Source organism: Yinghuangia soli, from assembly GCF_021502675.1.
Taxonomy (GTDB): Bacteria; Actinomycetota; Actinomycetes; order Streptomycetales; family Streptomycetaceae; genus Yinghuangia; species Yinghuangia soli.
This window is the reverse complement of sequence record NZ_JAKFHA010000007.1, coordinates 168,949-226,619: the sequence shown is the minus strand read 5'-3', so window position 1 is coordinate 226,619 and position 57,671 is coordinate 168,949. Positions and strand designations below refer to the sequence as shown.

Genomic DNA, 57,671 nt, shown 5'->3' with positions numbered 1-57,671 from the left:
GGCGGGGGCGTATCCCTTGTCGTAGAAGGCGAGTTCGAGGTTGTCCAGGTGCGGCCGGGGGTCGCGGCGGTGCATCTCCAGCTCGCCGTAGACGACCCGGGTGTGCTCCTCGAACGCCGCGAGATGCGCCTCGTCGTGCGCGTCCTCCAGAGGCTCCCCCTCGGATCCGCCGCCGAGCCGCGCGAGCCCGCCGCGCACGCCGTCGGGGGAGAGGTCCTGGATTCTCCCGTCGTACTCGTGGAGGCCGGCCCCTTCCCGGGAGGCGGCCACGGACAGATCGCAAAGAGCACGCAGTCGGGCATCCATGCCGTGAGGCTACCGGGGCGGTTTGCCGGGACAGGGCACAATTTCGGCCATGCCGCCTCAGGAGATCCAGGAGATCTACAACCACAACGTCCAGCAGGTGCTCGACCTGACCGGCATCTTCGTCTTCGCCGTCGCGGGCGCGCTCATGGCGGTGCGCAAGAACTTCGACGTCATCGGGATCGTGCTGCTCGCCGAGGTCACCGCACTCGGCGGCGGTGTGATCCGCGACCTGATCATCGGCGACGTGCCGCCGGCCGCGTTCCGCGACCTCGGGTACTTCAGCACCCCGCTGTTCGCCGCCGGGCTGGTCTTCTTCCTGCATCCCCAGGTCGAGCGGATCAGCCGCACGATCGACATCTTCGACGCGGCCGGGCTGGGCCTGTTCTGCGTGACCGGCACCGCCAAGGCCTTCGCGTACGGGCTCGGGCCGGTGCAGGCCACCGCGCTCGGCATCACGACCGCGGTCGGCGGTGGTGCCATCCGCGACGTGCTGGCCCGCGAGGTGCCGGTGCTGCTGCGCTGGGACCGGGAGATCTACACGGTGCCCGCGCTTGTCGGTGCCGCGGCGGTCGCGGTGCTGGTGGAGACGGGCCAGTTCAATGCGTATACGGCGACTGCCGCCGCAATCTTCGCGTTCGCCTTCCGGGTGCTGGCCTTGCACAAGGGCTGGCGGGCGCCGCGCGCCTGGCGCCGCAACTCCGAGGTGCGCGGCGACTTCGACTGAGCCGCACCCGCCGGGTGCGGCGCGGTGCCGCCCCATGCCGCCCCATACAGGCCCATGCAGCCCGGGCAGGGTGACTGTTCCCGTTCGGCGTACCCCAAACGGCCTGCCCGGCGTTGCATGCGGTGTGTGGGAGATCCAGCAACCTCTGACGTACGACCTCACCGGCCCGCCCCCGCCGCCCCGCGGCTTCCTCGCGGCCTGCCGGCAGGCCCTGCGCGAGGCCCTCGACAAGGCCCTGCCCGGCGGCCCCCGCTACGGCAGGCCGCACCGGCCCCGCATCCCCAGGCCCCGCACCAACGGGGAGGACGCTTAGAATTCCCCTTGCGATGGCCTACTTCGATCATGCGGCGACGACACCGATGCGCCCCGAGGCGGTCCGGGCCATGACCGGGCAGCTCAGCGTCCTCGGCAACCCGTCCTCCCTGCACGCGTCCGGACGCCGCGCAAGGCGCGTGGTCGAGGAGTCCCGCGAGGTCCTCGCCGAGGCGGTCGGGGCGCGGCCCAGCGAGGTCGTCTACACCGCGGGCGGCACCGAGGCCGACAACCTCGCGGTCAAGGGCATCTACTGGGCCCGGGTCGGCGCCGAGCCGGGCCGCCGCCGCATCCTCGCCTCCCCGGTCGAGCACCATGCCGTGGTCGACCCCATCGTGTGGCTCGCCGAGCACGAGGGCGCCGACGTCGAGTGGCTCGACGTGGACGCCGACGGCCGGGTCCGCCCCGACGTGCTGCGCGCCGCGATCGCCCGCGACCCGGACAGCGTCGCGCTGGTCAGCGTCATGTGGGCGAACAACGAAGTGGGCACCGTGCAGCCGGTCGCCGAGCTGGTCGCCGCGGCCCACGAGTTCGGCATCCCGATCCACTCCGACGCGGTCCAGGCGGTCGGCCAGGTGCCGGTCGACTTCGCCGCGTCCGGGCTGGACGCCATGACAGTCAGCGGCCACAAACTGGGCGGCCCGCTCGGCTGCGGCGCCCTGCTCCTGGCCCGGCACATGACCCCGGTGCCCGTGCTGCACGGCGGCGGCCAGGAGCGCGACGTGCGCTCCGGCACCCTGGACACCCCCTCGATCGCCGCCTTCGCCGCGGCCGCCGAGATCGCGGTCCGCGAGCAGCCCGAGTACGCCCTGCGCGTCGGCGCGCTGCGCGACCAGCTGATCGGCCGCATCCTCGCGGAGATCCCGGACGCCGCCCTGAACGGCGACCCGCGCCTCGACGTCGCGCACCGGCTGCCCGGCAACGCGCACTTCTCCTTCCCCGGCTGCGAGGGCGACTCGCTGCTGCTGCTCCTCGACGCCCGCGGCATCGAGTGCTCCACCGGCTCGGCCTGCTCGGCCGGCGTCGCGCAGCCCAGCCACGTGCTGCTCGCCATGGGCGCCGACGCGGCCCGGGCCCGCGGCTCGCTGCGCTTCAGCCTCGGGCACACCTCGACCGCGGCCGAGGTGGACGAGCTGGTCGAGGCGATCGGCCCGGTCGTGGCCCGCGCCCGGATGGCCGGGCTCACCGCCCAGCGCCGCTGACCCGCGCCGGCGACCCGCGCCGGGCTCGCCGGGCGTCGTCCGTCGCCGGGTCCCGTGCGCTCTGGGGGCCCCGTGCGCTCCCTGGTCCCGTGCGCTGTGGATATCCCCGGATATCCCGAAGGGACGCGGCCCGCGACCCCGTACCCTGGACAGGCCATGACTGATCACGCCACCCCCCTGCCGTCCGACGCGTGCGAGCTCATCCCGGCCCTGCCCGAGCCGGCCGATACCGCCGCCGAGGCCCGCCCTGCCGCGCCTGCGGCCGGGCGCCCGCTGCGGGTGCTCGCCGCGATGTCCGGCGGCGTCGACTCCGCGGTCGCCGCGGCCCGCGCCCACGAGGCGGGGCACGAGGTGACCGGCGTGCACCTGGCGCTGTCCGAGAACCCCAAGTCGTTCCGCACCGGCGCGCGCGGCTGCTGCACGCTGGAGGACGCGCGCGACGCCCGCCGGGCCGCGGACGTCATCGGCATCCCGTTCTACGTGTGGGACCTCGCCGAGCGCTTCCGCGAGGACGTCATCGAGGACTTCTTCGCCGAGTACGAGGCGGGCCGCACCCCCAACCCGTGCCTGCGCTGCAACGAGAAGATCAAGTTCGCGGCGCTGCTGGACCGGGCGCTGGCGCTGGGCTTCGACGCGGTGTGCACCGGGCACTACGCGGTGATCGTCGACGGCGCCGCGGGCCGCGAGCTGCACCGGTCGTCCGACCAGGCCAAGGACCAGTCGTACGTGCTGGGCGTGCTCGACGCCGACCAGCTTGCCCACGCGCTGTTCCCGCTCGGCGCGGACACCAAGGACGACGTGCGCCTGGAGGCCGAGCGCCGCGGGCTCGCCGTCGCCCGGAAGCCGGACAGCCACGACATCTGCTTCATCGCGGACGGCGACACCCAGGCGTTCCTCGCCACCCGGCTGGGCCGGATCCCCGGCGACATCGTCGACGCCGACGGCACCAAGCTCGGCGAGCACGACGGCGCGTACGGCTACACCGTCGGCCAGCGCAAGGGCCTGCGGATCGGCACCCCGGCCCCGGACGGCAAGCCGCGCTACGTCCTGGACATCTCGCCGGTCGCCAACACCGTCACCGTCGGCCCCGCCGAGGCCCTCGACGTCGACGCCCTCACCGGCATCCGCCCCCGCTGGTGCGGGGCGCCTCCGGCGGGCACCTTCCCCTGCACCGCCCAGGTCCGCGCGCACGGCGACGAGTACCCCGCCGAGGCCGAGGTCACCGGCGACACCGTGCACGTACGCCTCCACAAGCCCATGCGCGGCGTAGCCCGAGGCCAGGCCGTAGTCCTGTACGACGGCCCCCGGGTCATCGGCTCCGCCACCATCGACGCCACAGCACGCACCGAGGCCCCCGCCGCAACCTGACCTCTGACAGGGTCGCCGCCTGCGCGGGCCGCAGCGTGGATTTCGCCGCGTCCGCCCCCAGCATGTCCGGGCGAGCTCCAGAGCAGGCCGGGTCCGTGACGGACTCGCACCTGCGTGCGGTCCGGCGGTCGCCCGTTGCCGCGCTGCAGCGCCACGGCCACCCTGCGGCAGACCGCTTACCCACCCAGCGCCCCCGTGGGGTTGCGCGGCGCGGCGTGGGCTCAGCCACGCCCCCACGGCACGCACGGCGGACGGCGGACACCCAAGCCCCTCAGGTCCGTGCCGGACCTGCACCCGTACGCCGCGCCCACCTGCGCGTCGCGCAGCCCGGTTCCGCCCCGCACGTCGCCAGGGCGTGTGCCTGGTTGAGGCGGTGCCCGGCGATCGGCTGCGGCGTGCTCCTGCGCGTCCTTGGCGGGCCTGCGCGCGGCGCGGGCTCCGCCGCGCCCACACGCCACGTACGGCGGGCACCGAAGCCTGCGGACCCCTGCACCCGAGTGCTGGGCCCACCTGCGCGTCGCGCGGCGTCGTCCCGACCCGGCGCATGGCGCCCGCTCGCCGGGCGTGCGTAGTCGACACCGGAGCGCGCCAAGGTCGCGGGCAGCCTGAAGTGCCTCTCCGCGGGCGCCGCGAAGCGGCTGTGGTCGGCGTCGGCCATCCCCACGCGATCTGCGGGACCGGCGGGGGTCTCAGCCTCTGCGTCCGTTCGCCCGCCGTTTCGTTCGTGCGTCGCGCCCCGCAGGGGATGGGTGCGGAACGGTGTTTCGATCCGGCGAGGATCTCCGCACATCTTCCGTTACCGAGAAGGCAACTTCGGTGACTGGCTGGGTAAGAGTAGGTAGCGAAACGACTTTCCGGCCCGCGGTCCCCGCGCTGACCGGGTCTTTCGCAGCGTGCACTCTTCGTGACTCGGGGGCTTGGGAGGGGAGCGATGGCCGCAATCGTGCTGGTCCACGGGATCGCACAGGAGTTCAGGTCGGCCCGCAGCCTGGAGGACGAGTGGCTGCCCCGGCTGGCCCGCGGTGTGAAAGCCGCCGGCTACCCGGAGACCGCCGACCGGCTGTGGAAGTACCGTCAGACGCGCCGCGGGATCGATGCGCGGATGGCGTTCTACGGCGATGTGATGCGCCGCCACCCGTCGCAGCCCGACGCCCCCGACGTCGACGAGCTGCGCCACGAGATGGCCGACCGCATAGGGCGCGAATGGCTCGACCGGGCCGCCGCGCGCAGTTCCGCTCCGCCCGAGCGGCAGCGGGCCGCGCGTGAGATAGCCCGGCTGGAAGGCGGTCCGGACCAGACCGGCCGCACCGTCGTCCTGTCCCCGACCTGCGGCCTTTCCGGGCTCAAGTGGTTCGCCGCCGACGGCCCCGGTTCCGCGGGCGGATTCGTCACCAAGGCCCTCGCCCAGCTGACCCGCTACCTCACCGACGACCAGACCCGGGCCCGCGTGCTGGACCGGGTCGCCGCGGACATCGGCTTCGACACCCGCGTGGTCATCGGCCACTCCCTCGGCGCGGTGATCGCGTACGAGGTCGCCCACCGGCTGCGCCGTCCGCTCCCGCTGCTGATCACCCTCGGATCGCCGCTCGGCCCGGACACCGTGATCGACGACTGGGTCCGCCCCCAGCCGCCGCAGCCCCCGTCCTACGTGGAACGCTGGATCAACCTCGCGGACCGCGACGACCTCATCGCCGCGGACCCCGTCCTCGCCCGGCTCTTCCCCGGCCGCCATGTGGACGGCGGTCCCGAACTCCGCAGCGGCTACACGCTGGAGCACGGCGCCGCGCCGCACAATCCGGACTTCTACCTGATGCGCCGCGAGATCGGCCGGAGCGTCGGGCAGGCGTTCGCCGCCTGACCGCACATGCGAACACTGCGGGCCCGTACCGGAGTTCCGGTACGGGCCCGCAGTGTGTCGGCCACTCTCGCCGATCGGCGCGATCCGCGGACGCCGCCACCCCGCCCGGTCGGCCGCGGCCACGTACCGCGCGCCACGGATGCCACGGCAAACGGTTTGTCCGGAAGCCCGCCGGCGGTCAGTACCCTCGTCGTCGTGACCAGCACCGAGACGAGCACCGCGCAGACGTACCCCTGGGCCCCCGGCACCGCCACCGGTGTCGGCTCGCTGCCCGGGGAGGACATCCGGGAGGCGGTGCGCCTGGTGGTGGGGGAGCTGCCCGAGTTCCCGCACCTGCCCGAGCTGCCGGGCCGCGGCGTGGGGGCGGACCTCACCGGGCGGTCGGCGGGACTGCTCGTCGACCTGTTCGCGGACGTGCAGCCCTCCGGCTGGCGGTTCGTCGACCGGCCGGGACGCGACCACCGGCGCGCGGTGTCCTGGCTGCGCGAGGACCTCGATGCGCTGGAGGAGTTCACGCAGGGCTACACCGGGCCGCTCAAGATCCAGGTCGCCGGGCCGTGGACGCTCGCCGCGACCATCGAACTCACGCACGGGGACAAGGCGTTGGCCGACCCCGGGGCCTGCCGGGACCTGGCGGGTTCGCTTGCCGAAGGGCTGCGCGGCCATGTCGCCGAGCTGCGCCGGCGGATCCCCGGGGCCGAGCTGGTGGTGCAGTTCGACGAGCCCGCGCTGCCGGGCGTGCTGGCCGGGAACGTGCCGACCGCGAGCGGGTTCGGCAAGCTCCGCGCGGTCGACAAGGCGGTGGTACGCGAGAACCTGCGTACGGTCGTCGATGCCGCGGACGCGCCGGTCGTGGTGCACAGCTGCGCGCCCGGGGTGCCGATCCGGCTGCTGCGCGAGGCCGGAGTGCGGGGCATCTCGCTGGACTTCTCGCTGCTCGACGCGCGCGCCGAGGACGACCTCGGCGAAGCGGTCGAGGCGGGCACCGGATTCCTCTTCGGAGTGGTTCCTGCGCTGCCCCCGCCCACCCCGTCCAACCGGGTGGCCAACCGCGCCACGACCAGGGGAAACACCGGCGCGGGAGCTCGTCCGCTGTCGGACCCGAGCGGTACCGTCAGGGGTGTCAAGGCGCTGTGGCGGCGGCTCGGTTTCGGCCCGGAACTCCTGGGCGGGGCCGTGGTCGTCACCCCGACGTGCGGTCTGGCCGGAGCGGATCCGGTGTGGGCGCGCCGGGTGTTGAAGCACAGCGTCGAGGCCGCCCGGGTGCTGCACGAGGCACCCGAGGGATGAGATAGAACGTAACGGACATTTTCGCCGGACCACCGGTACAAGCTGGAGGTTGACGACGTGGCTGCTGACCTGACGGACGCCGAGGACATCCCGACCGAGGTGCGCCACCGGGCGGTGGAATTGGCGAAGGAGCTGCAAGAGCACCGGGTCCGGTACTACGACAACGACGCGCCGACCATCAGCGACGGCGAGTTCGACGCGCTGATGCGCGAGCTGGAGGGCATCGAGGAGCGCTACCCGGCGCTGCGCACGCCCGACTCGCCCACCCAGACCGTGGGCGGCTCGGCCACCTCGACCTTCGCCAAGGTCGACCACCTCGAGCGCATGCTCAGCCTCGACAACGCGATGAACGAGGACGAGTTCGACGAGTGGGTCGAGCGGCTGGTCAAGGACCTCGCCGGTGCCGAGTTCCACTTCCTGTGCGAGCTCAAGGTGGACGGCCTCGCGGTCAACCTGCTCTACGAGAACGGCGAGCTGGTCCGCGCGCTCACCCGCGGCGACGGCCGCACCGGCGAGGACATCACGGTCAACGTGAAGACCATCGCCGAGATCCCGCACCGGCTGCGCGACGACGGCGGCCACGACATCCCCGAGCTGGTCGAGATCCGCGGCGAGGTCTACTTCCCGGTCGAGGCGTTCGACGAGCTCAACGCCAAGCTGGTCGAGGCCGGCGACAAGCCGTTCGCCAACCCGCGCAACGCGGCCGCCGGATCGCTGCGCATGAAGGACGCGAGCGTGGTCGCCACGCGGCCGCTGCACATGGTCGTGCACGGCATCGGCGCGCGCCGCGGCTTCACCATCGACTGCCAGTCGCATGCGTACGACCGGCTGCGTGCGTGGGGCCTGCCGACCGCGCGGCACAACAAGGTCGTCAAGAGCGCCGACGAGGTCAAGAAGTTCATCCGCTACTTCGGCGAGCACCGCAACTCGGTCGAGCACGAGATCGACGGCGTCGTGGTCAAGGTCGACGAGATCCCGCTGCAGGGCCGCCTGGGCGCGACGTCCAAGGCGCCGCGCTGGGCGATCGCGTTCAAGTACCCGCCGCAGGAGGTCAACACCAAGCTGCTCGGCGTGCGGGTCGGCGTCGGGCGTACCGGACGGGTGACGCCGTACGCCGTCATGGACCCGGTGGTGGTGGCCGGTTCGACCGTCGAGTACGCGACGCTGCACAACCAGGACGTGGTCAAGGCCAAGGGCGTGCTGATCGGCGACACCGTCGTGCTGCGCAAGGCGGGCGACGTCATCCCCGAGATCCTCGGCCCGGTCGTCGACCTGCGGGACGGCACCGAGACCGAGTTCGTGATGCCGAGCCACTGCCCCGAGTGCGGCACCGAGCTGCGCCCGATGAAGGAGGGCGACGTCGACCTGCGCTGCCCGAACGCGCAGTTCTGCCCCGCGCAGATCCGCGAGCGCGTGGCGTACCTGGCGGGCCGCAAGGCGCTGGACATCGACGGCCTCGGCTATGTCGCGGCGACCGCGCTGACCCAGCCGCTGGAGCCCGCGGAGCCGCCGGTCAAGAACGAGGGCGACCTGTTCGGCCTGACGCTGGAGCAGCTCATGCCGATCCGGGTCGTGGTCCGCGACCAGGACACCGGGCTGCCCAAGCTGGACCCGAAGACCGGCGCGGAGAAGGAGATGGACTTCTTCGCCACCAAGGCCACCGCGAAGAAGCCGAGCGAGCCGAAGAAGATCGCGCACACGCTGCTGGCCGGCCTGGAGGCCGCCAAGCAGCAGCCGCTGTGGCGCATTCTGACCGCGCTGTCGATCCGGCACGTCAGCGACACCACCGCCCGGGCCATCACCGGCGAGTTCCGCGACCTGGACCGGCTGGCGGATGCGACCGTCGAGGACATCGCGGCGGTCGAGGGGGTCGGCCCGATCATCGCCGAGTCGCTGGTCGCCTGGTTCGCCGAGGACTGGCACCGCGAGATCCTCGAGAAGTGGCGGGCGGCCGGCGTGCGGTTCGTCGAGGAAGGCGGTGCCGAGAAGGTCCCCGGCGCGCTCACCGGGCTGACCACCGTGGTGACCGGCACGCTGGCCGGCTACACGCGCGACGGCGCGAAGGAGGCGCTGGAGGAGGCGGGCGCGAAGGTCACCGGGTCGGTCTCCAAGAAGACCGATTTCGTGGTCGTCGGCGACAACCCCGGCTCCAAGTACGACAAGGCCGTCTCGCTCGGCGTGCCGATCCTGGACGACGAGGGCTTCGCGGTCCTCCTCGCCGACGGGGCGGACGCGGCGCGCGCGTGGGTGGCGGCCCGGACCGGCGACGGCACCGCAGAGGGCGCCGGAGAGGGCGCCGATACGGCCCCCGAGGACACCGCCGGGAACTGATACCCGCCATTCCGGCATGAAACGCGTGTGCTCCAGGCATGCGCAAGAGGTCCCGAACCGGTGCACACAAGGCGCCTGACGCATCGTCAGGCGCCTTGTGCGGCAAGGCGAACGGAATCCCGACTTCCGATTCGACCTTGGCGATAAAGCTCCCTACTCGCCGATCCGCGGCCTACCCTGATCGGGAACCCGGTTCGCGCCGGGCTTGCCGCCCGGTCGCGGAACGTCTTGCGTACCCCTTGCCGCGGCCGGGCAGTCCGGCCCGCCGGACGGGGAACCGCCCGGAAGAGCCGCAGGGAGCATGTGCATGCGTCGGATCGGCCGAACGGATCTGTCGCGAGTCGCGCGCCCCGGCCAATTCGTCGCGAACACGCTCATCGTCGGCGGCGTCGGCAACCTTCTCCTCATCGTCGCCACCGTCCGCGTGGTCGCGGGCGGCGCCTCGCCCTTCCCGGCCGACGACCCGGCCGTCTGGATCATGCTGGCCCTGGTCGTCGCCGACGGCGTGCACACCGGAGTGACCCGCCGCGGCCTGTACGTGCCGGGCGCCATGCCGTCGGTGGCCATCACGTACGGCCTCCTCATCGTGCACGGCTGGCTGCTCGCCGCGCTCATGCAGGCGGTGCCCGTACTCATCTCCAGCCTTGCGCGGCGTGATTCGCTGTGGCGTGTGGCATACACGGTCGGGCATTACGTCCTAGCGTTCGGCGCCGCCGACCTCTTCCTGCAGATGTGCGGCGTCTTCCCGGAACGCGCGCAGGCGCATGCCCTGGACGCCCAGCACGTGCCCGCGGTCCTGGCCGCGGGCTGCGTCCTGGTGCTCGTCTCCCAGGGCATCGGCTGGCTGCTGCGGGCGAGTTGGCGCGGCGTCCGGGCCCGCAGCCTGGCCCGCGAGGAGGTCCGCTCCCGCTTCGTGGCGCACGGCGCCCTCATCGGGCTGGCCCCGCTCATCGCGGTGGTCGCCTACGCCAACCCGTGGGTGCTGCCGCTCTTCGCGGTGCCGCTCTACAGCCTCTACCAGACCACCCGCGTGACGTTCGACCGCGAGCAGGAGGTCCGGCACGACGCCCTGACCGGGCTGCCCAACCGCCGCCTGCTCCTGGAACGCGGCGAACGCGCGCTGCGCGACACCGCGGACTGCGGCAAAGTCGCGCTCTTCCTGCTCGACCTGCACCGCTTCCACGAAGTCAACGACACCCTCGGCCATCTTGCCGGCGACCGGCTGCTGCACCAGGTCGGCCGCCGGCTGCTCAGCGTGGTCGGCCCGGACGACACCGTGGCCCGGCTGGGCGGCGACGAGTTCGCGGTCCTCGTACCCGACCTCTACCGCTCCGACCACGACTCCGCCGCGCCCGCGCCCGAGAAGATCGCCCAGTCGCTGGCCCGGCAGGTCGTCGAGGTGCTCGGCGAGCCGTTCGAACTCGACGACTTGGCCCTGGACATCGAGGTCAGCGTCGGCGTCGCGGTGTTCCCCGACCACGCCGCCGACATGGCCGGGCTGCTGCAGTACGCCGACGTCGCCATGTACCTCGCCAAGCGGCTGCGCAGCGGCGTCGAGCTCTACGACCCGGCCCGCGACGTCAACACCCGCGAGAAGCTCCTGCTGCTCGGCGACCTGCGCCGCGCGCTGGACATGCACCAGGTCGAGCTGCACTACCAGCCGAAAGTCTCCTTCACCACGGGCCGCGTCGACGGCTGCGAGGCCCTGGTGCGCTGGTGCCATCCGGAGCGCGGATACGTCTCGCCCGAGGAATTCGTGCGGCTCGCCGAGGAGACCGGGCTCATGCCCCGGCTCACCCGCTACGTCGTGGACGAGGCGCTCTCCCAGGTCGCCCGCTGGCACCGCGAGGGCATCGACGTGCCGGTCGCGGTCAACGTCTCGGCCCGCGACATCCACGCCCCGGCCTTCGCCGACACCGTCGCGGCCGGACTGCAGCGCTACGGCGTACCGGCCGGCGCCCTGCACCTGGAGATCACCGAACGCGTCCTCCTGGAGGAGCCGCAGCGCGCCGCGGACAGCCTCGACGCGCTGCGCAAGCTCGGCGTACGGCTCTCGCTGGACGACTTCGGCACCGGCTACTCGTCCTTCGTGCACCTGCGCCACATACCGGTGAGCGAGATAAAGATCGACCGGTCCTTCGTGGCCCGCCTGACCGTCGACGAGGAGGACGCCGCCATCGTCCGCTCCACCGTCGACCTGGCCCACTCGCTCGGCCTGCGGGTGGTCGCCGAAGGCGTCGAGGACGACGCGACCTGGGAGCGCCTGCGCGACCTGGGCTGCGACAGCGCGCAGGGCTGGCTCATCGCCCGCGCCCTGCCGCGCGACGAGGCCACCGCGTGGCTGGTCCGGCACGGCGTCGGCGCCCGGATGGCCCCGCAGCGCCGCGCCGCCGAACCGCCGCCCGCGGTCCGCCAGGACCGAGCCCGGCCGCCGCACCGGACCACCCGGGTGACCGGCTGACCCCGTACGGCCCCACCCGTGCGGGCGGTCGTCCCGCGGTCCTCCTGCGGTTGTCCTGCGGTTGTCCACAGGCCCGGGGCATATCCGAGCGGCCCGGCAAGCCGCGGCAACTAGGATGGCGACAGTCTGAATCCCTTCCCAGCCACTCCTAGAAGGAACGCTGCATGCCTGGCATCACGCGCGAGGAGGTCGCCCACCTCGCCCGGCTGTCGCGGCTGGAGCTCGGGGCCGAGGAGCTCGACCACCTCGCCACCCAGCTCGACGACATCATCGGCGCGGTAGCCCGCGTCGGCGAGGTCGCCGCCGACGACATTCCGCCGACGTCGCACCCGCTGCCGCTGACGAACGTCATGCGGCCCGACGAGATCCGCCCGGGACTGACTCCCGAGCAGGCCCTCTCCGGTGCGCCGGCCGCCGAGGACCAGCGTTTCCGCGTCCCGCGGATCCTCGGGGAGGAGCAGTAGACATGGCCGACCTGACCCGGCTCACCGCAGCCGAGACCGCCGCGCGCATCGCCGCGGGCGAGGTGTCCGCCGTCGAGGTCGCGCAGGCGCACCTCGACCGGATCACCGAAGTGGACGCGAAGGTCCACGCCTTCCTGCACGTCGACACCGAAGGCGCACTGAACGCCGCCAAGGCGGTCGACGAGCGCCGCGCCAAGGGCGACGCGCTCGGCCCGCTGGCCGGCGTGCCGCTCGCCCTCAAGGACGTCTTCGTCACCCAGGGCGTGCCGACCACCTGCGGCTCGAAGATCCTCGAAGGCTGGATCCCGCCGTACGACGCCACCGTGACGCGCCGCCTCAAGGAGGCCGGCGTCGTCATCCTCGGCAAGACCAACATGGACGAATTCGCCATGGGGTCCTCCACCGAGAACTCCGCGTACGGCCCGACCGGCAACCCGTGGGACCTCACCCGCATCCCGGGCGGCTCCGGCGGCGGCAGCGCGGCCGCGCTCGCCGCCTTCGAGGCCCCGCTCGCGATCGGCACCGACACCGGCGGCTCGATCCGCCAGCCCGGCGCGGTCACCGGCACGGTCGGCGTCAAGCCGACCTACGGCAGCGTCTCGCGCTACGGCCTCGTCGCGTTCTCCTCGTCGCTCGACCAGGGCGGCCCGTGCGCCCGGACCGTGCTGGACGCGGCCCTGCTGCACGCCGCCATCGCCGGGCACGACCCGCTCGACTCCACCTCGATCGACGCGCCCGTCCCGGACGTCGTCGGCGCGGCCCGCAACGGCGATGTGCGCGGCATGCGCATCGGCGTGGTCAAGGAGTTCGGCGGCGACGGCTACCAGGCCGGCGTGCTGGAGCGCTTCAACGAGTCGGTCGAGCTGCTCCGCGAGCTCGGTGCCGAGGTCGTCGAGATCTCCTGCCCGCACTTCGACTACGCGATGCCCGCGTACTACCTCATCGCCCCCTCCGAGGCGTCGTCCAACCTCGCGCGCTTCGACGCGATGCGCTACGGCCTGCGGGTCGGCGACAACGGCGACCGCTCGGCCGAAGAGGTCATGTCGCTCACCCGCGAGGCCGGCTTCGGCCCCGAGGTGAAGCGCCGCATCATGCTCGGCACCTACGCCCTGTCGTCGGGTTACTACGACGCCTACTACGGGCAGGCGCAGAAGGTGCGCACCCTCATCGCCCGCGACTTCGACGCCGCGTTCGCCCAGGTCGACGTCCTGATCTCGCCCACCACGCCGACCACCGCCTTCCCGATCGGCGAGCGCGCCGACGACCCGATGGCGATGTACCTGGCCGACCTGTGCACGATCCCGTCGAACCTGGCCGGGAACGCCGCGATGTCGCTGCCGTGCGGGCTGGCGCCCGAGGACGGCCTGCCGGTCGGCCTGCAGATCATCGCCCCGACCATGGCCGACGACCGCCTCTACAAGGTCGGTGCCGCGGTCGAGGCCGCGTTCCTCGACCGGTGGGGCGCCCCGCTGCTCGACCAGGCCCCGGCGCTGTAGCCCGTCCGAGCAGCCCTTCCGAGTAGCCCTTCCGACGCTTTCCCAGGAGACGGATCCAGATGGCCAAGAAGAAGGCCCCCAAGAGCAAGGCCGGCAAGTTCATCGGCCTCGGCATGCAGGTGTTCGGCGCGATCGGCGTCATGAAGCAGATCAAGGAAGCCAAGGGCAAGCACGACAAGCTGGAGATGACCGACGCGATCATCTCGGCCGCGGCCGTGATCACCGGCTTCGCCCTGCTGATCCGCTCGCTGCGCGAGGAGCAGGACGAACTGACGGAGATCGAGGGACTGTGACCAGCACTGCCAACCTGATGTCGTACGAGGACGCGCTGTCCTCGTTCGACCCGGTCATGGGCCTCGAGGTACACGTCGAGCTCGGCACCGCGACCAAGATGTTCTGCGGCTGCGCCACCGAGTTCGGCGGCGAGCCCAACAGCCAGGTCTGCCCGACCTGCCTGGGCCTGCCCGGCGCCCTGCCGGTGGTCAACCGGACCGCCGTCGAGTCGGCGATCCGCATCGGCCTCGCGCTCAACTGCAACATCGCCGAGTGGTGCCGCTTCGCCCGGAAGAACTACTTCTATCCGGACATGCCGAAGAACTTCCAGACTTCGCAGTACGACGAGCCCATCGCCTTCGACGGGTACCTCGACGTCGAGGTCCAGGGCAAGACGTACCGCGTCGGCATCGAGCGCGCGCACATGGAAGAGGACACCGGCAAGTCGACCCACGTGGGCGGCGCCACCGGCCGCATCCACGGCGCGGACTACTCGCTGCTCGACTACAACCGGTGCGGCATCCCGCTCATCGAGATCGTCACCAAGCCGATCGAGGGCGCCGGCGAGCTGGCCCCCGAGATCGCCAAGGCGTACGTGGCCGAACTGCGCGACCTCATCAAGGCGCTCGGCGTCTCCGAGGCCCGCATGGAGCTCGGCCAGATGCGCTGCGACGCCAACCTCTCGCTGCGCCCGCACGGCCAGGAGAAGTTCGGCACCCGCTCGGAGACGAAGAACGTCAACTCGCTGCGCTCGGTCGAGCGGGCCATCCGCTTCGAGATCCAGCGGCACGCCACGGTCCTCACCGACGGCGGCACGATCGTGCAGGAGACCCGGCACTTCCACGAGGACGACGGCACCACGACCGCCGGCCGCGTCAAGGAAGAGGCCGAGGACTACCGGTACTTCCCGGAGCCCGACCTGGTCCCGGTGGCCCCGTCCCGCGACTGGGTCGAGGAACTGCGCGGCACGCTGCCCGAGGTCCCGTCGGTGCGCCGCAAGCGCCTGCAGGCCGAGTGGGGCATCAGCGACTTCGACATGCAGTCGCTGGTCAACGCCGGTGCGGTGGACGCGATCGTGGACACCGTCGCGGCCGGCGCCGACTCCGATGCGGCCCGCAAGTGGTGGCTGGGCGAGCTCGCCCGCAGCGCCAACGAGCGCGGCGTCGAGGTCACCGCACTGCCCATCACCCCGGCCCAGGTCGCCCGGGTCGCCGCGCTGGTCAAGGCCGGCGAGCTGAACGACAAGCTGGCCCGCCAGGTCATCGAGGGCGTCCTGGCCGGCGAGGGCGACCCGGACCAGGTCGTCGAGAAGCGCGGCCTCAAGGTGGTCTCCGACGAGGGCGCCCTCGGCGCCGCGATCGACCAGGCCATCGCCGCCCAGGCGGACGCCGTCGCCAAGATCCAGGCCGGCAACCTCGGCCCGGTCGGCGCCCTGATCGGCGCGGTCATGAAGACCACCCGCGGCCAGGCGGACGCAGCCCGCGTCCGCGAACTGATCCTGGAGAAGCTCGGCGTCTCCTGACCCGGGCACGCCGTGCACGGACACGAAGGGGCCCGCACCGTACGGTGCGGGCCCCTTCGCCATCTCTCCGTCCGTCCGGACCGCCGCTCAGCGCAGCAACTGCCCCTGCAGCGCCACGGCCTGGTCGAACGGCACCCGCGTGACCCCGGCCGGCGCCGAGGAGAGCACCAAGGCCACGACGTCGCCGTTCTGCATCAGGACGTAGCGGCTCGCGCGGCCCGCAGCATCCGGTGCGGCCATTCGGCCTTCGAACGCCAGGTCGGCGGCCGGGTCGGTCTCCGGCGGCAGCTCGTAGTCGGTGAGTGTGCCGTCCACGGCCTGAGGGCGCGACGACGACAGTTCGTCGAAGAGCGCCTCGGCTATGCCGGAGTTGTCGAAGTGCAGCAGGTAGACCTCGGTCCGCATGCCGTCGGACGTCGTCCAGGCGCTCGCCGCGATATGCCGCAGCCCGTGGTCGCGCAGCTGCGCCGTCACGGTCGTCCGAGCCTGGTACAGCGCGGTGAACTTCTCGGTCGGCAGCCACCCGCCGCGGCCGGGGAAGGCCGGGTCGGGGACGGCGCCCTGCGGCTTGGGCAGCAGCAGCGCCCGGATGTCGTAGTCGCGCCGTCCCGGGTCTTCGGGTGCGCCGGGCGGAGAGTCCGGGATCGGCGGCAGCGCCAAGGCCGGATACAAGTGCCGACCGTCCGGCGACGTGCCCAGCCCGGGGAGCTTCTCGCGGTCGGGCAGCGTGGTGAGGGCGGTCACGCCGCCGGCCACCGCGGCGAACACGGCCACGGCGGCTGTCCACCGCAGGGCGTTGCGCAGCTTCCGGCGGTCGCGGGCGCCGGGCGCGGCCGGCGTATCCGGTGTATCGGCTGCGGGTGCTGCCTGCACAGCAGTCACAGCGGACGGTGCCTCGGGCCCTTCGGGTGTCGCGCGTGCCGAAGGCGCCACGGATCCCGCGGCATCCGGCGCTGCGGGCGGCGGCACGGTCTCGTCGGGGATCATGCGGTCGGCCCTCCCTTCCGCAATCTGTCGACCTGCGCCTTGAGAAGGTCGAACACGGCGTTCTGGCGCAGCGGTTCGGTGCCGGTCGCGTACACCTTGACCTGGATGTCGCCCACCGAGGCATTGCAGGCGAGTTCGCCCAGGCCGCCTTCGCCGGAACCGGTTCCGGTTCCGGCCAGGACGCTGCCCGGCCCGGCCATGCACCAGGCGTCGGCGTCCAGGACTCCGGGGTCGAGCAGCTCGACCTTGGCGAGTTCGGCGACCCGCCGCATCGATTCGCCGTTCTCGCGGACCGCGGAGGGGGACATCCGGGTCAGTTCGATCTGCACGTCCATCGAGTTCGTCACCGAGCGGTATGTCCGGAACGCTGTGCCCGACCAGCCCTGTGCGTCCAGGACTTCGGCGGCGCTGCGGCCCCGCTTGCCGGTGGCCATGGCGGCGAAGTCCAGCGACCTCTGCAGCGAGGCCTCGACCACGTTGCGGGGCAGCAGGCCCTGCCGGCCGTGTTGGGCGCGGTCCGCACCGAGCACCCAGCCGGACGGCGGCGGCAGCAGGCCGGCCGGCAGATCACCTTCGTGCGTGCCGTCCGCGGCGGCCGCCAGGCCGGGTTGCGGCGGCGGGCTCGGTCGGCCGCCGGGTGCGGCCGCGGCCACCCCCGGCCGCGCGGCGGCCGGGCCGTCGTCGTGGAGGATCGTGTAGCCGACGTATCCGAGGCCGCCGGCCAGGACGAGCAGGCCCCAGGCGGTGCCCGCCGCGGCCCATTGGAAGGTCCGCGAGCTCTTGGTCTCCGTCACAGCCTCGCCGCCTGGCGCCGGGCCAGGTCCACGACGTGGGCCTGGTCGATGGGGTCCTTCGACATCACCCAGATGAACATGTAGATGTCGCCGCGCCAGGCGAGTGCCCGGGCGAGATAGGGCGCGGATCTCTCGTTCCGCACCTCGTCCGTCCAGATCCGCACCACGCCGGTGTCGGTGCCGGGGATGTCGACGTTGACGCCGAGCCTGTGCTCCCCGGAGCTCGTCCAGTAGCCGTCCTCTTCCAGTTCCTTGCGGGCCGCGGCCTTGGCGCTGGTGAACTGCATGAGCTGGATCTGCACGTCGGTGCGGCCGTTCTCGGTCCAGCACCGGATGGCGGTGCGCCGCCACCCCGATTTGTGCGCGGACGAGAGCGCATCCGCCGGGCTGTCGTAGGCGGAGGCCTGCTCGCTGAGCGAGAGCCACTCGTCGACGCCGGCCGGCCGCGGCCATGGGCGGCTGCCGTCCGGGGCCGGAAGGAGCAGGTCGCGCAGGTCGCCGGCGCGGCGGACCTGGTCGTCCTGCTCGGCGGGCAGGACGAGCGGGGCGGTGCCGGCGGGGGCGTAGGAGATGCCCGGCCCCTTGGCGACCAGCGGCGGGAGGGCTGCCTCGGCGCGGGACGCCTGGATCCCGTAGCCGGTTCCGGCGCCGGCCAGAACGCCGAGCAGCACAGCCCAGGCGAACAGCGGGCCGGTGAACACCTTGCGGTGCGGGCGCGGAGCGCCGGTCGCGTCGTCCGGGCCCGGGACACCCGCACCAGGACTGGAGGCTTCGAGTACGACGTCGGATGCCGCCGAGGGCACAGCTTCGGGAGCCGGGGGGCTTTCGCCCGCCGGTCTTCCGGACAACGAGGACACATCTACTCCGGACAAAAGGGGATGGCCGCGGCAACAGACCACAAACCACTAAATGGTTGGCCGCGTGCGGGAGTCGATCATGACAGGGGCGTCCGCAAGCCGCTACGGCCTTTTCGGCATGCCCTAGGTATCCCCGAGTCCTTCACAAGGCGGCCGGGCCGGAGGGCCCTAGGTACTTAGGCAGTGCCTAGGCGGCGCCTAAGGCAGTCCGGGGCATCAAGATCGGGCATCCGCCCGATGCCCGCCCCCCGACTGGGACGCGAACCTTATGACATGCCCCCGGGAGACCGGGAGGCCCCGGAGCGGAAAAGGTCCGCGACGGGATCCTCATAAGGAGAACGCAATGCTCGAGTACGAAATGTTCCAGGCCCGTGCGCAGGAGCTCCACGCGGCTGCCGCCCAGGAGCGCCGGGTGCGCTTCGCCCTCCGGAACCGCCGCGAGGCGCGGCGCCAGGAGCGCGCCGCCGCCGGGGCGAGTTCCAGGGTAAGCAGCAGCGGAGGCATCGCCGGATCCGTCCGGCCCGCGATGTGAGCGCGCGCCGAGGCCGGCCGGACGCACCGGCGGCCCCGACGCGGCGCGCCGGCCCGTACCGCACAACGGTGAACAGCGGGCAGGCGCGCAAGGCAAGGCCGGCCGAGGGCGGTCCCTGGACAGAGGGAACGGCCGCGGCCCCGGAAGGGTCCAGGACACCGTCGGGGGTGCCCTGGACCCTTCCGCGTTCCCCGGCGGGCCCGACCCGGGCAGCCGCGGGGCGGCGGCGCCGGATCCGCAGACCCGGTCCGCGCCGCGGGACCGGAGGGCGCGCCGCGTGAGCCGATTCGCGCCGCGGGGCCGCGCCGGGCGGCGTGCCGCGCGTCACGCGGGCGGTGTGCCTGCCGGGCAAATCGGCTGTGACCTGCGGCAACTCGTTCGCCATGGGAGAAAAGGAGGCGCTTCGTGCCGGTTCCGCATGGCATGCTCGACCTCGTGTCCACTGCTGCGGTCAGTCCTGTGTTCGTCGGCCGGCTCCCCGAGTTGTCGCATCTCGCGGACGCCCTCCGCGCCGCGGACGCGGGCACCCCGGGCGTGGTGCTGATCGCCGGCGAGGCCGGCGTGGGCAAGACCCGCCTGCTGCAGGAGTTCTTCGACCAGGCCGAGGGCACCGGCGCGGTCACCGCGGTCGGCGGCTGCCTGGAGCTGGGTGCCGAAGGCCTGCCGTTCGCCCCCGTCTCGGCCGCCATGCGCGCCCTCACCGACGTTCTCGGCCCCGAGCTGGCCGAGGCGGTCGCGGGACGCGAGCAGGATCTCGCCTGGGTCATGCCGCACCTGGCTCCCGTACCGTCCGGCGGCGCCTCGGGCGACTACGACCGGGCCCGGCTCTTCGAACTCATGCTGCGCGTGCTGGAACGCCTCGGCGAGGACCGCACCCTGGTGGTCGCGTTCGAGGACCTGCACTGGGCCGACGCGTCCACCCGCGAACTCCTCTCCTTCCTGATCCGCTCGATGCGCCGGGGCCGGATCCTCATCGTCGGCACCTACCGCGCCGACGCCATCGACCGGCGCCATCCGCTCCGCCCGCTGCTCGTCGAGCTGGACCGCATACGCACGGTCCGCCGCCTCGACCTCGGCCGCCTCACCCGCGCCCAGGTCGGCGACCAGCTGCGCGGCATCCTCGGCGAGGAGCCGTCGCGCCGGCTGGTCCGGCAGATCTTCCAGAAATCCGAGGGCAACGCCTTCTTCGTCGAGGAACTGGCCTGCAGCGTGCGCTGCGGCCGCCTCACCGAGCTCTCCGACACCCTGCGCGACCTGCTCCTGATCCGCGTCGAGGACCTGCCCGACGCGACGCAGAGCGTGGTCCGGGTGGCCGCGGTCGGCGGCTCCACCGTCGGGCACCCGCTGCTCGCCGAAGTGGCCGGCATGGACAACACGCAACTCGACGACGCGCTGCGCAGCGCGGTCTCCATGCACGTCCTGGTCCCCACCAAGGACGGCGAGGGCTACCAGTTCCGGCACGCGCTGGTCCGCGAGGCGGTCCGCGACGACCTGCTGCCCGGCGAGCGCATGCGCATGTACGTCCGGTACGCCGAGGGCCTGGAGAAGCGCCCCGACCTCGTGCCCTGCGACGAGTACTCCAGCCGCCTGGCGATGTACTGGTACCACGCGGGCCGTGCCACCGAGGCGCTTCCCGCGGTGCTCGCCGCCGCCGAGACCGCGCGCTCCCGCTACGCCTTCGGCGAGCAGTTCCGCCTCCTGGAACGCGCCCTCGAACTGTGGGAGCAGGTCCCCGAGCCGGAACTCCTCACCGGTATGACCCTGCTCGACCTGCTCACCGCGGCCATCGCCCCGGCCCGTTTCGACACCGCGTACGACCGCGCGCTGGCGTTCTGCCGCCAGGCCCTCGACCTGGTGGACCCCGAGCAGGACCCGCGCCGCGCGGCGAGCCTGTGGGCGATCCGGGCCGGCCTGCTGCGCAACAGCAACCGGGCCAGCGGCCTGGTCGAGCTGCAGAAGGCCGAGGCGCTGCTGGTCGGCCTGCCGCCGTCCATCGAACACGCCCGCGTGCTCGGCCAGATCGCCCGCGACGAGATGCTCGACCACCCGACCGAGCAGTCCATCGCCACCGCCCGCGAAGCCCTCGCGATCGCCAAGAGCGTCGGCCGCCACCCGGCCGACGAGGCCACCATCCTCAAGACGCTCGGCTGCCTGGTCGTCTCGCTCGGGCGCCCCGAAGAGGGCCTGGCCTACTTCGAGGAAGCCCGCGCGATCGCGGCCCGCGCGTCCGAGCCGGACATCATGTGCCTGGTGCTCAGCAACCTGGCCTCGGTGCTCGAAGGCCTCGGCCGGCACCGCGAGGCGGTCGAAGCCGGGCGCGAGTCGCTGGCCATCGCCCGCGAGCGCGGACTGGTCCGCGGGCTCGGGTCGTTCTCCATCGGCAACCTGGCCGAGGCCCTGGTCTCGCTGGGCGAGTGGACCGAGGCCGCGGCCGTCCTCGACGAGGTCTTCGACTACGACCCCAAGCCCGAGACGGTCGGGCACGCCTACCGGCTGGTCGTCGAGATCGCCCTCGCCCGCGGCGACATCGCGGCCGCCAACGCGGCCCTGGAACGGGCCCGCGAGATCGCCGGATCGACGTACATCGAACCGCAGTTCCTCATCCCGCTGCGCATGCTCGAAGTGTCCGTGGCGCGCCGCGTCGGCCGCCTCGCGGACGTCCGCGAACTGATCCGCCTCGAACTGCGCGGGGCCTTCCCGGCCGGCCACCAGCGGTACGTCTGGCCGCTGCTCCTGGAGGCAGCCCGGGCCGAGGGCGACGCCACCGAACTGGCCGGCTACCCGCGCGGCGGCGCGGAGCTCAAGGCACGCCAGGAAGTGCTCAAGCGCATGCGCACCGCGGCGCTCGCCCTGGCCCAGGACTGCGACCTGGACACCGCGCACGCCGTGAACCTGCGCGCCGAACTGGCCCGCGCCGAGGGCGAAGCGACCGTCGAGCACTGGGAAGAGGCGGTGGCCGCCTGGGAGCTGACCAGCAAGCCGTACGCCCTGGCCCGGGTCCGCAGCAGGCTCGCCACCGCGCTCATCGCGGCCGGCGACCGCCCCCGGGCCGCCGAGCAGCTGTCGCTCGCGCACGCCGCCGCGGTCGCGCTCGGCGCGCGGCCGCTCACCGAGGAGACCGAACTCCTGGCCCGGCGCGCCCGCCTGGTGATCGACGGGGGGACGCCGGCACCCGGCGGTTCCGGTGCTCCGGCCGCCGCCGGGCGTGCCGAGGCGGTGCCGACCGGGGAGCCGCAGGACGGTCCGGCGCTCACCCCGCGCGAGCGCGACGTGCTGCGGCTGGTCGTGGACGGGCGCAGCAACCGGCAGATCGCCGAGGAGCTGTTCATCAGCGTCAAGACGGCGAGCGTGCACGTCTCGAACATCCTCGGGAAGCTCGAGGTGTCCAGCCGCGGCGAGGCGGCGGCGCTCGCCCACCGCCTGCAACTGGTGGACTCCGCCTGACGCCTGCGGCAGGCGTCAGGCGGCTGCGGCCGGGCGGCAGCCCGACCGCGGTTCAGCCCAGCTTGACCGCCAGGATCCGGTCGTCGCCGCCCCGCACGTCCCCGCGGCCGTCGGTGTTGCTCGTGGTCACCCACAGGCCGCCCGGCGCGGCCAGCACCGTGCGCAGCCGGCCGTACTTCTCGGTGAACAGCGCGACCGGCGTGCCGACCGCGTCGCCGCGCAGCGGCACCTGCCACAGGCGCTCGCCGCGCAGGCCGGCCATGTAGACCACGTCGTCCACGATCGCGATGCCGCTCGGCGACGCCTCGGAGGTCTGCCACTGCGCCAGCGGCGGCACGAACCGCGGGTCCTCGGACTTGCCCTCGACCGCCGGCCAGCCGTAGTTGGCCCCGGGCACCACGAGGTTGAGCTCGTCCCAGGTGTTCTGGCCGAACTCCGCCGCCCACAGCCGCCCGGCCGAATCCCAGGCCAGGCCCTGCACGTTGCGGTGCCCGAGGCTGTAGACCACCGAACCGGGGAACGGGTTGCCGGGGGCCGGCTTGCCGTCCGGCGTCATGCGCAGGATCTTGCCGCCCGTCGAGGACAGGTCCTGGGACAGCGGCTTGTCGCCCGCCTCGCCGGTCCCGGCGTACAGCATGCCGTCCGGGCCGAAGGCGATCCGGCCGCCGTTGTGGTTCCCGCCCTTGGGGATGCCGGTGAAGACCGTCTCCGCCGCGGTCAGGCCGACGTCCCGGCCGTACTTCATGCGCAGGATGCGGTTGTCCTCGGCCGTCGTGGTGTAGAGGTACACCCAGCTGTCGTTCGCGAAGTCGGGCGACAGGGCCAGCCCGAGGAGGCCGCCCTCGCCGCGGTGCACCGAACCGGGCACCTGGCCGACGGCGACGGCCGGCCCGCCGCCCGGCGGGATCTGGAAGACCTTGCCGGTGTCGCGCGAGGCCACCAGCGCCCCGCCCTCCGGCAGCGGCGCCACGCCCCACGGGCTGTCGAGGCCGGTCGCGACGTCGCCGGTCACCGCGGCGGCGGGCACTCCGGTCGCGGTCGGGCCGGGCGGAAGCGCCGTGGGCGCACTGCCGACCGGAGCCGGCGTGCCGCCACCGCCACCGCCACCGCCGCCGTCGTCCGACGAGCATCCCGCGGCCGCCAGCACGGCGGCCACCACCACGAGCGCCGCGGCCTGTCCGGGTCTGCGCCCGCTGCCACGCCTGCGTCCTCTCGGGACCACGGTCCACCGCCTCACTGATCCGCCGTAAATCCGCCGCACAGTCGCGGTGTTCCGCGGTACGCGCAGCCCACCTGCCCCGAGGACGTCCGCAGCGCAAATAGAGTTCCCCGCATGGCCACCTCCACTCCCTCGCCCGCCGCCTCCGCGCCCACGAAGCGCGGCCGCGTGCGCATCCCGTACCCGCCCGACCAGGTCGGCGGCCTGCCCGGCGGCCTCGGCATCGAGGTGTACGACGGGGTCGGCGCACCGCCGACCGAGCACGACGGCGTCGACTTCTACGTGCTGCCGTACACCTTCGACCCCACCCCGCTGCGGGTGCTCGCCGAGATGCCGCAGGTGCGCGTGGTGCAGACGCTGACCGCGGGCTTCGAGCACGTGCTGCCGTACCTGCCGCCGGGTGCGGTGCTGGCCAACGGCCGCGGGATCCACGAGGCGAGCACCGCAGAGCTGGCGATAGCGCTCACCCTGGCGTCGCTGCGCGGCGTCCCCGCCTTCGTGCGCGGCCAGGACTCCGGGGAGTGGCTCGCCGGCTTCTATCCGGCGCTCGCCGACAAGACCGTGCTGATCCTGGGGTACGGCGCGATCGGCGAGGCCGTCGACCGGCGCCTGGCCGGCTTCGAGGCCGAGGTCGTGCGCGTCGCCCGCACCGCGCGCACCACCGCGGACGGCGCTCCGGTCCGGGGTCTCGCCGAGCTGCCCGGGCTGCTGCCCGCCGCCGACGTCGTCATCCTGACCACGCCGCTCACCGACGACACCCGCGGCCTGGTGGACGCCGCGTTCCTGGCCCGCATGAGGGACGGCGCGCTGCTGGTCAACGTCTCGCGCGGACCGGTCGTCGACACCAAGGCCCTGCTCGCCGAGCTGGCGAGCGGCCGGATCACCGCGGCGCTGGACGTCACCGACCCGGAGCCGCTGCCCGCCGACCACCCGCTGCGATACGCGCCCGGGGTGCTCATCAGCCCGCACGTGGGCGGCAGCTCGTCGGCATTCCTGCCCCGGGCACTGCAATTGATCCGCCGTCAGGTGACCGCGTGGGCGGCCGGCGAACCGCTCGCGAACATCGTGGCCGGACCGGGCGCGACCGGGGCGGCCGCTTCGGGAGAGTGAATCCGCTTTTCCACGCAACCGGCAGGGCAGGCCCGCACGTATCAGATTGGTAGGGTCTGGGGCCGACGTTCCGGGGGCCGCCCCGGCGGCCTCGCGGCCGGTGGGTGAAGCGGAGAACCATGAACAATCCGGTGAGCCGGGTCGAGGACACCGAGGCTGCCGCCGGTGCCGACACCCCCGGCGCAGTCGAGTCGGCCCGGCACACGGAGATCCCCGCGCAGGACGGCCGCGCGGCCGTCGGTGCGGCGGAGCCGGGGAAGGCCGGCCGGCGGGCGGAACCCCGGTGGCGCGAGTGGCGCTCCTGGCGCGAGGTCCGGCTCGGCCCGGCCGCGGTGCCGTACCTGTTCGCCGCGGCGTTCTTCGCCGTCTACGCCACATACGCGCTGCTCAAGCACCGGCGCATGGAGACGCACGCGTACGACCTGGGCCTGTTCGAGCAGGTGGTCCGCAACTACGCGCACTTCCAGGCGCCGGTCTCGGACATCCGCGACCCCGGCTTCAACGTGCTTGGCGAGCACTTCCACCCGATCCTCGCGCTGCTCGGCCCGGTCTACCGGGTCTTCCCGGGGCCGGGCACGCTGCTCGTCGCGCAATCGCTGCTGATCGCGCTGTCGGTGATCCCGATGACGCGCATCGGCATGCGGGCGTTCGGCAACCTGGGCGGCGCCGCGTTCGGCATCGCGTACGGCCTGGCCTGGGGCCTGCAGAGCGCGGTGGCCTTCGAGTTCCACGAGATCTGCTTCGCGGTGCCGATGATCGCCTTCGGCCTGGAGCGCTTCCTGCTCGGCAAGTACGGCACCGGTCTGCTGTGGCTGCTGCCGCTGGTCCTGGTCAAGGAGGACCTGTCGCTGACCATCGCGGCGGCCGGCGTGTACCTGGCCGTCCGGCGGCAGTGGAAGTGGGCCGCGATCGCCGTCGGAGTCGGCATCGTCGCCTTCGTGGTCGTGGTGTTCGTGATCCTGCCGGCCATCAACCCGACCGGCACGTACCCCTTCTGGGGCAACCTGGACGGCACCACGCGCGCGGGCAACGCGGTGCCCGGCACCGGAGCGGACAAGGTGCCGCTCACCAAGCTGGTCCTCGGCCTGCCCGCCGACATGCTCTTCCCGAGCGTGAAGTGGATGACGCTGTTCACGCTCCTGGTGCCGACCGGGTTCCTCGCCCTGCGCTCGCCGATCCTGATCATGGTGCTGCCCACGCTGCTGTGGCGGTTCACGTCGAGCAACGAGTTCTACTGGGGCGTCTTCTTCCACTACAGCGCGGTGCTGATGCCCATCGTCTTCGCGGCTTTCGTGGACGCGGTGGTCAAGTTGCGCACGTCCAAGGTGGACTGGCTGCGCCGGTACGCCGCCAAGGCGGTGATCGTGCCGCTCGCCGTCTCGCTCGCGCTGTGCCGCGACTTCCCGCTCATGGACCTGCTGCACAAGCCGACCTGGACGGTCGACGAGAAGGTGAAGCGGGCCGAGCAACTGGTCGGCAAGATCCCGGACGACGCCAACGTGAGCAGCACCGAGCGGCTCGCGCCCCGGCTCACCTCGCGGGCCCGGGTCACGAACTTCCCGACCGTGCTGCCCGGTCCCGGCTGGATCGCGATCGACGATTGGGACGGCAAGGAAGAGTGGGCGCGCACCTGGATCGCCCACTTGGAAGGCCAGGGATTCACCCGCGTGGCCTCCGGCAAGGGCGTGGTCATTTTGCAGCGCACGGCGATGATCGGATAACCCCCGCTTTTCCGCGCCACCCCGACCACCTCGGCCGGGGCGGTGCATTCGCCACCCCGGTACGTCCCGGGCGGGTAATTGCCGCGCATTTCCTGCGCACTTCGGCACAAGTTCCCTGGAACGGGACGTGCACATGGGGAAAGTTGGTTACTCTGGGTTCTGAGAAGCGAGCGCACAGTGACGGAACTGGTGTATCGTCCGAATCGTGGAACGCCTGAGGCGTGCGCGATCGGGGCCCGGGTGGGGCAGGCCGTCAGTTCTGCGCCGGGGGCCGGCCGTTCACCGGTCCCGGCGAGGAGGGGAGTCGTCAATGCCGGGGGACTACCGCGCCGATGCCCGCTGGACCCACCCGAAGAGAGCGGCCCCTGGCGGGCGCTCCGAGCGGGCGTGACCGCTGATCTTGTCCGGATTCCGTACCAGGCGGCGTGTCCTGTCCGCCGCCGTCCCGCTGTGCGTCGCCTACACCATCGGCGCGCTCCTGGGGTGGGGCAGTCCCACGGTGTCGCTCACGATGGGCGACTTCGGGCTGGCCGCGGCGGCCGCGGCCGCGGCGGTGTCCTGCCTCGTCCGGGCCGCGCAACTGCGCGGCCGCGCCGGGCTGTCCTGGGCGCTGCTCGGCCTTTCCGCCTGCATGGTCGCGGTCGGCAACGGCATCTGGGGCTGGTACGAGGTCGTCCTCGGCCAGGACGTGCCCACCCCCGGCCCCGCCGACTGGTTCTTCCTCTTCTTCGCGCCGCCCGCGATCATCGGCCTGCTGCTCATCGCACAGCGCCCGAAGAACGCCGCGGCCTGGGCCTGCATGGTGCTGGACGGCTGGCTCATCGCCGGCTCGCTGTTCACCCTCGGCTGGAGCATGGCGCTGGCCCGCTCGGCCACCGGGGACCGCTCGGACGCCCTGAAGATCGCCCTCACACTGGCCTACCCGGTCATGGACATCCTGCTGGTCAGCATGGTCCTCGGCCTGCGCTTCCGGGCCGGCAGCGCGGACCGCGCGGCGCTCAACGTCGCGCTGGTCGCGCTCGCCGTCACGGTGGTCAGCGACGCGCTGTGGACCACCCCCGGCCTGCACGGCGGCTACCGCTCCGGTGAACTCCTGGACGCCGGCTGGTTCGCGGGCAGCATCCTGCTCGCCGCCGCGCCCTGGATGGGCGATGCGGACGGCACCCCGCCCGCGCAGCCCGGCGGCGGGCACCGCACCTTCTCGATGCTGTCCGCGCTCACCCCGTACATCGCCGCCGCGGTGTGCACCGCGGGCGTGCTCGGCGACGCGGTCGCCGGGCGCGCGGTCGACCCGGTGGTCCTGGTGGCGGGCGGCTCGGTGCTGGTGGTCCTCGTCCTGCGGCAGGGCATCACGCTCGTCGACAACGTCTTCATGGCCCAGGAACTGGCGGTCAAGGAGAGCCACTTCCGGTCCGTCGTGCAGGGCTCCAGCGACGTCATCATGATCGCCGCCAAGGACGGCGTGCTGCAGTACGTCAGCCATGCCGTCCGCCGGGTCTACGGCTTCGAGCCCGAGGAGCTCGTCGGCACCCGGCTCGACCTGCTCATCCACCCCGAGGACGGCTCGCGCGTGCAGCGCGACCTGCGCCGCTTCCTGGACGAGGCGGGCAGCCCGGCGATGACCCGGATCGAATGCCGGATCCGCTCCGCGGCCGGCGCGTGGCTGCACACCGAGTCCGCGGTCAACCGCTACGGCGACGGCATCATCCTCAACAGCCGGGACGTCACCGACCGGGTCAAGCTGCAGACCCAGCTCGAACACGACGCGTTCCACGACCGGTTGACCGACCTGCCCAACCGGGCGCTGTTCGAGGACCGCATCCAGCACGCGCTGGCGCAGCGCCGCGGCGTCACCCCCACCATCGCGGTGCTCTTCCTCGACCTGGACGGCTTCAAGGCGGTCAACGACGCGGGCGGCCACGCGGTCGGCGACGAACTCCTCGTGCAGGCCGCCCGCCGGCTGGAGAACGCGGTCCGGGTCGGCGACACGGTGGCGCGGTTCGGTGGCGACGAGTTCGCCGCGCTGCTGGTCGGCGACGCCTCGCCGCGGGCCATCCGGGAGGTCGCCGAGCGCCTGCTGGCCACGCTGTCCGCGCCGTACCGGATCAACGGGCAGGAGGTGCGGGTCGCCGCCTCGATCGGCATCGCGTTCTCCGCCCCCGACATCGAGCCGGCCGACCTGATGCGCAACGCCGACCTCGCGATGTACCGCGCGAAGTCCGGCGGCAAGGGCCGCGTCGAGGTGTACGCGCCGCAGATGCACGTGGACGCGGTCCGCCGCGTCGAGCGCGCCGCCCGGCAGCGCCGCGCGCTGCACGAGAAGCGCCTCACCGTGCTCTACCAGCCGGTCGTCGACCTGGCCACCGGTCGGGTCCGCGAGGTCGAGGCGCTGCTGCGGCGCCGCGACGACCGCGGGGCCCTGGTCGGCGCGGCCGAGTTCATCCGGCTGTCCGGCGGCGCCGACGCCCCCATGCCGCCGCTCGGCCGCTGGGTGCTCGAAGAGGTCGTCGACCAGGCGGTCCGCTGGCGGGCCGCCGGGCACGAGATCGGCGCGGGCCTCAGCCTGCCCGCCCGGCAGGTGACCGGGCCGGGCTTCGTGGACGTCGTCGACTCGGTGCTGCGCCGCTCCGCGCTGCCCCCGCAGGCGCTCACCCTGGAGATCACCGAGAACGTGCGCGGCGAGAACGCGGACGCGCTGATCGACTCCATCGTGGCGCTCAAGCGCCTCGGCGTGCGGCTGTCCGTCGACGACTTCGGCACCGGCCAGTCGTCGCTGGCTTACCTGCGGCGCATGCCGATCGACACCCTCAAGATCGACCGCTCGTTCGTCGCCGAGGTCGGCTCGTGCCCGCACCTGACCGCGCTCACCTCGACCATCGTGCGCCTCGGCCTCGACCTCGGCCTGACCCTGGTCGCGGCCGGCGTGGAGACCCCGAACCAGGCGGTGATCCTGCGCGACATGGGCTGCCAGCGCGGCCAGGGCTTCCTCTACTCCGGCCCGCTGGAGGAGGACGGTGTCCTGCAGGTCCTGGACCGCGGCAGACTGGGCGGCGAGCCCGAGCAGCCGGCCCTCGGCCCCGCCGAGCCGGTCGAAGAGCGCCCGCCCGCGGTGCCCGTGCAACGGCCGCAGATGTGACCCGCACGACGCAGTCCCGGAGCATTGCCGGACAGATTGTCCGAATGTTGAGACCCGAATGGTCGCTGCTTGACACGTACCCTGGGTCGGAGGAAAGGTCGACGCATGCAGACCCGCATTCTCGTAGTAACGGCGCGCGTGAGCTGAGCACCCGACAGCCCACGCGCCTCCCCTCGCATGCCTGACGGCACGAGGGGTTTTTTGTTGCAGCGGAACCGGCGGAAGCCGCACCCGCAACCCTTGCCACGAGGAGGGCCGTCAGGCCCGGCTGCCGACCGCGATCGAGAAGAGAAATGCCATGACTGAGCAGGTGACCGGAGCACAGGCGCTGATCCGCTCCCTGGAGGCCGCCGGTGTAGACACCGTCTTCGGCATCCCGGGAGGGGCGATCCTCCCCGCGTACGACCCGCTGCTCGACTCGACCAAGGTCCGGCACATCCTCGTCCGCCACGAGCAGGGCGCCGGGCACGCCGCCGAGGGCTACGCCCAGGCCACCGGCAAGGTCGGCGTCTGCATGGCCACCTCGGGCCCGGGCGCGACCAACCTGGTGACCCCCATCGCGGACGCCCACATGGACTCCGTCCCGATGGTCGCGATCACCGGCCAGGTGCCCAGCGCGGCGATCGGCACGGACGCCTTCCAGGAGGCGGACATCTGCGGCATCACGATGCCGATCACCAAGCACAACTTCCTGGTCACCGACCCGGCGGACATCGCCCCGACGATCGCCGCGGCGTTCCACATCGCCTCGACCGGCCGCCCCGGCCCGGTCCTGGTCGACATCTCCAAGGACGCGCTGCAGGCCCAGGTCGAGTTCGTCTGGAGCGGCACCCCCGAGCTGCCCGGCTACCGGCCCGTCACGCGCCCGCACGCCAAGCAGATCCGCGAGGCCGCGCGCCTGCTGACCGAGGCCAAGCAGCCGGTCCTGTACGTCGGCGGCGGCGTCCTCAAGGCGCACGCGTCCGCCGAGCTGAAGGTGCTCGCCGAGCTGACCGGTGCCCCCGTCGTCACCACGCTGATGGCCCGCGGCGCGTTCCCGGACAGCCACCCGCAGCACCTGGGCATGCCCGGCATGCACGGCACCGTCGCCGCGGTCACCGCACTGCAGCGCGCCGACCTGATCGTCTCGCTGGGTGCCCGCTTCGACGACCGCGTCACCGGCAAGCTGGACACCTTCGCGCCGCACGCCACCATCGTGCACGCGGACATCGACCCGGCCGAGATCTCCAAGAACCGCACCGCGGACGTCCCGATCGTCGGCGACGCCCGCGAGGTCATCGCGGACCTGGTGGTCGCGGTCCAGGCCGAGCAGGAAGCCGGCCGCCGCGGCGACTACACCGGCTGGTGGACGCAGCTGAACGACTGGCGCGACCGCTACCCGCTGGGCTACGACCTGCCGGACGACGGCACGCTGTCCCCGCAGCTGGTCATCGAGCGCCTCAGCGCGATCAGCGGCCCGGAGACGATCTTCGCGGCGGGCGTCGGCCAGCACCAGATGTGGGCCGCGCACTTCATCAAGCACGAGCGCCCGTACACCTGGCTCAACTCGGGCGGCGCGGGCACCATGGGCTACTCGGTCCCGGCCGCGATGGGCGCCAAGGTCGGCATGCCGGAGACCACGGTCTGGGCGATCGACGGCGACGGCTGCTTCCAGATGACCAACCAGGAGCTGGTCACCTGCGCGCTGAACAACATCCCGATCAAGGTCGCCATCATCAACAACGGCAGCCTGGGCATGGTCCGGCAGTGGCAGACGCTGTTCTACAACCAGCGCTACTCCAACACCGACCTGCACAGCAAGCACATCCCGGACTTCGTCAAGCTCGCGGACGCGATGGGCTGCGTCGGCCTGCGCTGCGACAACCCGGACGACCTGGACGCCACCATCAAGCAGGCGATGGAGATCAACGACCGCCCGGTCGTCGTCGACTTCGTCGTGCACCAGGACGCGATGGTCTGGCCGATGGTCGCGGCCGGTACGTCCAACGACGAGATCCTGGCCGCCCGGGACCAGCGCCCGGACTTCGGCGACGGCGAAGAGTGACCGAGGACCAAGGGAAGGCGTAACCACCATGTCGAAGCACACTCTCTCGGTCCTCGTCGAGAACAAGCCCGGTGTCCTGGCGCGCATCACCGCGCTGTTCTCGCGCCGCGGTTTCAACATCGACTCGCTTGCGGTCGGGACCACCGAGCACCCGGACATCTCGCGCATCACGATCGTCGTGGCGGTCGAGGACCTGCCGCTCGAGCAGGTGACCAAGCAGCTCAACAAGCTGGTCAACGTGCTCAAGATCGTCGAGCTCGACCCGTCCCAGTCGGTGCAGCGCGAACTCCTGCTGGTCAAGGTCCGCGCGGACCACGAGACCCGCTCGCAGATCGTCGAGATCGTCCAGCTGTTCCGCGCGAAGACGGTCGACGTCTCGCCGGACGCGGTGACCATCGAGGCCACCGGCGGCGCCGACAAGCTGGACGCCATGCTGCGCATGCTGGAGCCGTTCGGCATCAAGGAGCTCGTGCAGTCCGGCGTGGTCGCGATCGGCCGCGGCGCACGGTCCATCACGGACCGCTCGCTGCGCCCGGTCGAGCGCAGCGCCTGACCCTGCCGTACTGCGCCTGACCGGCCCGGCGAGGATCTCGCGGTCACTCTCCGAGCCGGTCAGTCTCACACTTCAAACCACCGGAACCGTCCCGCGGACAATTTGCAAGGATGTCCGGGGGTCGCGACCCGCAATTCGTGTCTTAAGGAGAAACCCGAAGTGGCCGAGCTGTTCTACGACGACGATGCCGACCTGTCCATCATCCAGAACCGCAAGGTCGCGGTGATCGGCTACGGCAGCCAGGGCCACGCCCACGCGCTGTCGCTGCGCGACTCCGGCGTCGACGTGCGCGTCGGTCTGCTCGAGGGCTCCAAGAGCCGCGCCAAGGCGGAGGAGGCCGGCCTGCGGGTCGTCACCCCCGAGGTGGCCGCGGCCGAGGCCGACGTCATCATGATCCTCACCCCGGACCCGGTCCAGGCCGACGTCTACGCCTCGGCGATCGAGCCGAACCTCAAGGACGGCGACGCGCTGTTCTTCGGGCACGGCTTCAACATCCGCTTCGGCTTCATCAAGCCGCCGGCGAACGTCGACGTCGCGCTCGTCGCGCCGAAGGGCCCGGGCCACCTGGTCCGCCGCCAGTACGAAGAGGGCCGCGGCGTGCCGTGCATCGTGGCGGTCGAGCAGGACGCCTCGGGCAAGGCCTTCGACCTGGCGCTCTCGTACGCGAAGGGCATCGGCGGCACCCGCGCCGGCGTCATCAAGACGACCTTCACCGAGGAGACCGAGACCGACCTGTTCGGCGAGCAGGCCGTGCTCTGCGGCGGCACCGCGGCGCTGGTCAAGGCGGGCTTCGAGACCCTGGTCGAGGCCGGCTACCAGCCGGAGATCGCCTACTTCGAGTGCCTGCACGAGCTGAAGCTCATCGTCGACCTCATGTACGAGGGCGGCCTGGAGAAGATGCGCTGGTCGATCTCCGAGACCGCCGAGTGGGGCGACTACGTCACCGGCCCGCGCATCATCACCGCCGACACCAAGGCGGAGATGAAGCGGGTGCTCGCCGAGATCCAGGACGGCACCTTCGCCAACGCCTGGATGGCCGAGTACAAGTCCGGCCTGCCGAAGTACAAGGAGTACGTCAAGGCCGACGCCGAGCACTCGCTCGAGGTCACCGGCAAGAAGCTCCGCAAGATGATGAGCTGGGTGAACGACGAGCGCTGAGCCGCCCGCCGGCCCCGCGCCGCAGCTTCCCCGAAGCGCCCCGGACCTCACCGGTCCGGGGCGCTTTGTGTTTTCCGGCTCTTTCCGGCGCCGGAAATGCGCTGCTACGGTGACGCGAAATCCGATCGGCGCCACGGGGAGCAGCCTTGGGATTCGATATCGACCTGCCCAATCCGTTGGACGCATTGGGCGATGCGCGGGACGCGGTGGTCGACGGGGTCACCGATGCCGGCGAATACGTCGCCGGAAAAGTGGACGAGGCGGTCGACCAGACCGTTGCCGCGGGGGAGTACCTGGCCGACAAGGCCGCGGATGCCGGCGAGTACGTCGCGGACAAGGCCGTCGAGGCGGGGGAGTACATCGCCGACAAGACCGTGGAGGCCGGCGAGTACCTGGCCGACAAGGCCGTCGACGCCGGCGAGTACATCGCCGACAAAGCCACGGACGCGGGGGAGTACATCGCCGACAAGGCCACCGAGGCCGGCGAATACCTGGCGGACAAGGCCGCCGACACCTGGGACGCGATCCGCGACCCGTACGACGAGATCAAGGAAGCGGTCACGCCGGGGCCTTCGACGCCGTCGTACCAGAAGCAGCCGGACCTCTCGGCGCCCAATCCGGGCGGGGCCTCGGACTCCTTCAAGGTGTCCCCGGAGGACCTGCGGGCGATCTCCGGAGCCGCGGGCACCGTCGCCGAGGAACTGCGGCCCACGGCAGGAACGATGCGGGAAGCGGGCACCGCCCCCGGCCTGCCCGGCTGGGAAGTCGCCGGCGCGCTCACCGGCTGCACCGAGACGTGGGGCACGCAGCTGGACAAGGTCACCGCGGAAGTCCGCCGGATCTCCGACACCTTGGCCGCCAACTCCTCGGGATATGCGCAGCAGGACATCCGGATAGCCGAGGAATTCGGGGGATAGCGCATGGTCACGGTTCCGCAATTGCGCGATGCGTCCTTCGGCGGTCTGCGTGAGGCGTCGGCATCGCTCGGCCGCCTCGCGCAGAAACTCGAAGCCCTGGAAGGCCAGTACCGGACCACCGTCGTGACCACGGCGTCGCGGTCGTACTGGGAAGGCACCGCGAACGCCGCCTCGAAGCCGGCCATCGACACCGCCGGACGCCTGATGGAAGTCGCCTCGGCCGAGGTCCGCAACATGGTGGTGGCGGTCGACTCGGCCACCGAAGAGTTCGTGGCCGCCCAGAACCAGTTGCGCGCCACGCTGACCGCGGCCAAGTCCGAGGGCTTCGTCATCGGCGACGACGGATCGGTCAGCTGGCCCCCGGAGCAAACCCCGGCGGGCACCGACCCGGCCGAGGCCGAGGCCGCCGAGACCCGCAAATCCGACCGCGGCACGGCGATCAGCTTCGAGATCCTCGGCGCACTCGTGCGGGCCACCAACGCGGACACCTCCGCGGCGCAGGCCCTGCGGGTGTTCGCGCAGGCCACCGCGCTCGACGTCAGCGGACCCGACGGGGCCGCGCGGCTGGCCCGGATCCAGGCGGACGGCAAACTCGCCGTCGACCTGGCCGGCGGCCTGGACGCGAGCGACATCCCGCCCGCGGGCAGCGACCCGAAAGCGGTCTCCGCGTGGTGGCGGGCCCAGTCGCCCAACGTCCAACTCGCTTATCTCCAGGCGTACCCGGACCGGGTCGGCGGCCTCAACGGCGTCCCCGTGGTGGCCCGCGACGAGGCCAACCGGACCACCATGGCGCTCGAACTCGCCGACCTGCAGCGCCGGGAGGCCACGCTCGACCCGCAGGAGCGGCGGACTCTCGCCGCGCTGCGGAAACTGGATACCCAACTGACGGACCAGGCGTCGGACCGCGAAGGCGATGCGAAGCCCATCTACCTGATCGACATCGACACCAGCGGCGACGGCAAGTGGGCGGTGGCCGTGGGCAATCCGGACACCGCGGCGAACACCGCCGTGCAAGTCCCCGGCCTCAACACCGACATCGAGGAGATCAGCGGCGAGATCGACAAGGCCCGCCGCCTGCAGTTCGCCGCCGACATGCAGACCCCGGCCGCGGACGACGTGGCCGTGGTGACCTGGCTCGGCTACGACGCGCCCGAACTGGCCCTGGAGCAGCCCAACACCAGCGTCATGGGCACCGGCCGCGCCGAGGCCGGCGCCCCCGCACTCGACCAGTTCGTGGACACCCTCCGGACCACCCACGAAGGCGACCGGGACCGGCTCACCGTGGTCGGGCACAGCTACGGCTCGGCCGTCGTCGGCAGCGCCGCCTCGCAGCACACGCTGGACGCCGACGACATCGTGGTGGTCGGCTCGCCCGGTACCAACACCTCGCACGTCTCGCAGATGAACATGCAGAACGGGCATGTCTGGTCCGGTGCCGCGTCGGACGACTACGTGGCCCGCCTGCCGCAGGCCGCCGAGGCCGCCGCCTACGCTCCCATCCCGGGCGCCCCGGCCATCCCGGGCGCGTATCCGATGGGTGCGGCCCCGCAGGACGTCGATTACGGCGCCAACCGGTTCGACGTCGACACGAGCGGACACAGCAACTACTGGGACCCGGGCAGCGAAAGCGTCCGGAACATCGGCGCCATCACGGTCGGAAACTACCAGGACGTCACCTTGAACCACGGCACGGCACCCGCGGGTGCACGATGAGGCCCCGCCCGACGGAACACCGAGGAGGGATTGCGCCATGCGGACCATGAGCGAGGAGGAAATAGCCGCCGACGCGCGGCCCCTGGTCGACTTCGTCGGCGAAGTGCTCGGGCCGGGCCGCGAACCGGTCTGGCGCGGCATGGTCGGCGCGCCCTGTACCCGGCCGGACGGGACCAGCGATCCGGACGTGCGGGCTTACACCGCGGGCGCCCAGGTCATGGGCGTCCCGGTCCGCGAACACATCGGGCTGCTCACCCGGCTGCACGACCGGGTCGCCGAACTGCATTGGGACGTTACGTACTTCGCTGCGCACCAGGACACCGGTACGGCGGCCTTGGTCTGCGTCGACCCGCGGACCGGATTCGAGTTGGCGGTCAACTCGACGAAGCCGCCCACGGCGTTCGCGGTGCTGGTCAACACGCCGCCGACCGCCGTGCCGGCCCCGGAGCCGGTCTACACGCCAGAGCCGGCGCCGGCGCCGGAGCCAAAGCCCGGACCCGAGCCCGGGGGTGACATCCGCGACATTCTCGGGTGAATTCCCGAATCGGGAAGGTCCGGCGCCGCTCACGGGTTTGCCACCGGCAGTACTTGATCACGGTGCCGGAGACCGGCCGCATGCGGAACAATCGAACTCGCAGGGGTGGATCCGTGCCAAGCTTCGCCCGCAGGCGCGATGCTGGTGGCACCGTTTCGACCGGCGCACCGGAAGCCGTTCCGGGCCGACCTCGTGGAGCGTGAGGCAGATGAGGGGCAGAGGGGACTCCATCCGCCGGGAGGGGGCCGTGTCGGCCCGCGGCGGATCACCGTCCGGTGACCGTGCGCCCGGGCGTGCGTCCCTGCCGGGGGAGCGGTACGACACGCCCACCCCCGCCGGGTTCGAACGCACCCTCCGGCAGGACGAGTTGCGGGCCGACGGCCGCGGCGCGCCGGACGACGCGCAGCCCGGCGACCCGCACCGCCGGCCGCCGGCGGCAGCGGCCGCCGATCCCGGACCCGGTGCGGGCGACGACATGTTCGCCGACCTGTATCTCGACTTCGACGACCTGGCCGACGCGCCGGGTGCACCCGCCGCCGCGCACGCGCACGAGCCCGCACCGCGCGCCACCCCGGCGGCGCCCGCCCCGCCGCCGCCCCCCGAGTACGACGCGACGGTGCCGTCCGTCCGGGCCCTGCCCGCGGACCCGCCGGCCGTCCCGCCGCCGCCCGAACCCGTCGCGGCGCCGCCCGCGCCGCCCGCGGCCGCACCTCCCGCCGCGCCCCCCGTCGCACCGCCTGCCGCACCACCCGCACCCCCTGCTGCCGAACCGGAGGGCGACATCGAGGCCACCTCGCGCACCGACAGCGTCGCGCGCCGCCGCGACCAGGACGCCCGCCCCGGCGGCGCGGACGTCGAAGTCCAGGCGTCCGCCTGGTCGGCCGCCTCGCATCCCGGCCGCCGCCGCGCGGTGCGCCGCGAACGCCTGGGGCTCGGAACCGAGTTGACCGCCCGGGACAACGACGACCGGTACGCCGCCACGGGCAGCGTCTTCGTGGTCGCCGACGGCCTCGGCGGCCACCCCTCGGGCTGGTACGCCGCCGACGTCGCGTGCCGCACCCTGGTCGCCGACCTGGCCGCCGCGGACCTCTCCGCGGGCTGGAGCGACCGGCTGCGCGCCGCGATCGCGGTCGCCGACCTCGCGGTCCGCCGGCACGGCCACGGCCAGACGTACGAAGGCATGCGCACCACCGTGGTCGCCGCGGTGGTCCAGGAAGGCCGGCTGCACCTGGCCGGCTGCGGCGACAGCGTGTGCTGGCTGGTCCGCGGCGGTGCCGCGTTCCGGCTCACCGAGCAGGGCAACGCCGCGGACCTCGGCCGCCCATGGCTGCTCACCTCGACGCCGCTCGGCGGCTCGCAGCAGCCCGACCCGGAACTGCAGCGCATCGAACTCCACCCGGGCGACCGGGTGGTCCTGGCGACGGACGGCGTGGGGCACCTCGCCGACGAGACCGTCGCCGACCTGATCCACGGGGACCCGTTCCACGCCGCCACCACGCTGACCGTCACCGCGGTCCAGAGCGGCGACGACGATGCCACCGCGGTGGTCATCGAATGCGAGGCGCTGCCGGTCGCCAACGCGGCGGCCGCGCCACCGCGCGCGAGGACCGGCGAGGGACCCGAGGATTCCCCCGCGACCCACTAGGTCGTACGGTCGGACCGCGACCTTGCGCACGAGGCGCCCCCACAAGGGGCCGATACCGGACGGATGGCGATGCTCGAACTGATCCTCACCGCGGCGACGTCGGACGACGCTGACCAGCGCGACGTCGACCTGCCCAGGTCGCGCACGGTGAAGATGCCCAGCGAGCCGGGACAACGGCTCGGGGTGGGCCGGGACCCGTCGCGCTGCGCGCTGGCCACCCCCAAGGACTGGCGTTTCGTCTCGCGCATCCACCTGGAATTCGTGTTCACCGACGAGCGGCGCTGGACCGTCGAGTGGCTGCAGGGCTCGCACACGCGCCCGGTCGCGCTCGTGCAGATCGACCGCGAGGGCGTCTCGGAACCGGTGCCGTACGGCGCCACGCTGCCGCTCGGCGGGCAGCGGGCCGGCCGCATCGTGATCAGCGACCTGGCCCGGCGGCGCCGGGTGATCGTGGCCTGGAGCCTGTCGCTGCCGCGGCTGGTCGGCGACGAGCCCACCGAGCCGGACGTCGGCGTGCCGCCCACCCAGGACGTCGCGCCGTTCGTCCTGCAGAACCGGTTGTCCGACACCGAGGTCGAGGTGCTGACCGCGATGTCCTGCGACTGGATCCACGGCCGCCAGGTCAAGCGCGCCAAGTCCACCCGCGAACTGTGCGACCTGCTGCACCTGTCCGCGGCCACCGTGGAGCGCTGCAAGACGAAGCTGCGCCGGGAGTTCTACAGCTCGGGCCTGTGCCCCGAGCTCAACGAACTCCTCGGCCCGAACTACCTGGACACCGTGCGCCACGTGCACGGCGGCTGGGACCTCATTGCGCAGACCGCCGTCACGCACGGCATAGCGGGGCAGGGGAGCTGCCCCTGCGGCGGGCAGCCGCCGCGCCGCAGCAACGGGTCCTGACCCGCCGCGGCATCAGGACCACGCAGGATCAGGCAGGATCACGCAAGATCACTCGGGATCACGCAGGATCGCTCGGGGTTGTCCGGGAGGGGAAGAAACCGGTGCTCGATCTGAATATGGCCTCCACCTCGGGGGACGACGACGCGGCGACCGTCGCCATGCTCATGGCGAGTGCGCCGAGCCGCCCGGGCGCCGTGCTCGCGGTCGGCCGCGATGCGGCCCGCTGCCACCTGGTCACCCCTGCCGACTGGCTGTTCGTGTCGCGCGTGCACCTGGAGTTCCGCTGCGACCAGTCCGGCGGCTGGCAGGTCGGCTGGCTGCGCGGCTCGCAGGACGCCCCGGTCGCCGAGGTGTTCCTGGACGACGGCGAGCGCCGCCCGCTGCCGTACGGCGGCACGCTCCCGCTGCCCCGGCCCGGTTCCGGCGAGGTCGTGATAGCGGACCGCGGCGGGGCCCGCCGGGTCACCGTCGGCTGGTTCCTCGCCACCGACTGAGCAGCCGGTCCGCAGCAGCGGTGCGCCCGGCGTGCGCCGGGGCGGAGCCGCCGCGCGCCCGTCCAGTCCCCGGACGACTGTGAAGGCATTCACAACCCGGCACTAGACTCGGCGACGCGTCAGACCCACCCGCCCCCGCGCGTCTGCGCGTACCGGGGCGCGCCGTCACCGCCGCCGCCAAAGCAAAGGATCGCAGTGAGCAAGCCCGTCGTCCTCATCGCTGAAGAACTGTCGCCGGCCACGGTCGACGCGCTCGGTCCCGACTTCGAGATCCGGCACTGCGACGGCGCGAACCGCGCCGAGCTGCTGCCCGCGATCGCCGACGTCGACGCCATCCTGGTGCGCAGCGCGACCAAGGTGGACGCCGAGGCGATCGCCGCAGCTTCGCGCCTGAAGGTCATCGCGCGCGCCGGCGTCGGCCTCGACAACGTCGACGTGCCGGCCGCCACCAAGGCCGGCGTGATGGTCGTCAACGCGCCGACCTCCAACATCGTCACGGCCGCCGAGCTCGCCTGCGGTCTGATCATCTCGGTGGCCCGCAACATCGCGCCGGCCAACGCCGCGCTCAAGAACGGCGAGTGGAAGCGCGCCAAGTACACCGGCGTCGAACTGGCCGAGAAGACCCTCGGCGTGGTCGGCTTCGGCCGCATCGGCGTGCTGGTCGCGCAGCGCATGTCGGCGTTCGGCATGAACGTCATCGCGTACGACCCCTACGTGCAGCCGGCCCGCGCCGCCCAGGTCGGCGTCCGCGTGCTGCCGCTGGACGAGGTCCTCGCGCAGTCCGACTTCCTCACCGTGCACCTGCCCAAGACGCCGGAGACCATCGGCCTGATCGGCGACGAGGCGCTGCACAAGGTCAAGCCGACGGTGCGCATCGTCAACGCCGCCCGCGGCGGGATCGTGGACGAGGAGGCGCTGGCCGCAGCCCTCAAGGAGGGCCGCGTCGCGGGCGCCGGCCTGGACGTGTTCAGCAAGGAGCCGTGCACGGACAGCCCGCTGTTCGAGTTCGACAACGTGGTGGCCACCCCGCACCTGGGCGCGAGCACCGACGAGGCGCAGGAGAAGGCCGGCATCGCGGTCGCCAAGTCGGTGCGCCTGGCGCTGGCCGGCGAACTGGTCCCGGACGCGGTCAACGTGCAGGGCGGCGAGATCGCCGCGGACGTGCGCCCCGGCCTGCCGCTCGCCGAGAAGCTCGGCCGCATCTTCACCTCGCTGGCCGGCGGCGTCGCGCAGCGCCTCGACGTCGAGGTGCGCGGCGAGATCACCCAGCACGACGTGAAGGTCCTGGAGCTGGCCGCCCTCAAGGGCGTCTTCGCGGACGTCGTCGAGGAGTCGGTCTCGTACGTCAACGCCCCGCTGCTCGCCCAGGAGCGCGGTGTCGAGGTGCGCCTGACCACCAGCTCGGAGAGCCCGGACCACCGCAACCTGGTCACCGTCCGCGGCACCCTCAACGACGGCAGCGCCATCTCGGTGTCCGGCACGCTGGCCGGCCCGAAGCGCATCGAGAAGATCGTCGAGGTGCACGGCTTCGACGTCGACCTGCAGCTCACCGAGCACATGGTCTTCCTGCGCTACGGCGACCGCCCGGGCGTGGTCGGCGTGATCGGCCGGCTGCTCGGCGAGGCGGGCGTCAACATCGCCGGCATGCAGGTCAGCCGGGCCGCCAAGGGCGGCGAGGCGCTGGTCGCGCTGACCGTCGACTCGGTCATCCCGGCCGCGGTGCTGGCCGAGATCGGCGCCGAGATCGGTGCCGACATCGTCCGCCCGGTCAACCTCGCGGACTGATCCGCGGCCCCGCACCCCGGGGCAGCACGGCTCCATCCATCTGCACACCGCTTCATCCAGCTCACCGAACGGCCCCGGAGGCATCGCCTCCGGGGCCGTCCGTGTGTTCATCCGACTCCGTTGGCGTACCCGCCATCTCAGATAGTAGGAACTCCGACTAAATTGCGGACAGCGGCCCACCCTGTCGCTTACCGTGAAACAAGTAGCACGTCCTACCTTCCGAAATCTCCCGGTTCAGGTAGGCACGTCTGGACATTCGCGCCCACGAGGCCCCGTCCGCGATGCACGACCCGTCACGCCGCCGTATCCGTGCGGCCCGCGTCGTGCCGCCCCCGGAAACCCCGGCCGCCCCCGGCCAGACCTCGTGGAGTGCACCATGGACGAGACCACCCGCAAGAACGCCGCCCAGGCGCTGCAGCGCGCACTGGACCGCCGCGACAACGGCGGGGACGTCGACGGCGACCGCCGCTGACCCCCGCCCCCCGACCGCAGGCGGGCCTGCCCCCGCCGGCATCCCGTGCCCGTCCCAGCATCCGGAACGCGTATGTCGACAACTGGGACGAGGAGTAAGGTCCGGCTCATGTCTCGCAACGCCAACAGCATCCGTCTCGCAGTGGTTCCCGGCGACGGGATCGGCCAAGAGGTCGTCGCCGAGGGCCTGAAGGTCCTCGCCGCGGCGCTGCCCGCCGACGTCGCCCTGGAGACCACCGAGTACGACCTCGGCGCCCGGCTGTACCACCGCACCGGCGAGACGCTGCCGGACAGCGTCCTCGACGAGCTGCGCGGAGCCGACGCCATCCTGCTCGGCGCCATCGGCGACCCGTCGGTGCCGTCCGGCGTCCTCGAGCGCGGTCTGCTGCTGAAGCTGCGCTTCGCGTTCGACCACCACGTGAACCTGCGCCCGGCCAAGCTCGGCCCGGGCGTCGTCTCGCCGCTCGGCAAGGACGCGCAGATCGACTTCGTGGTGGTCCGCGAGGGCACCGAAGGCCCGTACGTCGGCAACGGCGGCACGCTGCGCGCCGGCACCCAGCACGAGGTCGCCACCGAGGTCAGCGTCAACACCGCGTTCGGCATCGAGCGCGTGGTCCGCGACGCCTTCGCCCGCGCGCAGGCCCGCCCCCGCAAGAAGCTCACGCTGGTGCACAAGAACAACGTGCTGGTGTACGCCGGCCACCTGTGGACCCGGATCTTCAACGAGGTCGCCGCGGAGTTCCCCGAGGTCACCACGGACTACCTGCACGTGGACGCGGCGACCATCTTCATGGTCACGCAGCCCGAGCGCTTCGACGTGATCGTCACCGACAACCTGTTCGGCGACATCATCACCGACCTGGCCGCGGCGATCGCGGGCGGCATCGGCCTGGCCGCGAGCGGCAACATCAACCCGTCCGGCGAATTCCCGTCGATGTTCGAGCCGGTGCACGGCTCGGCCCCCGACATCGCCGGCCAGGGCAAGGCCGACCCGACCGCCACCGTGCTGTCCGTCGCGATGCTCCTGGAGCACCTGGGCCACACCGACGCGGCCCGCGCCGTCGAGGCCGCGGTGGACGCGGACCTGGCCGAGCGCGCCTCGCTCGGGGCCCGCTCCACCAGCGAGATCGGCGACGCCCTCGCCAAGCGAGTAGCCGGCTGAATCGCCGGTAGAAGTCCGCACGCCGACCGGGACCGTCGGCGCGAGACCCCAGCCGGACCGGCGATTCAGTTCGCTGTCACCGGCTGAGCCCGCGCTGTCGGTACCCGGTCGGACTGCGTTAACGTCTGCAACCGATAGGCGGCGCCTTGATGCCCCCGTCAAAAACCTCGGTGAAGGACACTGGAACCATGACGACCTCCATGACGATCGACCTCAAGCCGACCGCGACCCCGCTGTCGGACGACGAGCGCGCCGCTCGCATGACGAACCCGGGCTTCGGCCGGGTGTTCACCGAGCACATGGTGACGATCCGCTGGAGCGAGGGCCGCGGCTGGCACGACGCGCAGCTGACCCCGTACGCGTCGCTGGACATCGACCCCGCGAACATGACGCTGCACTACGGGCAGTCGATCTTCGAGGGGCTCAAGGCGTACCGGCACGCGGACGGTTCGATCGTCACCTTCCGCCCCGAGGAGAACGCCAAGCGCTTCCAGGCCTCGGCCCGCCGCCTGGCGATGCCCGAGATCCCGGTCGAGCTGTTCGTCGAGGCCTGCGACGCGCTGGTGAAGCAGGACCGCGCGTGGGTGCCGGGCGCCGAGGAGCAGAGCCTGTACCTGCGCCCGTTCATGTTCGCCACCGAGGTCGGCCTCGGCGTGCGTCCCTCGAACGAGTTCCTTTTCATGGTCATCGCCTCGCCCGCGGGCGCCTACTTCGCGGGCGGCGTCAAGCCGGTCTCGGTGTGGCTGTCCAAGGAGTACGTGCGCGCCGCCCCCGGCGGCACCGGCGCCGCCAAGTGCGCGGGCAACTACGCCGCTTCGCTGGTCGCCCAGGCCCAGGCCGCCGAGCAGGGCTGCGACCAGGTGGTCTGGCTGGACGCCAACGAGCGCCGCTGGATCGAGGAGATGGGCGGCATGAACCTGTACTTCGTGCAGGGCTCGGGCCCCGGCGCGCGCATCCTCACCCCGTCGCTGACCGGCTCGCTGCTGCCCGGTATCACGCGCGCCTCGCTGCTGCGGCTCGCCGAGGACCGCGGCTACGCCGTCGAGGAAGGCAAGATCTCGGTCGAGGACTGGCAGGCCGGCACCGCGGACGGCTCGATCACCGAGGTCTTCGCGTGCGGCACCGCCGCGGTCATCACCCCGGTCGGCTCGGTGAAGTCCACCGACGCCTCCTGGACCGTGGGCGACGGCGGCGCCGGCCCGGTCACCATGGAGCTCCGCAAGGCGCTCACCGACATCCAGACCGGCAACGCCGCGGACACCCACGACTGGCTGCACAAGATCGTCTGACCCCGCCGCCGAGGGTCCTCCGCCCGTACCGTTCCCCCAGGTGGGGGGCGGTACGGGCGGTTCTTTTCCGGCCCGGCGCGGGCGGTCGCCCGGCGGGGGCGTGCGCACTCGTAGGGGCGTGCGCCCGCCCAAATGGTGAGACCTGCGTACCAGCCGCCGGATCGTATGGCAGACTGCCCACTATGCAGCAGTGGCTCATTATTAGCCGCGGCGTGCCGGCATCGGGCTGAACCCCTACAAGGGGCAAGCGTTAACAGCCCACCGCCCGCACGCAGACCTCTCGCGACCGCGAGGGGTCTTTTGTTTTGGCCGGACACCCCTCGGCCAGGCAGCGCGCGCGGGCCCCGCCGACGTTCCACCACTTGCAAGCCGCCCTGAAAACGCATCAGGAGACCCACGGACATGACCGACGACAGTTTCCACGTCTTCGACACCACCCTGCGCGACGGATCCCAGCGTGAGGGCATCAACCTCACGGTTGCGGACAAGCTCGCCATCGCGCGGTATCTGGACGAGTTCGGCGTCGGCTTCATCGAGGGCGGCTGGCCCGGCGCGGTGCCGCGGGACACCGAGTTCTTCCGCCGCGCCCGCACCGAACTCGACCTGCAGAACGCCGTCCTGGTCGCCTTCGGCGCGACCCGCAAGGCCGGCACCACCGCCGCCGAGGACCCGCAGGTGCAGGCCCTCCTCGACAGCGGGGCCCCGGTGGTCTGCCTGGTCGCCAAGTCGCACGACAAGCACGTCGACCTCGCGCTGCGCACCACGCTCGACGAGAACCTGGCCATGGTCCGGGACACCGTCGAGCACCTGCGCGCCCAGGGCCGCCGCGTGTTCGTCGACTGCGAGCACTTCTTCGACGGCTACAAGGCCAACCCCAAGTACGCCGCCCAGGTCGTACGCACCGCGCACGAGGCGGGTGCCGAGGTGGTCGTGCTGTGCGACACCAACGGCGGCATGCTGCCCAGCCAGGTCCAGTGGACCGTGGCGCGCGTCAAGGCCGAGACCGGGGCCCGGCTCGGCATCCACGCGCAGGACGACACCGGCTGCGCGGTGGCCAACTCCCTCGCCGCGGTCGAGGGCGGCGCCACGCACGTGCAGTGCACCGCGAACGGCTACGGCGAACGCGTCGGCAACGCCAACCTGTTCCCGGTCGTCGCGGCCCTCGAACTCAAGAAGGGCATGCAGGTCCTGCCCGAGGGCAAGCTGCGCGAGATGACGCGCATCTCGCACGCCATCGCCGAGGTCGTGAACCTGGCCCCGTCCACGCACCTGCCGTACGTCGGCGTCTCCGCCTTCGCGCACAAGGCCGGCCTGCACGCCTCCGCCATCAAGGTGGACCCGGACCTGTACCAGCACATCGACCCCGAGCTGGTCGGCAACAGCATGCGCATGCTGGTCTCCGACATGGCCGGCCGCGCCTCGATCGAACTCAAGGGCAAGGAACTGGGCTACGACCTGTCCGGCGACCGCGACCTGGTCGGCCGCGTGGTGGACCAGGTCAAGGCCCGCGAGGCCAACGGCTACACCTACGAGGCCGCCGACGCGTCCTTCGAACTCCTGCTGCGCGACGAGGTCGTGGGCGCCCGCGAGCGGTTCTTCACGCTCGAGTCGTGGCGCGCGATCAGCGAGCAGCGCGGCGGCGGAGAGCAGGTCAACGAGGCGACCGTGAAGCTGCACGCCAAGGGCGAGCGCATCGTCGCCACCGGCGAGGGCAACGGCCCCGTCAACGCGCTCGACCGCGCGCTGCGCACCGCGCTGGAGCGGATCTTCCCCGAACTGGCCGGCTTCGAGCTGACCGACTACAAGGTCCGCCTCCTCGAAGGCCGGCACGGCACCGACGCCATCACGCGCGTCCTCGTGGAGACCAGCGACGGCAAGACCGAGTGGAGCACCGTCGGCGTCGCCGAGAACGTCATCGGAGCCTCCTGGCAGGCCCTGGAGGACGCCTACACCTACGGACTCCTCAAGGCCGGACTCACGCCCTCCCCGGAGGCCTGAGAAACCCGCAGCAAGCCCCCTGGGGCCGTCCCGTGCGAACGGGGCGGCCCCGCGCCGTTCCAGGCCCGGTACCCCGAGAACACCCGGAAACCAAAAAATCCCCGCACCTGATGGTGAAGGGATTTCTCTGTAGCCCCGACGGGATTCGAACCCGCGCTACCGCCTTGAGAGGGCGGCGTGCTAGGCCGCTACACAACGGGGCCCTAGCGCCGTCCCCGAGGGGGACGGGTACTGCTACGTATTTCCTGAGTAGCCCCGACGGGATTCGAACCCGCGCTACCGCCTTGAGAGGGCGGCGTGCTAGGCCGCTACACAACGGGGCCATACTCGGAAACTGATGATCACTTGGCGGTGATCGTCAGCCGTGTCGTCCTTGCGGTGACACAGCTGGGGTACCAGGACTCGAACCTAGACTAACTGGGCCAGAACCAGTCGGGCTGCCAATTACCCCATACCCCAATGCAGAACCCCTTGCGGGGGATCTTGCTGGCTTGTCCCGGCCCCCTGCGGGGCGGAACGAGTAGAACTTTACCCGATCAGGCGGGCCGGACCAAAACGGGTTCCGGAAGGCCCCTCAAGGGTGCCCGCACACCGGGATCTAAGCGGACAGAACGGTCGTACACCGAGGTGTGCGGGGCTGGTGCAGGCGTGCGCCGCAGCGGTGCCGCGCGCGTCCGCCCGTACGTCCGCACCGGCCGCCGGTCCCGGAGAACGCCGCAGGCCGGCGGCGCCGCGGTCGTGCCGCGGCCCCGCCGGCCTGCAGGGGTGTTCCTCGGGTGTTCCCGGGGTGTTCCCGGGGTGTTCCCGGGATGCTGCTCGGGCGTCAGCCCGCGGCGGTCACCGCGAGCGCGCTGCGCAGCCGGGCCAACGTCTTCTCGCGGCCCAGGAGTTCCATCGACTCGAAGAGCGGCGGCGACACGCGCCGGCCGGTCACCGCGACGCGCAGCGGCGTGAAGGCGTTCTTCGGCTTGATACCGAGCCCGTCCACGAGCGCCTCGCGCAGCACGGCCTGGATCGGGTCGGTGGCCCACTCGACGGACTCGAGCGCGGTGACGGAGGCCTCCAGCACCGGCGCGGCGTCCGCGGTCAGCACCTTGGCCACGTCGGCCTCGTCGCGCGTGAAGTCGGCGTCCGCGACGAACAGGAAGCCGAGCATCCCGACCGCCTCGCGCAGCACGACCATGCGCTCCTGGGTGAGCGGCGCTGCGCTGCCGAGGAGTTCGAGCTGCTCGGCGGACGGCTGCGCGGGCAGCAGCCCGGCGCCCTGCAGGAACGGCACCAGGCGGTCCCGGAAGTCCGCCGGGTCCAGCGCGCGCACGTGGTCGGCGTTGACCGCCTCGCACTTCTTGAGGTCGAAGCGCGCCGGGTTGGCGTTGACGTCCTTGATGTCGAACGCCGCCACCATCTCCTCGATGGAGAAGATGTCGCGGTCCGCGGACAGCGACCAGCCCAGCAGCGACAGGTAGTTGAGCAGGCCCTCGGGGATGAACCCGCGCTCGCGGTACAGGTTCAGCGACGACTGCGGGTCGCGCTTGGAGAGCTTCTTGTTGCCCTCGCCCATGACGTACGGCAGGTGCCCGAACTGCGGCGTCGTGCCGTTGCCCACGCCGATGTCGGCGAGCGCCGCGTACAGCGCGATCTGCCGCGGCGTCGAGGACAGCAGGTCCTCGCCGCGCAGCACGTGGGTGATCTCCATGAGCGCGTCGTCGACCGGGTTCACCAGCGTGTAGAGCGGCTTGCCGTTCGCGCGCACGATGCCGTAGTCCGGCACGTGCTCCGGCTCGAAGGACAGCTCGCCGCGCACCAGGTCGGTGAACGTGATGGTGCGGTCCGGCATCCGGAAGCGCAGGATCGCCTCGCGCCCCTCGGCGCGGTAGGCGGCCACCTGCTCGGCGCTCAGGTCGCGGCACGCGCCGTCGTACCCGGACGGCTTGCCGGCCGCGCGGGCGGCCTCGCGGCGCGCCTCCAGCTCCTCGGCGGTGCAGAAGCACTCGTACGCGTGGCCGGCCTCGTGCAGGCGCTTGGCGACGTCCGCGTAGATGTCCATGCGCTGCGACTGCCGGTAGGGGGCGTGCGGGCCGCCGACCTCGGGGCCCTCGTCCCACGTGAAGCCGAGCCACTTGAGCGCGTCGAGCAGCTGCTCGTACGACTCCTCCGAGTCGCGCGCGGCGTCGGTGTCCTCGATGCGGAAGACGAAAGTGCCGCCGTGGTGCCGCGCGAAGGCCCAGTTGAACAGGCACGTGCGGACCAGCCCGACATGCGGGTTGCCGGTTGGGGACGGACAGAAACGGACGCGCACATCGGCGCCCTGGGGCTCGCTAGCCACGCTTGATCACCCTGTTGGTGAGAGTTCCGATGCCTTCGACGGTGACGGCGACCTCGTCGCCCACCTGGAGCGGGCCGACGCCCGCGGGGGTCCCGGTGAGGATCACGTCACCGGGGAGCAGCGTCATCGCGGCCGTCACGTGGACGACCAGTTCGGTGATGCCGCGGACCATCTGCGAGGTGCGGCCGGACTGCCGGAGCTCGCCGTTGACCGTGGTGGTCAGGGCGAGGTCGGACGGGTCCAGCTCGGTCTCGATCCACGGACCCAGCGGGCAGAACGTGTCCATGCCCTTGGCCCGGCCCCACTGGCCCTCGCTGCGCTGCAGGTCGCGGGCCGTGACGTCGTTGGCGCACGTGTAGCCGAAGATCACCTCGGGCACCCGTTCGGCCGGTACGTCGCGGCACATGCGGCCGATCACGACGGCCAGCTCGCCCTCGTACCCCACCTCGTCGGAGATGCCCGGGTACTCGATGTCCTGGCCCGGGCCGGTCACCGAAGTGGACGGCTTCAGGAAGACGATCGGCACCGCGGGGACGTCGCCGCCCATCTCGGCGGCGTGGTCGGCGTAGTTCTTGCCGATCGCCACGACCTTGGTGGGCAGCGTGGGAGCCAGCAGGCGCACGTCCGCGAAGGCGTGGGTCCGGCCGTTCAGCGCGATGCCGTCGTACGGCCCGCCGTCCAGTTCGGCGACCACGAGTTCGCTCGGTTGGTCGCGCCGGCTGGCCAGCACGCCGAACTGCGGTGACTCGTCACCGGTGGAGAACCTGACGATGCGCACGGGACCGGGACCTCGGGATTCCTCGGGGAGCGGATGGCCGCTCCCAGGCTATCCCGGCCCCCGTGCGCGGAGCGCCGCGGTTTCAGCCCTGCAGCTCCATCAGGTTGGTGCGCCGCGGGTTGGCGGTCGGGCCGGTCTCCAGCGGGGCCGGCGTGGTGTCCTCGTCGAGCCCCTCGGGGCGGACCGGCACGGTGTCGAGCTGCGTACGACGCGGGTTCGCAGTGTTCGTACGGTGGGTGCTCAGGCTCATGTCGGACTCGTCCGCCCCTTCGAATTCGATCGGAACTGCGCGGGCAATCTGCGCGTCCACTTGAATATCAAGGTTACTGATGGTTACGTGCGTCGGTATCCGCAGTTCCCGGCCTTCGATGCCGAGGATTGCCGAAGTTATACGCACGGTACTGTTGCAGGTGCACGGAGTAATCGGGTTCCCAGGCGAACCTGTGATGTTCACCTCTATGGATTCCCGTCAAACCTGGGTCCTTTTGTCCGAATACGACCGGTAATAACGGGTCAAGATCGGGCGAACGGATTGTCTCGCCCAGTTCTCCGCTATCAGCATTTTTCCGGACCCCGCTATCTTGTTGCGGCCCTTGGGCTGTGCTGAAATGCCTGCGACCACGGGGGTGGTTCCCAAGCGCGGTCCCGTCCGGGATCTCCGCACACAAGCCTCGCCGATCCTGGCGGGTCAACGACTGGTCACAAGAGGTTGCGAAGCTAGTGCAGGGACGTCGGAAGAGGCAGCAGGACTCCGCGGAAGCCCCGGCCGCTGTCGGGCCCGCAGACATGCGCCCACCCCAGGAACTCACCGCCAGTCGAGCCCCCGCGGCTCCTTCGCGGTTGAAACTGCTGTTCTCCATCAAGAACTGGCGCATCCGCACGCGCATCACCGCGCTGCTGCTGCTGCCGGTCGTCGTCGCAGCGCTGCTCGGCGGCCTGCGCATCCAGTCCTCGGTCGACAAGACCCGGGAGATGGACGTCGTGCAGAAGGCCGGCGACGTCATCGACCAGTCGACGACGCTCGTGGCCGTCCTCGAGGAGGAGCGCGACAACACCGCGCCGATCCTGACCAAGGAACCCGGTGCCAAGGGGAACCAGACGGTCCAGGACTACTACAAGCGCACGAACGACCAGTACGAGCGCTTCCGCGCCGCGGTCGCCAAGATGGACCTGGAAGACCTGCCGCTCATCAAGGCGACGGTCAACACGATCGAGAGCCGGATGGCCGCGCTCGGGTCGGTCCGCAAGGACGCGTACTCGAGCATGCCGTTCATCACGATCAAGCAGTACCAGGACATCATCGAGAACCTGCTGGCGATCAATCGCCAGGCGCCCGAGATCACCCGCGACCCCAACCTGATCCAGGGGGCCCGCGCACTCGGCCTGTTCGGTGAGCTCAAGGCGTACGCCTCCGCGCAGCGCGCGGCCGGTGCGGCCTACGGCTCCAGGTCGGCCGACGTCTTCCCGGACGCTCCCGAGGGCTTCAAGGCCCTCAACGCCGGCGAGGGCGACGCGATCCGCGCGTTCAAGAGCATCGCGCCCGAGGAACTCGTCAAGGCGTACGAGGAAGCCACCCGGGTCAGCAAGAGCGGCGACGTCGCGGCGTACTTCCTCCAGATGCGCGACGCCATGGTCACCACCGACGCCGCCGGCAAGAGCAGCAACAGCCCGCTGGCGAAGGGCATGCCGGACTTCAGCGCCGAAGCCTGGTGGAAGATGTCGTCCGGCAAGCTCGTGGCGCTGATGTCGCTCGAGACCACCATGGGCGACCTGCTCCTCGGCAAGGCCGACGAACTGCGCGACGAGGCCCGCAAGGAAGCCTTGATCAACACGATCCTCGTCGTCGCGGCGCTGCTCTTCACCATCATCCTCGGTGTCATCGTGGCGCGTTCGCTGGTGCGCTCGCTGAACACGCTGCGCCGCAGCGCCCTGGAGATCGCCGAGCAGCGGCTGCCCGAGACGGTCCGCCGCCTCTCCGAATCCGAACCGGGAGACGTCGACCTCACCGTCGAACCCATCTCGGTGCACTCCCGCGACGAGGTCGGCCAGGTGGCCCGCGCGTTCGACGCGGTGCACGCCGAAGCGGTCCGCCTCGCGGCCGAACAGGCCCTCCTGCGCGGCAACGTCAACTCGATGTTCGTCAACCTGTCGCGCCGCAGCCAGAGCCTGATCCAGCGCCAGCTCGCGCTCATCTCCGACCTGGAGAACCGCGAGGCCGACCCGGACCAGCTGGCGAACCTGTTCAAGCTGGACCACCTCGCGACCCGCATGCGCCGCAACGGCGAGAACCTCCTGGTCCTCGCCGGCGAGGAGCCGGGCCGCCGCTGGACCCGCCCGGTCCCGCTGGTCGACGTCCTCCGCGCCGCGGCGTCCGAGGTGGAGCAGTACGAGCGCGTCGAGCTCGGCGCGCTGCCCACCACGGACATCGCCGGCCGCGCGGTCAACGACCTCGTCCACCTGCTGGCCGAGCTGCTGGAGAACTCCACGACGTTCTCCAGCCCGCACACCAAGGTCCGCGTCACCGGCCACATCCTCCCGGACGGCCGCGCGCTGATCGAGATCCACGACAACGGCATCGGCCTGACCGGTGACGACCTGGCGGACGCCAACCAGCGCCTGGCCAGGCCGCCCGTCGTCGACGTCTCCATATCCCGGCGCATGGGCCTCTTCGTGGTCGGCCGCCTGTCGACCCGGCACGGCATCCGCGTCCAGCTCCGCCCCGGCGACGGCGGCGGCACGACCGCACTGGTCATGCTGCCCATCGAGCTGATCCAGGGCGACCGCCCGGGCGGCAACTGGGACAAGAACAGCGGCCGTCCGGCCGTGGCGCCGGGCTGGGAGCCCGACGCGCTGACCTCGTCCCAGGAGATGCAGGCGCTGCCCGCCGCCGCGGCCGGTCCGCAGCGGCCGGGTCCGGACGCGGGCCGCAGCGAGCCCCCGCGCCCGCTGCCGCAGCGCGGCGCCCCGCAGGTGCCCGCGCAGCCCGGCGCGTACGAGCCCGCCTCGGCCTTCGCCGAGGGGCCCGCGACGCACGACACCCCGTTCCCCGGCACGCCGTTCCCGGCCCAGTCGGACGCCGACAACCCGTTCGCGCCGGTGTCCCCGCAGTCCCCCCGCGGACTGGACGACGCCCGCCCGGCGGGCGGCGGCACCGCGCAGTTCCCGTCGCCGTTCGGCGCCCCGGAGCCGCAGCCGGAGCAGCCGCTCTACGACCGGCCGCAGTACGACCAGACGCAGGTGCAGCCGGTCCAGGCCGACTACGCCGCGCCGCAGACCGGCGGCTTCGGCCGGCCGGACTACGAACAGCCGTACCAGCAGCCGCGCTTCGACCAGGAGCCGGCCGAGCACAGCGGCAACGACCGCGGCGCCGGCCTGCCCCGTCGCGGTGGTGACACCGGCGCCCAGCCGGCCGTCGACCCGCAGCGCGCCACCGCGTGGTCGGGGCCGGAGTACGACAGCCTGTCGCCGGTCGCCCCGCCCGCGCAGGTGCCCGCCTACGAGGCCCCGCAGCGCCGCCCCGAGCCGGGCGACAACGGCGGCGTCCGCCCGCAGTCCGGCGACGCGCTGCCCGCGCTGCGCCAGCCGGGCATGCCGGAGCGCCGGCAGCCCGCGGACGGCCGCGCCGCGCAGCAGGACCCCCGGGCCCTGTACCGCGACGGCGGCCAGCCGGGTCAGGCGGGCCAGCCCGGCCAGCAGGGCCAGACCGGCCAGTTCGCCCGGCCCGACCAGGGCCGCCCGGCGCCGCAGGGCCAGTTCGGCCAGGCGCAGCCGGTGCGTGCCCAGGGCCTGCCGGCCGCGCCGCAGGCACCGCAGCCGCTCCGCCAGGCGCCCCAGCAGCTGCCCCAGGCACGCCAGTTGGCCGCGCAGCCCGAGCCGGTCGACGCGCTCGACGCCCCCGCGCTGCCGATGGCGGCCGAGGACGAGCGCTCGCCGATCTTCGAGACGCTCGAGTCCGACTGGTTCCACCGCCGGACCGGCCGCGGCGGCCGCATGCGCGCCGCCCAGGTCCGCACCTCGCGGCCGGGTGCCGAGGACTACGCGGAGGCGCCCGACGCCCTCGCGTCGCCCGCCGCGCCCGACCCGCAGACCCTCGACCGGCGGTCGCCGGCGGCCACCAACCCGCCGCTTCCGCAGCGCGCTCCGGAGCAGGCGCCCCAGCAGGCGTCGCTGCCCCGCCGCTCGCACGCCGGTCCGGCCGCACCGGCCGAGACGCAGGGCATCCCGCAGCAGCCGCTGCGCCAGGCGGCGCACGCCGCCCCGGCGGAGCCGCTGACGCAGCCTGCCGCGCAGCCGGGTCGGCCGGCCGCGGAGCAGGCCCCGTCCGGCTGGTACTCGGCCGGCGACGAGGGCTGGCGGGCGGCCGAGGCCGCACGCGAGCCCGCCTCGGGCGGAACGACCGGTGCGGGTCTGCCGCGCCGCGTCCCGCGCGCCAACCTGGTGCCGGGCGGGGTCGGGGGCAACGCGCCCCAGGCCGCCGGACCGGTCCCGGGTGCCCGCACCGGCGGGCCCGCCGCACCGTCCGCACCGGGCACCCCCGGTGGCGCGGCGCCGGTTCCGCCGCCGGGCGCTCCCGGACTGTCGCGTACCCCCGACGACGTCCGCGGCCGACTGACCAACTTCCGCCGGGGCATTCAGCAGGGTCGCACTGCCGGGGGAATGGCCCCCCAGCCTCGTGACGAGAACAACCAGGAGCAGGCATGACTGAGTTGAGCCAGGCCGCGCAGAACCTGAACTGGCTGATCACGAACTTCGTGGACAACACCCCCGGTGTCTCCCACACGGTCGTGGTCTCCGCGGACGGCCTGCTGCTCGCCCTGTCCGAGGGGTTCCCCCGGGACCGCGCGGACCAGCTCGCCGCGGTGGCGTCCGGGCTGACCAGCCTGACCCAGGGTGCGTCCCGGATCTTCGAGGGCGGGCACGTCACCCAGACGGTGGTCGAGATGGAACGGGGCTTCCTGTTCATCATGTCGATCTCCGACGGGTCCTCGCTGGCCGTACTGGCCTCGCCGGAGTGCGACATCGGCCTCATCGGCTACGAGATGGCGCTGCTGGTCGACCGGGCCGGCACCGTGCTGACCCCGGCCCTGCGCGCAGAACTCCAAGGTGCCTTGCCGCGATGACGCATCCGGAGATGTCCGATCACGGGGACCAGGACTTCCACGAGACCCTGGTACGCCCGTATGCCATGACGGGTGGACGGACCAGGCCGCGCTACCAGCTTGCGCTGGAGGCGCTGGTCACCACCACGCCCCAGGTGGCGAACCCACCTGGCCTGCTGCCCGAGCACCAGCGCATCTGCGATCTGTGCCGGCAGGTCAAGTCGGTCGCCGAGATTTCGGCCCTGATCTCCATCCCCCTCGGCGTGGCCCGCGTACTGGTCGCGGACCTCGCCGAGGCCGGACTCGTGGTCATTCATCAGCCGGGGAACGACCAGGGGCAGCCGGACGTGACGCTGCTCGAAAGGGTGCTCAGTGGACTTCGCAAGCTCTAGCCCGGGACCGGTCCCGGCGCCGCGGTCCTCCACGACCTCCGCGAAGATCGTCGTCGCCGGCGGCTTCGGCGTGGGCAAGACGACGCTGGTGGGAGCGGTCTCCGAGATCGCCCCGCTGCGCACGGAGGCGGTCATGACCTCCGCGAGCCAGGGCATCGACGACATCGCGGCAACCCCCGACAAGGGGACCACGACGGTCGCGATGGACTTCGGCCGTATCACCTTGGACGAGGACCTGATCCTGTACCTGTTCGGTACGCCGGGTCAGCACCGGTTCTGGTTCATGTGGGACGACCTGGTGCGCGGCGCCATCGGCGCGGTGGTCATCGTGGACACGCGGCGCCTGGCGGACTGCTTCCCCGCTATCGATTACTTCGAGAACAGCGGATTGCCGTTCATCATCGCGCTGAACTGCTGGGACGGTGTGCAGACGCACCACGCGGACGACGTCCGCGAGGCGCTGCAGATCGGTCCCGAGACGCCGATCGTCAGCTGCGACGCGCGGCGCCGCGAATCGGCCAAGTCGACGCTCATCACGCTCGTCGAGCACGCGCTGATGGCCCGCCTGCGGTAATCGGCGGAGACAGTGGATCGGGCGGACTCTCCGGAGTCCGCCCGATTTCCGTTTTCTGGGCTTTCCGGGGTGTCCGGACCGTTCCGCCGACGGCATTTGCGGTGGAATTCCCGGCCGCTGGGCCTGCTGCGCACGCCGTTCCGGGTCTCGTCCGGGCGGCGCCGGGATGTTGTCAGAGGGACAAGTTTCACAGCTTGGTGACAACGTCCGCGGTGGCCGACCCCGGAACCCCCATGCGAACCCGGGCGTTGCTACTGTCGGGTCGACAGATTCCGTTGCCCAATCGAGATGCGGCCGATCATGGGCGCGGCCGCGGGCATGGCGGACCGAGATGGGGGTTCGGTGGACGACAACAGGCGGCGCGCGGCGCAGGCCTCGCGTGAGCCGGTGGTTGAGGGCATGACCCACACGGGGCTGCCGCGGCGCATGCCGCAGGCGAATCTGGTCCCGGGTGCCGCCGTCGACGCCGTACCGGGGCTCGTCCCCGGTCTTCCCATGGGCTTGTCGCGCGATCCGAAGGACGTGCGGAGCCGGCTCGACAGCTTCGTCCACGGAATCGAACAAGGCCGAGCCGGAGCGGAAGCACCGCTTCCGGCGGTCCCGCCCAACCCCATGACCGCGCCGAGTCCGCTGCCCACCGCGCCGGTCGGGAACCCGGTCGTGAACAAGCCGGCGCCGGCCGCCGCAGGCGAGTCGCGCAAGCCCGCGAAGGACGCGGCGAAGAGCATTCCGGCGGCCCGCCGCCCGGCCGGCGAGCGGCCCGCGAAGCCGGTCCGCAAGGGCGCCGCCAAGCCGCCCGCGAAGTCCGCGCCGGAGGCTGCCGACGAGCAGTGGGGCGACGGCTGGAAGACCTTCCGCCCCGGCGGCTGAGCGGTCACTTGACCGCTACGTGACCATCTCGTTACCCGGCGCGCGCCCTCCGCGGAGGACGCGCGCCGGTGGCGTTCTCAGACGTCGACCTGCGCCTTGCGCAGCGCGTCGGACAGCTTGGCCGCGGCTTCCATGACGGCCTGCGCGTGCAGGCGGCCCGGGTGCCGGGTCAGGCGCTCGATCGGCCCGGAGACGGACACCGCGGCCACCACGCGGTTGCTCGGGCCGCGGACCGCCGCGGAGACCGAGGCCACGCCCGGCTCGCGCTCGCCGATGCTCTGCGCCCAGCCGCGCCGGCGCACGCCGGACAGCGTGGTGGCGGTGAACCGGGCGCCCTGCAGGCCGCGGTGCAGCCGCTCGGGCTCCTCCCAGGCCAGCAGGCACTGGGCGGCCGAGCCGGCCTTCATGGGCAGCGTGCTGCCCACCGGCACGGTGTCCCGGAGGCCGGAGAGGCGCTCGGCGGCCGCCACGCAGACGCGCATGTCGCCCTGGCGGCGGTAGAGCTGCGCGCTCTCGCCGGTGACGTCGCGCAGATGCGCGAGGACCGGGTGCGCGGCGGCCAGCAGGCGGTCCTCGCCCGCGGCCGCGGCGAGCTCGGCCAGGCGCGGTCCGAGGACGAAGCGCCCCTGCATGTCGCGGGCCACCAGGCGGTGGTGTTCCAGCGCCACGGCGAGGCGGTGGGCAGTGGGTCGGGCCAGTCCGGTCGTGGCGACAAGCCCCGCCAGCGTCGCGGGCCCCGCTTCGAGCGCGGCCAGCACGACAGCGGCCTTGTCGAGCACGCCGACTCCGCTAGAGTTGTCCATGCTCTGATATTGCCGTCTCAGATGACGAGACGCAAGTCCGTATCGGACGGTCTTGGTGGCAGAGTTCGAACCGCGGGGCCAGGTGCTGCGGGTGGGCAGCGCGCAGAGCTCCCGCGGAATACGACACAGGAAAGTCGGCAACGACGCCGACCGGAGGGACAGCGATGGGACGGACACTCGCAGAGAAGGTCTGGGACGCACACGTCGTGCGTCGTGCTGAAGGTGAGCCCGACCTGCTCTACATCGACCTGCACCTGCTGCACGAGGTGACCAGCCCGCAGGCCTTCGACGGCCTCCGCCAGGCCGGCCGCCCGGTCCGCCGGACCGATCTCACGATCGCGACCGAGGACCACAACACCCCCACCCTCGACATCGACAAGCCCATCGCGGACCCGGTGTCCCGTGTGCAGCTGGAGACCCTGCGGCGCAACGCCGCGGAGTTCGGCGTGCGCATCCACTCGCTCGGCGACGTCGAGCAGGGCGTCGTGCACGTCGTCGGACCGCAGTTGGGCCTGACCCAGCCCGGCATGACCGTGGTGTGCGGCGACAGCCACACCTCGACGCACGGCGCGTTCGGCGCGCTGGCGTTCGGCATCGGCACCAGCCAGGTCGAGCACGTGCTGGCCACCCAGACGCTGCCCCTGGCGCCGTTCAAGACCATGGCGATCACGGTCAACGGCGAACTGCCCGCCGCGGTCACGGCCAAGGACCTGATCCTCGCCGTCATCGCCAAGATCGGCACCGGCGGCGGCCAGGGCTAC

General features: G+C 72.3%; 44 protein-coding genes, 3 tRNA genes and 1 pseudogene (2 of these 48 only partly in view). 36 read left to right on the top strand and 12 right to left on the bottom strand.

Annotated elements, in window-relative coordinates; genetic code table 11:
- Positions 1–306, bottom strand: the start of a protein-coding gene (locus tag LZ495_RS15640; RefSeq protein ID WP_235052795.1) for a DUF885 family protein. Its footprint begins 1,212 nt before the window's first position; the window shows 306 of its 1,518 coding nt (coding positions 1–306); its start codon is at positions 304–306; the stop codon falls past the left edge of the window.
- Between the two features lie 49 nt (positions 307–355).
- Here LZ495_RS15640 and LZ495_RS15635 point away from each other — a divergent pair, with 49 nt between their 5' ends.
- The 12 genes from LZ495_RS15635 (at position 356) to gatB (ending at position 15,607) form a co-directional block, all read left to right on the top strand.
- Positions 356–1,030 (top strand): trimeric intracellular cation channel family protein, encoded by a 675-nt coding sequence (locus LZ495_RS15635; RefSeq protein ID WP_235052794.1) that lies wholly within the window; start codon positions 356–358, stop codon positions 1,028–1,030.
- A 70-nt stretch (positions 1,031–1,100) separates the two neighbouring features.
- On the top strand, positions 1,101–1,343 hold the full coding sequence (locus tag LZ495_RS15630) for a hypothetical protein (protein ID WP_235052793.1): 243 nt from the start codon (positions 1,101–1,103) through the stop codon (positions 1,341–1,343).
- Between the two features lie 13 nt (positions 1,344–1,356).
- Positions 1,357–2,544, top strand: coding sequence for a cysteine desulfurase family protein (locus LZ495_RS15625; RefSeq protein ID WP_235052792.1), 1,188 nt, complete (start codon positions 1,357–1,359; stop codon positions 2,542–2,544).
- Between the two features lie 156 nt (positions 2,545–2,700).
- Positions 2,701–3,912: a tRNA 2-thiouridine(34) synthase MnmA gene (gene mnmA, locus LZ495_RS15620; RefSeq protein ID WP_268822847.1), complete on the top strand. Its 1,212-nt coding sequence runs from the start codon at positions 2,701–2,703 to the stop codon at positions 3,910–3,912.
- A gap of 931 nt (positions 3,913–4,843) precedes the next feature.
- Entirely contained in the window at positions 4,844–5,770 is a 927-nt protein-coding gene (locus LZ495_RS15615) for an alpha/beta fold hydrolase (RefSeq protein ID WP_235052791.1), read from the top strand.
- A 195-nt stretch (positions 5,771–5,965) separates the two neighbouring features.
- Entirely contained in the window at positions 5,966–7,060 is a 1,095-nt protein-coding gene (locus tag LZ495_RS15610; protein WP_235052790.1) for a methionine synthase, read from the top strand.
- A gap of 57 nt (positions 7,061–7,117) precedes the next feature.
- Entirely contained in the window at positions 7,118–9,391 is a 2,274-nt protein-coding gene (gene ligA, locus LZ495_RS15605) for an NAD-dependent DNA ligase LigA (RefSeq protein WP_372498576.1), read from the top strand.
- A gap of 307 nt (positions 9,392–9,698) precedes the next feature.
- Positions 9,699–11,852, top strand: a complete 2,154-nt coding sequence (locus tag LZ495_RS15600) for a putative bifunctional diguanylate cyclase/phosphodiesterase (protein ID WP_235052789.1) — start codon at positions 9,699–9,701, stop codon at positions 11,850–11,852.
- 164 nt (positions 11,853–12,016) lie between these two features.
- On the top strand, positions 12,017–12,316 hold the full coding sequence (gene gatC, locus LZ495_RS15595; RefSeq protein WP_235052788.1) for an Asp-tRNA(Asn)/Glu-tRNA(Gln) amidotransferase subunit GatC: 300 nt from the start codon (positions 12,017–12,019) through the stop codon (positions 12,314–12,316).
- A gap of 2 nt (positions 12,317–12,318) precedes the next feature.
- The gene (gene gatA, locus LZ495_RS15590) at positions 12,319–13,812 is read left to right on the top strand and encodes an Asp-tRNA(Asn)/Glu-tRNA(Gln) amidotransferase subunit GatA (RefSeq protein ID WP_235052787.1); all 1,494 of its coding nucleotides are present in this window, start codon (positions 12,319–12,321) and stop codon (positions 13,810–13,812) included.
- A gap of 59 nt (positions 13,813–13,871) precedes the next feature.
- On the top strand, positions 13,872–14,105 hold the full coding sequence (locus tag LZ495_RS15585; RefSeq protein WP_235052786.1) for a hypothetical protein: 234 nt from the start codon (positions 13,872–13,874) through the stop codon (positions 14,103–14,105).
- A complete protein-coding gene (gatB, locus tag LZ495_RS15580) occupies positions 14,102–15,607 on the top strand; it encodes an Asp-tRNA(Asn)/Glu-tRNA(Gln) amidotransferase subunit GatB (RefSeq protein ID WP_308268161.1) in 1,506 nt (501 codons plus the stop codon). Before LZ495_RS15585 ends, gatB begins: the two co-directional genes overlap by 4 nt.
- An 87-nt stretch (positions 15,608–15,694) precedes the next feature.
- On the opposite strand, the gene LZ495_RS15575 is transcribed toward gatB, so the two are convergent.
- The 3 genes from LZ495_RS15575 to LZ495_RS15565 all read right to left on the bottom strand — a co-directional run bounded on the left by LZ495_RS15575 (position 15,695) and on the right by LZ495_RS15565 (position 18,236).
- Positions 15,695–16,489: a hypothetical protein gene (locus LZ495_RS15575; RefSeq protein WP_235052785.1), complete on the bottom strand. Its 795-nt coding sequence runs from the start codon at positions 16,487–16,489 to the stop codon at positions 15,695–15,697.
- A 101-nt stretch (positions 16,490–16,590) separates the two neighbouring features.
- Positions 16,591–17,388, bottom strand: a complete 798-nt coding sequence (locus LZ495_RS15570) for a hypothetical protein (RefSeq protein ID WP_235052784.1) — start codon at positions 17,386–17,388, stop codon at positions 16,591–16,593.
- On the bottom strand, positions 17,385–18,236 hold the full coding sequence (locus tag LZ495_RS15565; protein ID WP_235052783.1) for a hypothetical protein: 852 nt from the start codon (positions 18,234–18,236) through the stop codon (positions 17,385–17,387). Before LZ495_RS15565 ends, LZ495_RS15570 begins: the two co-directional genes overlap by 4 nt.
- 352 nt (positions 18,237–18,588) lie before the next feature.
- On the opposite strand from LZ495_RS15565, the gene LZ495_RS15560 reads away from it, so the two are divergent.
- Positions 18,589–18,777, top strand: a complete 189-nt coding sequence (locus tag LZ495_RS15560; protein ID WP_235052782.1) for a hypothetical protein — start codon at positions 18,589–18,591, stop codon at positions 18,775–18,777.
- 405 nt (positions 18,778–19,182) lie between these two features.
- Positions 19,183–22,221: a helix-turn-helix transcriptional regulator gene (locus tag LZ495_RS15555; RefSeq protein ID WP_308268159.1), complete on the top strand. Its 3,039-nt coding sequence runs from the start codon at positions 19,183–19,185 to the stop codon at positions 22,219–22,221.
- A 52-nt stretch (positions 22,222–22,273) separates the two neighbouring features.
- Here the strand turns inward: LZ495_RS15555 and LZ495_RS15550 are convergent, their stop codons facing one another.
- Positions 22,274–23,443: a PQQ-dependent sugar dehydrogenase gene (locus LZ495_RS15550; RefSeq protein ID WP_235052781.1), complete on the bottom strand. Its 1,170-nt coding sequence runs from the start codon at positions 23,441–23,443 to the stop codon at positions 22,274–22,276.
- 111 nt (positions 23,444–23,554) lie between these two features.
- Between LZ495_RS15550 and LZ495_RS15545 the strand changes: the two genes are divergently transcribed.
- From LZ495_RS15545 to cimA, 16 genes are all read left to right on the top strand, one after another.
- Positions 23,555–24,550, top strand: a complete 996-nt coding sequence (locus tag LZ495_RS15545) for a 2-hydroxyacid dehydrogenase (RefSeq protein WP_235052780.1) — start codon at positions 23,555–23,557, stop codon at positions 24,548–24,550.
- A gap of 119 nt (positions 24,551–24,669) precedes the next feature.
- Positions 24,670–26,271, top strand: a complete 1,602-nt coding sequence (locus LZ495_RS15540; protein WP_235052779.1) for a DUF2079 domain-containing protein — start codon at positions 24,670–24,672, stop codon at positions 26,269–26,271.
- Positions 26,272–26,671: 400 nt separating this feature from the next.
- Positions 26,672–29,407 (top strand): putative bifunctional diguanylate cyclase/phosphodiesterase, encoded by a 2,736-nt coding sequence (locus LZ495_RS15535; protein WP_235052778.1) that lies wholly within the window; start codon positions 26,672–26,674, stop codon positions 29,405–29,407.
- Positions 29,408–29,705: 298 nt separating this feature from the next.
- Positions 29,706–31,451 (top strand): acetolactate synthase large subunit, encoded by a 1,746-nt coding sequence (locus LZ495_RS15530; RefSeq protein ID WP_372498575.1) that lies wholly within the window; start codon positions 29,706–29,708, stop codon positions 31,449–31,451.
- 28 nt (positions 31,452–31,479) lie between these two features.
- The gene (gene ilvN / locus LZ495_RS15525) at positions 31,480–32,004 is read left to right on the top strand and encodes an acetolactate synthase small subunit (RefSeq protein WP_235052777.1); all 525 of its coding nucleotides are present in this window, start codon (positions 31,480–31,482) and stop codon (positions 32,002–32,004) included.
- A 159-nt stretch (positions 32,005–32,163) separates the two neighbouring features.
- A complete protein-coding gene (gene ilvC, locus LZ495_RS15520) occupies positions 32,164–33,162 on the top strand; it encodes a ketol-acid reductoisomerase (protein WP_235052776.1) in 999 nt (332 codons plus the stop codon).
- Positions 33,163–33,308: 146 nt separating this feature from the next.
- Complete coding sequence (locus LZ495_RS15515) at positions 33,309–34,079, top strand: WXG100 family type VII secretion target (protein ID WP_235052775.1); 771 nt, start codon at positions 33,309–33,311, stop codon at positions 34,077–34,079.
- A 3-nt stretch (positions 34,080–34,082) separates the two neighbouring features.
- Complete coding sequence (locus LZ495_RS15510) at positions 34,083–35,792, top strand: alpha/beta hydrolase (RefSeq protein ID WP_235052774.1); 1,710 nt, start codon at positions 34,083–34,085, stop codon at positions 35,790–35,792.
- Positions 35,793–35,829: 37 nt separating this feature from the next.
- Positions 35,830–36,327: a hypothetical protein gene (locus LZ495_RS15505; protein ID WP_235052773.1), complete on the top strand. Its 498-nt coding sequence runs from the start codon at positions 35,830–35,832 to the stop codon at positions 36,325–36,327.
- 247 nt (positions 36,328–36,574) lie between these two features.
- Positions 36,575–37,972 (top strand): PP2C family protein-serine/threonine phosphatase, encoded by a 1,398-nt coding sequence (locus tag LZ495_RS15500; protein ID WP_235052772.1) that lies wholly within the window; start codon positions 36,575–36,577, stop codon positions 37,970–37,972.
- A 63-nt stretch (positions 37,973–38,035) separates the two neighbouring features.
- Positions 38,036–38,869 (top strand): hypothetical protein, encoded by an 834-nt coding sequence (locus tag LZ495_RS15495; RefSeq protein ID WP_235052771.1) that lies wholly within the window; start codon positions 38,036–38,038, stop codon positions 38,867–38,869.
- Positions 38,870–38,970: 101 nt separating this feature from the next.
- Positions 38,971–39,363, top strand: a complete 393-nt coding sequence (locus LZ495_RS15490) for a hypothetical protein (protein ID WP_235052770.1) — start codon at positions 38,971–38,973, stop codon at positions 39,361–39,363.
- A gap of 195 nt (positions 39,364–39,558) precedes the next feature.
- Positions 39,559–41,148 (top strand): phosphoglycerate dehydrogenase, encoded by a 1,590-nt coding sequence (gene serA / locus LZ495_RS15485; protein WP_235052769.1) that lies wholly within the window; start codon positions 39,559–39,561, stop codon positions 41,146–41,148.
- A 580-nt stretch (positions 41,149–41,728) separates the two neighbouring features.
- Positions 41,729–42,781 (top strand): 3-isopropylmalate dehydrogenase, encoded by a 1,053-nt coding sequence (locus LZ495_RS15480; RefSeq protein WP_235052768.1) that lies wholly within the window; start codon positions 41,729–41,731, stop codon positions 42,779–42,781.
- Between the two features lie 188 nt (positions 42,782–42,969).
- The gene (locus LZ495_RS15475) at positions 42,970–44,070 is read left to right on the top strand and encodes a branched-chain amino acid aminotransferase (RefSeq protein ID WP_235052767.1); all 1,101 of its coding nucleotides are present in this window, start codon (positions 42,970–42,972) and stop codon (positions 44,068–44,070) included.
- Between the two features lie 402 nt (positions 44,071–44,472).
- Positions 44,473–46,068 (top strand): citramalate synthase, encoded by a 1,596-nt coding sequence (gene cimA / locus LZ495_RS15470; protein ID WP_235052766.1) that lies wholly within the window; start codon positions 44,473–44,475, stop codon positions 46,066–46,068.
- A 130-nt stretch (positions 46,069–46,198) separates the two neighbouring features.
- Here cimA and LZ495_RS15465 read toward each other — a convergent pair.
- From LZ495_RS15465 to LZ495_RS15440, 6 genes are all read right to left on the bottom strand, one after another.
- Positions 46,199–46,271 (bottom strand) — tRNA-Glu (locus LZ495_RS15465).
- A gap of 47 nt (positions 46,272–46,318) precedes the next feature.
- Positions 46,319–46,391: transfer RNA gene (locus LZ495_RS15460), tRNA-Glu, on the bottom strand.
- A 64-nt stretch (positions 46,392–46,455) separates the two neighbouring features.
- Positions 46,456–46,527, bottom strand: a tRNA-Gln gene (locus LZ495_RS15455).
- 364 nt (positions 46,528–46,891) lie between these two features.
- Positions 46,892–48,394 (bottom strand): glutamate--tRNA ligase, encoded by a 1,503-nt coding sequence (gene gltX, locus LZ495_RS15450; protein WP_235052765.1) that lies wholly within the window; start codon positions 48,392–48,394, stop codon positions 46,892–46,894.
- Positions 48,387–49,172: a fumarylacetoacetate hydrolase family protein gene (locus tag LZ495_RS15445; RefSeq protein ID WP_235052764.1), complete on the bottom strand. Its 786-nt coding sequence runs from the start codon at positions 49,170–49,172 to the stop codon at positions 48,387–48,389. Before LZ495_RS15445 ends, gltX begins: the two co-directional genes overlap by 8 nt.
- A gap of 82 nt (positions 49,173–49,254) precedes the next feature.
- Positions 49,255–49,482: a hypothetical protein gene (locus tag LZ495_RS15440; RefSeq protein WP_235052763.1), complete on the bottom strand. Its 228-nt coding sequence runs from the start codon at positions 49,480–49,482 to the stop codon at positions 49,255–49,257.
- A 476-nt stretch (positions 49,483–49,958) separates the two neighbouring features.
- Between LZ495_RS15440 and LZ495_RS15435 the strand changes: the two genes are divergently transcribed.
- The 5 genes and pseudogenes from LZ495_RS15435 to LZ495_RS15415 all read left to right on the top strand — a co-directional run bounded on the left by LZ495_RS15435 (position 49,959) and on the right by LZ495_RS15415 (position 56,107).
- Entirely contained in the window at positions 49,959–53,873 is a 3,915-nt protein-coding gene (locus LZ495_RS15435) for a nitrate- and nitrite sensing domain-containing protein (RefSeq protein WP_235052762.1), read from the top strand.
- Positions 53,870–54,292, top strand: coding sequence for a roadblock/LC7 domain-containing protein (locus LZ495_RS15430; protein WP_231778306.1), 423 nt, complete (start codon positions 53,870–53,872; stop codon positions 54,290–54,292). Before LZ495_RS15435 ends, LZ495_RS15430 begins: the two co-directional genes overlap by 4 nt.
- A gap of 44 nt (positions 54,293–54,336) precedes the next feature.
- Positions 54,337–54,663, top strand: a pseudogene (locus tag LZ495_RS15425) (DUF742 domain-containing protein); the annotation flags it as partial.
- Complete coding sequence (locus LZ495_RS15420; protein WP_235052761.1) at positions 54,644–55,237, top strand: GTP-binding protein; 594 nt, start codon at positions 54,644–54,646, stop codon at positions 55,235–55,237. The pseudogene LZ495_RS15425 and the gene LZ495_RS15420, both read left to right, overlap by 20 nt.
- Positions 55,238–55,636: 399 nt before the next feature.
- Complete coding sequence (locus LZ495_RS15415; protein ID WP_235052760.1) at positions 55,637–56,107, top strand: hypothetical protein; 471 nt, start codon at positions 55,637–55,639, stop codon at positions 56,105–56,107.
- A 77-nt stretch (positions 56,108–56,184) separates the two neighbouring features.
- Here LZ495_RS15415 and LZ495_RS15410 read toward each other — a convergent pair whose 3' ends face one another.
- The gene (locus LZ495_RS15410) at positions 56,185–56,910 is read right to left on the bottom strand and encodes an IclR family transcriptional regulator (protein ID WP_231778302.1); all 726 of its coding nucleotides are present in this window, start codon (positions 56,908–56,910) and stop codon (positions 56,185–56,187) included.
- Positions 56,911–57,074: 164 nt separating this feature from the next.
- Here LZ495_RS15410 and leuC point away from each other — a divergent pair, with 164 nt between their 5' ends.
- On the top strand, positions 57,075–57,671 hold the beginning of the coding sequence (gene leuC / locus LZ495_RS15405; protein WP_235052759.1) for a 3-isopropylmalate dehydratase large subunit. 825 nt of this gene lie beyond the right edge of the window; 597 of the gene's 1,422 nt are visible here — the first part of the coding sequence; it begins with the start codon at positions 57,075–57,077; its stop codon lies beyond the right edge, outside the window.

Bases quoted from the DNA above. Each gene is read 5' to 3' on its own strand.
- LZ495_RS15625 (WP_235052792.1), top strand. From the start codon at position 1,357: ATGGCCTACTTCGATCATGCGGCGACGACACCGATGCGCCCCGAGGCG.
- LZ495_RS15530 (WP_372498575.1), top strand. From the start codon at position 29,706: ATGACTGAGCAGGTGACCGGAGCACAGGCGCTGATCCGCTCCCTGGAG.
- LZ495_RS15435 (WP_235052762.1), top strand. From the start codon at position 49,959: ATGCGCCCACCCCAGGAACTCACCGCCAGTCGAGCCCCCGCGGCTCCT.
- ilvN (WP_235052777.1), top strand. From the start codon at position 31,480: ATGTCGAAGCACACTCTCTCGGTCCTCGTCGAGAACAAGCCCGGTGTC.
- mnmA (WP_268822847.1), top strand. From the start codon at position 2,701: ATGACTGATCACGCCACCCCCCTGCCGTCCGACGCGTGCGAGCTCATC.
- LZ495_RS15410 (WP_231778302.1), bottom strand. From the start codon at position 56,910: ATGGACAACTCTAGCGGAGTCGGCGTGCTCGACAAGGCCGCTGTCGTG.
- LZ495_RS15635 (WP_235052794.1), top strand. From the start codon at position 356: ATGCCGCCTCAGGAGATCCAGGAGATCTACAACCACAACGTCCAGCAG.
- LZ495_RS15560 (WP_235052782.1), top strand. From the start codon at position 18,589: ATGCTCGAGTACGAAATGTTCCAGGCCCGTGCGCAGGAGCTCCACGCG.
- LZ495_RS15415 (WP_235052760.1), top strand. From the start codon at position 55,637: ATGACCCACACGGGGCTGCCGCGGCGCATGCCGCAGGCGAATCTGGTC.
- LZ495_RS15615 (WP_235052791.1), top strand. From the start codon at position 4,844: ATGGCCGCAATCGTGCTGGTCCACGGGATCGCACAGGAGTTCAGGTCG.
- LZ495_RS15505 (WP_235052773.1), top strand. From the start codon at position 35,830: ATGCGGACCATGAGCGAGGAGGAAATAGCCGCCGACGCGCGGCCCCTG.
- LZ495_RS15545 (WP_235052780.1), top strand. From the start codon at position 23,555: ATGGCCACCTCCACTCCCTCGCCCGCCGCCTCCGCGCCCACGAAGCGC.
- LZ495_RS15510 (WP_235052774.1), top strand. From the start codon at position 34,083: ATGGTCACGGTTCCGCAATTGCGCGATGCGTCCTTCGGCGGTCTGCGT.
- gatC (WP_235052788.1), top strand. From the start codon at position 12,017: ATGCCTGGCATCACGCGCGAGGAGGTCGCCCACCTCGCCCGGCTGTCG.
- LZ495_RS15475 (WP_235052767.1), top strand. From the start codon at position 42,970: ATGACGACCTCCATGACGATCGACCTCAAGCCGACCGCGACCCCGCTG.
- LZ495_RS15600 (WP_235052789.1), top strand. From the start codon at position 9,699: ATGCGTCGGATCGGCCGAACGGATCTGTCGCGAGTCGCGCGCCCCGGC.
- LZ495_RS15585 (WP_235052786.1), top strand. From the start codon at position 13,872: ATGGCCAAGAAGAAGGCCCCCAAGAGCAAGGCCGGCAAGTTCATCGGC.
- gatA (WP_235052787.1), top strand. From the start codon at position 12,319: ATGGCCGACCTGACCCGGCTCACCGCAGCCGAGACCGCCGCGCGCATC.
- LZ495_RS15540 (WP_235052779.1), top strand. From the start codon at position 24,670: ATGAACAATCCGGTGAGCCGGGTCGAGGACACCGAGGCTGCCGCCGGT.
- LZ495_RS15495 (WP_235052771.1), top strand. From the start codon at position 38,036: ATGGCGATGCTCGAACTGATCCTCACCGCGGCGACGTCGGACGACGCT.
- LZ495_RS15430 (WP_231778306.1), top strand. From the start codon at position 53,870: ATGACTGAGTTGAGCCAGGCCGCGCAGAACCTGAACTGGCTGATCACG.
- cimA (WP_235052766.1), top strand. From the start codon at position 44,473: ATGACCGACGACAGTTTCCACGTCTTCGACACCACCCTGCGCGACGGA.
- LZ495_RS15480 (WP_235052768.1), top strand. From the start codon at position 41,729: ATGTCTCGCAACGCCAACAGCATCCGTCTCGCAGTGGTTCCCGGCGAC.